Origin of the sequence: Amycolatopsis sp. MJM2582, from assembly GCF_000754115.1 — a bacterium.
GTDB classification, from domain to species: Bacteria; Actinomycetota; Actinomycetes; order Mycobacteriales; family Pseudonocardiaceae; genus Amycolatopsis; species Amycolatopsis japonica.
Genome location: NZ_JPLW01000001.1, coordinates 270067 through 325394, shown reverse-complemented (window position 1 = coordinate 325394; position 55328 = coordinate 270067). Strand labels below are relative to the sequence as shown.

Sequence of the window (55328 nt, the reverse complement as noted above, 5' to 3'; positions counted from 1 at the left end):
CCACGACCGAACTGGTCATGTCCCTGCTCCGCTCGGTGGGGCTCAAGCCATGGGTGCTGCCCTCGGGCACCGGCGTGGTCTGCGACATCGGCAGCGGCGACCGCTGCGTCGCGCTGCGCGCCGACATGGACGCCCTGCCGCTGACCGAGGCCACGGGGCTCCCGTACGCCTCCAAGACCGACGGCGCCGCGCATATGTGCGGGCACGACGCGCACACGGCGATCCTCCTGGGCGCCGCCCGGGCGCTGGCGGGCGCGCCGGAGCTGCCGGGCCGCGTACGGCTGATCTTCCAGCCCGCCGAGGAGGTCATGCCCGGCGGCGCGCTGGACATGATCGCGGCGGGTGCGATGGAAGGCGTCGAGCGGATCTACGGGCTGCACTGCGACCCGCGGCTCGAGGTCGGCAAGGTCGGGCTGCGCGTCGGCGCGCTGACCTCGGCCGCCGACCTCATCGAGCTGCGGCTCACGTCGCCGGGCGGGCACACCTCGCGGCCGCATCTGACCGCGGACCTGGTGCACGCGCTCGGCACCGTGATCACGTCGCTGCCCGCGGTCCTTTCGCGGCGGGTCGACCCGCGATCCGGGACCGTGCTGGTCTGGGGCGCGGTGCACGCGGGACAGGCCGCGAACGCCGTCCCGCAGGACGGGGTGCTGCGCGGCACGCTGCGCACGGCGGACCACGAGGTCTGGACGATGCTGGAGCCGCTCGTCGCGGCTTCGGTGGAGTCGCTGCTGGCGCCGACCGGGGTCGGGTTCTCCCTCGACTACCGCCGCGGCGTGCCGCCGGTCGTCTCCGATCCGGAGTCGCACGCGCTGATGCGGGCCGGCGTCGAGGCCGCCCTCGGCGAGACCGCCGTGGCCGGGACCGAGCAGTCGTCCGGTGGTGAGGACTTCGGGTGGTACCTGGAGCACGTCCAGGGCGCCTTCGCTCGCCTCGGCGTGTGGTCCGGTGAAGGCCCGATGGCCGACATCCACCGCCCGACCTTCACCCTCGACGAGCGTTCGCTCCTGTGCGGAGTCCGCACGCTGGTCCACACCGCCCTGGCCGCCCTGGCCTGAGTTCCGCCCCCAATCACGCGAGTTACGTCTTCAATCACGCGAGTTCCGCCCCTGTGCACGGATGTTCGCCCTAACGGGTCCGGACATCCGCGCACAGGGTTATCCACAGCCTGGGCGAGTTATCCACAGTCCGGGAAATCGGGGTTCCCAAGGCCGATCCGATCTTCGATTCTCGAAGACGTGATCAACTGGGGAGGACGTCATGGGGTGGTCTCGCGTGGTGAGGCCGACAGGATCTTGGGGCGGAGAGCCGTCCTCGAAGGCTTGGCGCGCGGTGCGCTGGCGCAGCCGTGGCGAGGCGTCGTCGTCCACGCCGCCGATCTGCTCAAACTGCCGACGCTGGCGCAGGCGGCACTGCTCGCGATCGGACCGCCCGCCGTCCTGTCCGACGTCACTTCTCTTGCCCTGCATGGGATTTCGGCTGCGGAAGGCACCACGGTCCACCTGACCGTCCCGTACTCGAGACGGGTCGGGTCGAGGCCCGGGCTCGTCGTGCACAGGGCGGAATTTCACCCGTCCGATATCGTCGAACTGGACGAACTTCCCCTGTTCTCGTTGGATCGCGCGCTGGCCGATCATCTCTGCGACGGCGACGAGCGAACAGCGTTCGCCGCACTCGAAGAGGCCATGCACAACCTCGCGCCGGACCATCGGGCAGTCCTCCACACCAACGTCCGGGATCGCCTTCTCGACCGTCGCGACCGGCGAGGTATCCACAGGGCACAGATGCTGCTCGCGCTCGCGACGGGCGAGGCCGAATCGCCGTCGGAGAGCATCCTGCGCTTGATCGTCGTGGAGGCCGGGCTGCCGGTGCCGGTGGCCCAGTACGAGATCGACACCATCGACGGGCGGAAGCTGTACGTCCTCGACCTCGCTTGGCCTGAGCTGCGTATCGCCCTGGAGTACGACGGCTACGCCGCTCACGAGGGCAGGCAGGACTACGACGCGGAGCGGGACGCCCGGATGGCGGCACGCGGGTGGATCACGGTTCGTGCGACGGCGGCCGACCTGCGGGATCCGCGACGGTTACTGGCGGAGTTGCGGGGCGCGTTCGAGCGTCGTACGGCGCGACTCGCGTGATTGAGGCCGTGATTCGCGTGATCGAGGGCGGAACTCGCGTGATTGGGGGCGGAACTCGCGGGTCAGCCGGAGATGCCTTGGCAGGGGCGGGTGCGGAGGGCGTCGACGTAGTCGGCGGGGGCGCCGGCGGCCTCGGCCGCGTCGGCCAGTACGCCGAGGTAGCGCGCGGACGGGAGGCCGCCCTCGTAGGCGTCCAGGACGTACAGCCACGCCAGCACGGAACCGTCCATGGTTTGCACGCGGAGGCGGATCTTGGAGTGGATGCCCAGCTCGCCGCCTTCCCAGCGGTCGAGATTGGGCTCGTCCAGCGAGGTGACGTCGTACAACACCACGAAGACCCGGGAGCCCGGGTCTTCGACGATGGTCGCCAGCGCGCCTTCCCAGCCGAGGTCCTCGCCGCCGAAGGTCAGCCTCCAGCCTTCCAGCCAGCCGGTGCCGGCCATGGGCGAGTGCGGAGCGCGCTCCAGCATCTGGGCGGGCTCCATATTGGATCCATACGCGGCATACAACGGCACGGCGACAGCCTAGCGACCTACCGCTCACCCGGCTGGACGCACATGCCGTGTCCGGCCACTCAATCCGCCCAACGGTCGCCCGCGTACGGTAAACGCAGTCACAGACACCGCTGCGAGGAGGAGACCAGTGACCAAGATCGTGATCATGGGCGGAGGCCCCGCCGGTTACGAAGCGGCACTGGTCGCGGCACAGCACGGAGCCGACGTCACCATCGTCGAACGGGACGGTCTCGGCGGCGCGTGCGTGCTCTACGACTGCGTCCCGTCGAAGACGTTCATCGCCTCCTCCGGCGCGCTCGCGAACATGCACGACCTCCGTGAGCTCGGCATCAACACCGACATGGCCGACACCAGCGTCGACCTGCCGACCGTCCACGGCCGCGTGAAGGGCCTCGCGCTCGCGCAGTCCGCCGACATCCGCGCCCGCGTCCAGCGCGAGGGCGTCCGCGTCGTCATCGGCCAGGCCCGGTTCGACGACGAAGAGGCCGGGCTCGCCACGCACAAGGTCGCCGTCACCGCCCCCGACGGTTCGACCGAGGTGCTCGACGCCGACGTCGTCCTCATCTCGACCGGCGCCACGCCGCGGGTGCTGCCCGGCGCCGTGCCGGACGGCGAGCGCATCCTCGACTGGCGTCAGCTCTACGACCTGCGCGAACTGCCCGAGCACCTGGCCGTCATCGGTTCGGGTGTCACCGGCGCCGAGTTCGCCTCGGCCTACACCGAGATGGGCGTCAAGGTCACCGTCGTCTCCAGCCGCGACCGCGTGCTCCCGCACGAGGACGCCGACGCCGCCGCCGTGCTCGAAGAGGTCTTCTCCCAGCGCGGCACCACGGTCGTCAAGCAGGCCCGCGCCGACAAGGTCGAGCGCACCGAGAAGGGCGTCGAGATCCACCTCTCCGACGGCCGCGTGATCGAGGCCAGCCACGCGCTGATGACCGTCGGTTCGGTGCCCAACACCACCGACATCGGCCTGGAGAAGGTCGGCATCGAGCCCGGCCCCGGCGGCTTCATCGGCGTCGACCGCGTTTCCCGTACCAGCGCGCCCGGTATCTACGCGGCAGGCGACTGCACCGGGGTGCTCATGCTCGCCTCCGTGGCCAGCATGCAGGGCCGCATCGCGATGTGGCACGCGCTCGGTGAGGGTGTCGCGCCGATCAAGCTCAAGACCGTCGCCGCCAACGTGTTCACCCACCCCGAGATCGCGACCGTCGGCATCAGCCAGCAGGCGATCGACTCGGGCGAGGTGCCCGCCCGCACCATCATGCTCCCGCTCGCGACGAACGCCCGCGCGAAGATGGAAGGCCTGCGACGCGGTTTCGTGAAGCTGTTCTGCCGCCCCGCCACCGGCGTGGTCGTCGGTGGGGTGGTCGTGGCGCCGACGGCGAGCGAACTCATCCTTCCCATCGCGCTCGCCGTCCAGAACCAGCTCACAGTGGAACACCTGGCACTGACATTTTCGGTGTACCCGTCGCTGTCGGGGTCGATCACCGAGGCGGGCCGCCAGCTCATGCGGCACGACGACTTGGACTGATCTTCGCCGCCGAGCAACCTTCGCGGTGGTGCCCGCGTCTAGCGCGTGTCGGTGTTTCGTTGACAGCTAGGGGTTTTTCGTGATTCGCAGGGTGCTCGCCGGAGTGGTGGCGATCGGTGCGGCGGTGCTGGCTGGGCCGGCGACCGGTTTCGCTCAGCAACCCCAGCCGGATCCCGGTGTCACCGTGCAGCTCAACGACGACACGGCCTACGAACTCGGGCTCGTCAACAAGTACGTGCACGGCGACGCCAACGTGGCGCTGGCGCAATGCCCCGGCGGAGACGGCATGAAGGCACCGACGTCGACGACGTTCTCTTCGCCGGTGCTGACCATCGGGAAATACGACTACGGCCCGCTCATCGGGGTTCCGGCGAATGTCAGCGCCGACGTCGAACTCAAGGCCGGTACGGCTCCCGGCAGCTACCCGCTGACCGTCAACTGCAACGGAAAGTCTTATACGGCAACGTTTTCCGTGCCGCCCCGGCAGGTGAGCGCGGTACCTGCGGGCGCCGCCCACGCGGGCGACGGCAGCCTGGCCTCCTGACTTCCGTCCTCTCGCACCGACGGTCGCGATCATTTCGTGACCCTGGCGGGCAACCGCCGGGCCGCCTGTGGCGTTTGCCAGTCGTGGGGTGAACGACGAGCCGGTCCCGGTCTGGGGGCCGGGACCGGCTCGTCGCGGCCCGGGAGGTGGACATGAAAGCGAACTGGGTGCGGGGGCGACGGGCGCCGCTGGTGCTCGCGGCCGTCCTGTTGGCCGTCTTGGCGACGCTGGCGATCGTCCTGTCCGGTCCGGGGGAGACCGGCCAGGCCGCGCCTCCGGCGAGCACGGAGCGGACAGAGGTGCCGGTGGCACCGGGCAGCGAGCCGGAGGCCGAACCGGTCGGCGGGATGCCGAAGGCCGATCCGGTGTCGATCGACGTGCCGAAGATCGAGGCGAAGTCCAGCCTGATCCCGCTCGGGCTCAACGCGGACAACACCATCGAGGTACCGCCGGTGACCCGGCCGTTGCAGGCGGGCTGGTACGTGAACGGTCCGACCCCGGGGGAGGTCGGGCCGTCGGTGATCCTCGGGCACGTGGACGGCAACAAGCAGAAGGGCATCTTCTTCCGGCTGAAGGAACTGGCGCCCGGCGACAAGGTCTCGGTCGCCCGCAAGGACGGCACGACGGCCGAGTTCGCGGTCACGAAGGTCGAGCGGGTGGCGAAGGACAAGTTCCCGACCGACGCCGTCTACGGCGACACCGCCGAACCGGAACTGCGGCTCATCACCTGCGGCGGGGTCTTCGACAAGGCGTCGCGCAACTATCTCGACAACATCATCGTTTTCGCCCGGTTGATCGCGAGGTGAGTTCCATGATCAGGTCCGCCCTGGTGCTGGCGTGCGGGGTCGCGCTGGTCGTCCCGGCCGTCGCGTACGCGCAGGACGCCCCGTCCACGAGCCCGAAGGCGGATCCGTACCCGTTCCTCGGTCTCTCGCCCCGGCAGTCGGTGGCGGGGGAGGAGATCCTGGTGTCGGTCGGCTGTCCGGTCGGCGAACTGGGCGAGGTGAAGTCGAAGGTGTTCGACCGCATCGGTGCATTCACGGTGACCAACGAGGTTCCGGTGATCCAGGGCGCCGTCGCGCATATCGACGCCGAGGCGCGGCCTGCCTTCTACACGGTCACGGCGATCTGCAAGACCACGAAGATCACGGCGAACCTCGAAATCGTGCCGGACAAAACGCCGACGTCGTCTAGTAAACCGCCTGCGCCGAAGCCGACAGTTTTGCCGAAGCCTTCTTCGCCGGGAAAACCGGCTTCGGGCCGTCAGGTTTCGAAAATTCCGGTGGGCGCGCCGCAGACCGGGGCAACCGATTCCCTTTCCCGATGGTGTTCTCAGTGCGAGGGCTCGCATTGAGGGAGAAAAGATCATGGGAATGAAGGGAATCGTCGCGGGCGCCGGTTTGCTCGCGATGACGGCGGGAGTGTTCCTCGCTCCGCAGGCGTCGGCCACCGCGCCACCGCCGAAGTTGTCGGTCAGTCCGGCGAAGGTCGCGCCGGGGCAGGCGTTGGACTTCAGCGCCAGTTGCCATGGCACGCCCACCGCCGTGACGTCGCCGGGCCTGACCGGTCCGGTCACGCTCTCGGCCCAGGCCGGCGCGGCGTACACCGGGAACGGGAAGGCCGCGGGGAGGACCGGCAAGTTCAAGGCGAGTTTCCGGTGCGACGGCGGGCCGAACCTGCCCGCCGCCAGCGGGACGGCGACAGTCGAGTTCGAGATCGTCTGCCCGCCGCCGACGACCACGCCCACCGAACCGCCGTCGAGCAGCAAGCCGCCGTCCAGCAGTCAGCCGCCGTCCAGCAGTGAACCGCCGTCGAGCAGCAGCGCGCCGTCGTCGAGTTCGGCGCGGGTCGTCCCGGCCGCGTTGACGAAGCCGTGCGGTACACCGGGCAAGACGCCGCAGGTGAAGGTCAAGCCCGCCGGTGCTCCGCAAACCGGCGGCGGCATTTAGTCCTCTGAATGCGCCAAGCGCGTGAAGGCCTCCTTGAGGGACGCAGGGTCCCTCAAGGAGGCCTTCACGGACAACCGCAGGTCAGTCTTCGTCGACCCAGTCGAAGGTCTTCGTGACCGCCTTCTTCCAGTTCCGGTACTCCGACTCGCGGCGGGTCTCGTCCATCGACGGGTCCCACTGCTTGTCCTGCGCCCAGTTGTTGCGGATGTCGTCCTCGCTCTTCCAGAAGCCCACCGCGAGACCGGCCGCGTAGGCCGCGCCGAGCGCGGTGGTCTCGTTGACCACCGGCCGGATCACCGGCACGCCGAGGATGTCGGCCTGGAACTGCATGAGCAGCTCGTTGACGACCATGCCGCCGTCGACCTTCAGCGACTTCAGCGGGACACCGGAGTCGGCGTTCATCGCGTCGATCACCTCGCGCGACTGGAACGCCGTCGCCTCCAGGACCGCCCGCGCGATGTGTCCCTTGTTGACGAACCGGGTGAGGCCGACGATCGCGCCGCGGGCGTCGGAGCGCCAGTACGGCGCGAAGAGACCCGAGAACGCCGGCACGAAGTACGCGCCACCGTTGTCCTCGACGGTCCGGGCGTGCTGCTCGACCTCGGCCGCGGAGCCGATCAGGCCGAGGTTGTCCCGCAGCCACTGCACGAGCGAACCGGTGACCGCGATCGAACCTTCGAGCGCGTACACCGTGTCGTTCGAACCGATCTTGTAGCAGACCGTGGTGAGCAGCCCGTTGTCCGACATGACCTTCTCGGTGCCGGTGTTGAGCAGCATGAAGTTGCCGGTGCCGTAGGTGTTCTTGGCTTCGCCCGGCGACAGGCACGCCTGCCCGAAGGTCGCCGCCTGCTGGTCGCCCAGGATGCCCGAGATCGGGACCCCGGCCAGCGCGCCCTTCTCCCGGACCTTGCCGTAGGTCTCCGACGACGACCGGATCTCCGGGAGCATCGACAGCGGGATCGTCATCTCCTCGGCGATCTCCGCGTCCCAGGCCAGCGTGTCGAGGTCCATCAGCATGGTCCGCGACGCGTTGGTCGGGTCGGTGACGTGCACGCCGCCGTCGACCCCGCCGGTCATGTTCCACAGCACCCAGGTGTCCATGTTGCCGAAGATCAGGTCACCGGCTTCGGCCTTCGCGCGGGCGCCGTCAACGTTGTCGAGGATCCACTTGATCTTCGGTCCGGAGAAGTAGGTCGCCAGCGGCAGGCCCACCTTCGCGCGGTAGCGCTCCTGCCCGCCGCCGAGCGCGCCCAGGTCGGCGACGATCTTGTCGGTGCGGGTGTCCTGCCACACGATCGCGTTGTACACCGGCTTGCCGGTGGTGCGGTCCCAGACCAGCGTGGTCTCGCGCTGGTTGGTGATGCCGACCGCGACGATGTCGCTCGCGACCAGGTCACCCTTGGCCAGCGCGCCCGCGGCGACGGCCCGCGTGTTCTCCCAGATCTCTTCGGCGTTGTGCTCGACCCAGCCCGCCTTCGGGAAGATCTGCTCGTGTTCCCGCTGGTCGACGGCGACCACCCGGCCGGAGTGGTCGAAGATCATGCAGCGGGTCGACGTGGTGCCCTGGTCGATCGCGGCTACGTACGAAGTCATCGAAAACTCCAGTCTCAGGTGAGGTTGTGGACGGCGAGGAAGAGCAGGGCGGCCAGGGCACCGCCGACCAGCGGGCCGGCGACCGGGACCCAGGAGTAGCCCCAGTTCGGGTTGGCCTTGTTCTTGATGGGCAGCAGGAACGCGTACGCGATGCGGGGGCCGAGGTCTCGGGCCGGGTTGATGGCGTAACCGGTCGGGCCGCCGAGGGACTGGCCGATGACCAGCACGACGAACGCTACACCCGCGTAGCCGAGCGCGGAGTTGCCGAAGTTCGGCGTGCCGCCCTCACCCGTGGCGTTGGCGTAGACCGGGCTGAGCAGGATCCACGCGACCAGCACGAAGGTGCCGATGATCTCGGTGACGAGGTTCCACGCCTTGTTCGGGATCTGCGGCGCGGTCGAGAAGATGCCGAGCGTCTCGTCGCGCTGCGGGTGGTCGTCGAACTGCAGCTTGTAGGCGGCCCAGCAGAGCACGGCGCCGAGGATCGCGCCGACCATCTGCCCGGCGAAGTAGATCGGGACGTCCGCCCACTTCGTCTTGTCCGCGATGGCGAGGCCCAGCGTGACGGCGGGGTTCAGATGCGCGCCGCTCGGCGCGGCGATGCTCGCGCCGGCGAAGACCGCGAACGCCCACCCGAGGGTGATCATCACGACGCCACCGTTGTGGCCGTTGTTCTTCCGCAACACGTGGTTGGCGACCACGCCGTTACCCAACAGGATCAGGACCGCCGTTCCCAGCAGTTCCCAGACGAATATGGCTCCTGCACTCACCGCTTGACCTCCACTTTGGACATTCCGCGCAGGGTCGAACACGGTGTGCTACGGCGCCCTTGCCGACCCACGTCCGTGGCACGTTACCGTCGCGTATTTGTTCCTTCCAGGCGTCGCGGGAACCAATCCTTCCAAGATCGACGAGGGTTACGCCACACGTGTCACCCGCATAACGGACCGGTCGCGGCCGATCGTGCGATGCTGGAGTCACAGCGGCACCAAGGAGGAATGTCACGTGGCAAGCTCTCAGCGCGAAGCCGAAAACAGCCCCGCCAGGCTGGGACCGCTCAAGCGGGAAGAGTCTTGGCAGCGGCTGGGTGAGGACAAATTCGACCTCGTCGTCATCGGCGGCGGAGTGGTCGGGGCGGGCACGGCGCTCGACGCCGCGACACGCGGCCTGCGGGTCGCCCTCGTCGAAGCGCGCGACCTCGCCTCGGGAACGTCGAGCCGGTCCAGCAAGCTCTTCCACGGCGGGCTCCGTTACCTCGAACAGCTGGAATTCGGGCTGGTGCGGGAAGCTCTGCGGGAACGCGAGCTGATGCTGACGACGATCGCCCCGCATCTGGTGAAGCCGGTCAGCTTCCTGTACCCGCTGACCCATCGGATCTGGGAGCGTCCGTACACCGCGGCCGGCCTGCTGATGTACGACACGATGGGCGGCGCGCGGTCGGTCCCCGGCCAGAAACACCTGAGCCGCGCGGGCGCGCTGCGGATGGTCCCGGCGCTGAAGCGGTCCGCGTTGATCGGCGGGATCCGTTACTACGACGCGCAATCCGACGACGCGCGGCATACGATGACCGTCGCCCGCACCGCCGCGCATTACGGCGCCGTCGTGCGCACTTCCACCCAGGTGGTCGGTTTCCTCCGCGAGGCGGACCGTATTTCCGGTGTCCGCGTGCGCGACGTCGAGGACGGTCGCGAGACCGAGATCCACGCCTCCGCGGTGGTCAACTGCACCGGCGTGTGGACCGACGAACTGCAGCGTCTTTCCGGTGGCCGCGGCCGGTTCCGCGTGCGGGCGAGCAAGGGCGTGCACATCGTCGTCCCGCGCGACCGGATCGTCTCGGAATCGGGCATGATCCTGCGCACCGAGAAGTCCGTGCTGTTCGTCATCCCGTGGCGCAACCACTGGATCGTCGGGACCACCGACACCGACTGGAACCTCGATCTCGCGCATCCCGCCGCGACCAAACACGACATCGACTACCTCCTCGAACACGTCAACACCGTGCTCGCGACGCCGCTCACGCACGACGACATCGAAGGCGTCTACGCCGGTCTCCGGCCTTTGCTCGCCGGGGAAAGCGAAGAGACGTCAAAGCTTTCGCGAGAGCACGCGGTCGCGCGTGTCGCACCGGGACTGGTCGCGATCGCGGGCGGCAAGTACACGACCTACCGGGTGATGGCGGCCGACGCCGTCGACGCCGCGGCCGTCGACCTGCCGGGCAGGCCGCAGTCGTCCATCACGGACAAGGTGCCGCTGCTCGGCGCCGACGGCTACCACGCGCTGGTGAACCAGGCCGATCATCTGGCCAGTGAGCACGGGCTGCACCCGTACCGCGTGCGGCATCTGCTCGACCGGTACGGCTCGATGGTGCACGAGGTCCTCGCGCTCGGCGAAGGACGGCCGGAACTGCTGAAGCCGCTGGAGCACGCTCCGGACTACCTCGGCGTCGAGGTCGTCTACGCGGCCAGCCACGAGGGCGCGCTGCACCTGGAAGACGTGCTCGCGCGGCGGACGCGGATCTCGATCGAGTACGCGCACCGCGGCGTGGACTGCGCGGCGCAGGTCGCCACGCTGGTGGGCGAGGTGCTCGGCTGGTCGAAGGACGAGGAGAAGCGCGAAGTCGAGGTGTACAAGGCACGGGTCGACGCGGAACGGGAGTCCCAGTCGCAGCCGAGCGACGAGGCCGCCGACGCGTTGCGCTCCGCCGCGCCGGAAGCACGCTCGGGGATCATCGAGCCGGTGAGTTGATCGACGGTGCCGCGTGGTGTGCCACGCGCGCAGGGATCGTTGCCTGATCCGGTGAATCTGGCATAGCGTCGGCCTTCCCGAGACGGAAGGCGGCCTTGTGGTGTTTCTCGACGCGTCGACGTGGACGGACCGGATCTTCGCCGGCGGTGCCTGGGTGCCCGGATCCGGTGGCGTCCGTGACGTCACGGAGCCCGCGACCGGAGCGGTGCTGGGAAGCGTCGGGATCGCCTCGGCCGAAGACGCCGCGAAAGCGGCGGAGACGGCGGCCGAGGCGCAGCGGGCTTGGGCGGCGACACCGCACGTCCAGCGGGCCGCGATCCTGCGCAAGGCGGCCACGCTGTGGTCGGAGTACGCCGACGAGATCCGCTGGTGGAACGTCCGCGAGGTCGGCGCGGTGCCGGGAGTCGCGGGCTTTTCGCTGCACGTCGCGGAGCAGGAGTGCTACGAGGCGGCGGCCCTGCCCGGCCGCCCGTACGGCGAACTCCTGCCGAGCGAGGAGCCGCGCCTTTCGATGGCGCGCCGTGTCCCGGCCGGTGTGGTCACCGTGATCTCGCCGTTCAACATGCCGATCATCCTCGGCATCCGCTCGGTCGCCCCGGCGCTCGCGCTGGGGAACGCGGTCATCCTGAAGCCGGATCCGCGCACCGCCGTCACCGGCGGCGTCGTCCTCGCGCGGATCTTCGAGGAGGCGGGGCTGCCGCCGGGTGTGCTGCAGATGCTGCCGGGCGGCGCGGACGTCGGCGAGACACTGGTGACGCATCCGGCGGTCCGGGTCATCTCGTTCACCGGGTCGACCGGCGCCGGGCGCAAGGTCGGCGAACTCGCCGGAAAGCATTTGAAGCGGGCGCATCTGGAGCTGGGCGGGAACTCCGCGCTCATCGTGCTCGACGACGCGGACGTCGACGAGGCCGCCGGGGTCGCCGCGTTCGGCTCGTTCTTCCACCAGGGCCAGATCTGCATGACCACCGGCCGGCACCTCGTGCACGAGCGGCTCTACGACGACTTCGTCGAGCGGCTGGCGGCGAAGGCGGCCGCGTTGCGGGTGGGCGACCCGGCGCGGGACGAGGTCGCGCTCGGGCCGATCATCGACGCCGGACAGCGGGACAAGATCCACGAGCTGGTGACGGCCAGCGTGGCGGCGGGTGCGCGGGTCGCCGCCGGCGCCGAGTACGACCGGCTGTTCTACTCCGCGACTGTGCTCGCCGACGTGCCGCCGACGGCGCCCGCGGTCGCCCAGGAGATCTTCGGCCCGGTCGCGCCGGTCGTGCGGTTCTCCGACGCGGAGGAGGCGATCCGCCTCGCGACTGCGAGCGAGTACGGGCTCTCGCTGGGGATCGTCACGCGCGATGTCCTCAAAGGACTGGAGCTCGCGGATCGCGTCCCGACCGGGATCGTGCACATCAACGACCAGACCGTCAGCGATGAGGCGAACAGCCCCTTCGGTGGCGTCGCCGCTTCGGGCACCGGAAGCCGCTTCGGCGGCGCGGCGGCGAACATCGAGGCGTTCACCGAGACCCGCTGGGTCACCGTCCGGAACCCGCCGCCGACCTACCCCTTCTGACCGCCCGCATTTCGTCCTCTGGATGCGGTAGTTGGTGTCGCGTACTACCGCATTCAGAGGACGAAATGCGTAAGGGGGTCAGGCGGTGCGGCGCCAGCGGATGAGGCGTTCCCCGGTCGGGGCCGGATCGAGTTCGGGCCCGACCAGGGTGAACCCGCATTTACGGGCGACCGAGGCGGACACCTCGTTCGTCTCCTCGTAGCGGTAGCTGACCTCGCGCAGGCCGAGCCCGCCGAAACCGAAGCGCAGGGCCGCGTTGAGCGCGGTGCTCGCGACCCCCTTGCCCCGCGACGCCGCGCGCACCCAGACCGACGCTTCGGCGTACCCGGCGTCGAGATCGAGATCCCGCAGGCCGACCTCGCCCAGCAGATCCCCGGTCGTCGGCTCGGCCACCGCCCAGGAACAGCGCTCGTCACCCGCCCACTGGGCGGCGCGCAGCGCGACGTACTCGGTCGCCTCGTCCAGGTCCCGCAAACGGTAGTTGAGGACGTACTTGCGGTGCGTCGGGTCCGCGAAGGCCGCGACCAGCGCCGGACGGTCGTCGAGGGCCTTGTCCGCCCGCAGCTGCCGCAGGTAGTACTCGCCCGCGTTGATCTCCACCGGTTCCACCCTTCGAGGGTAACCGGCGCTTCAGCGGCGGCGGCTCATGATCAGCGCGACCGCCAGCGGCAGCAGGAAGACCAGGAACGTCCCGCGCGTGAAGAAGAACAACGCGATCGCGACGGCGGCGGCGATCGGCACGGCACTGGCCGTCAGCCATTTCGACGGCTGGATCTCGTTCTTCTCGGCCGCCTGCGCGACGCCGGGCATCGGCGGCAGGGGGAGCAGCGCGCTGGGCCGGGGCGAAGGCAGGTCCGTGAACAGCGGTTCCAGTTCGCTCGCCATCCTCGCGGCGCTGACCTTCGCCGACCGCGAACCGAACTCGTCGAGGTCGAGTCTGCCGGTGCGGACATGCTCTTCCAGCGCCTCGAGCGCGTCTTGGCGTTCGGCGTCGCTCAGCCGCATGTCCGGTCTCTCGGCACCCACGTCCCGAGTCTACGGGCGGATCAGCCGTCGAGTTCCCGCCGACGCTGCTTCCCGAGCTTCTTGTGCGAGTTCTCCCAGCCCTTGCCCCAGATGCCCTCGCCGACGGCGCTGATCCCGATCGGGACGAGGATGAACCACCAGGTGATGCCGGTGGTGATGATCAGCGCGATGGTGGCGATGAACAGGATCGGCAGGAGCGCGCCCATGACGCGTTGCGTCGGGGAGATGCCCGCCCACGGCGACGCCGGTTTCTCCGGTTCGCCGACGGCCGCCTTCGGAGCGTCGTAGCGGGGGTGCGGCTCGGGCAGGTCGAGGAAGATCTCGGCCAGCTCGCCGCGGGTTTTGGCGGCGGTGATCCGGGCGGACCGGTCACCGAATTCGTCGATGTCGATCCTGCCCACGGTCATATGCTCGCCGAGCGCGGTCAGCGCGGACTCGCGATCCTGATCACTGATCCGCAGCCGCGGAGACGGAACCTCGCTCACCCTTTCGAGAATAGGCCGGGCGAGGTCCCGTCAACCACGACATTCGTCAGTCTTTGAGTTCGAACAGCTGGGTGCCCTGCGTCACCGCGGCGCCGACCTCGACCGAGAGCCCGGTGACAGTGCCCGCTTTGTGCGCGGTGACCGGGTTCTCCATCTTCATCGCTTCGAGCACGACGACCAGCTCGCCCGCCTCGACGCGCTGGCCCTCTTCGACGGCGACCTTGACGATGGTGCCCTGCATCGGCGCGGTGACCGCGTCCCCGCTCACCGCGGCCTTGGTACCGCCCGCGCGCTTGCGCGGCTTGGCCTTCACGGCCGTCCCACCACCGCCGGCATCGAGCGAGAAACCACCGGGGAGCGACACTTCGAGCCGTCGGCCGCCGACCTCGACGACGACGTTCTGCCGGGGCTGCTCTTCCTCGGCCTCGACGGTTTCCGGCGCCACGAACGGCTCGATGGTGTTCTCGAACTCGGTCTCGATCCAGCGGGTGTGGACGCTGAAACCGTTCTCGTCGCCGATGAAGGCCGGGTCGTTCACGATCACGCGGTGGAACGGCAGGACCGTCGCCATCCCGTCGGCGACCATCTCGGCCAGCGCGCGGCGGCTGCGCTCGAGCGCGTTCTGCCGGTCCGAGCCGGTGACGATCAGCTTCGCGAGCATCGAGTCGAACTGGCCGCCGATGACGCTGCCGGACTCGACGCCCGAGTCGACGCGGACGCCGGGGCCGCTCGGCGCGACGAACTTCGTCACGGTGCCGGGCGCGGGAAGGAAGCCGCGGCCGGCGTCCTCGCCGTTGATGCGGAACTCGATCGAATGGCCGCGCGGTTCCGGGTCCTCGGTGATGCGCAGCTTCTCGCCGCGCGCGATGCGGAACATCTCGCGCACGAGGTCGAGGCCCGTGGTCTCCTCGGACACCGGGTGCTCGACCTGCAGTCGCGTGTTGACTTCGAGGAACGAGATCGTGCCGTCGACGGCGACGAGGTACTCGACGGTCCCGGCGCCGTAGTAGCCGGCTTCCTTGCAGATCGCCTTCGCGGATTCGTGGATGCGCTTGCGCTGCTCGTCGGTCAAGTACGGCGCGGGCGCCTCCTCGACGAGCTTCTGGTGGCGGCGCTGCAGCGAGCAGTCGCGGGTGCCGACGACGATGGCGTTGCCGTGCTGGTCGGCGAGGACCTGCGCCTCGACGTGGCGCGGCTTGTCGAGGTAGCGCTCGACGAAGCATTCGCCGCGGCCGAAGGCGGAGATCGCCTCGCGCGTCGCCGATTCGAAGAGTTCGGGGATCTCTTCGCGGGTGCGGGCGACCTTCAGGCCACGGCCGCCACCGCCGAACGCCGCCTTGATCGCCACCGGCAGGCCGTGCTCGTCGGCGAAGGCGATGATCTCGTCGGCGTTCGCGACGGGGTCCTTGGTGCCGGGCACGAGCGGGGCGCCGGCGCGCAGCGCGATGTGGCGCGCGGTGACCTTGTCCCCGAGGTCGCGGATGGCCTGCGGGCTCGGCCCGATCCAGGTCAGCCCGGCGTCGATCACCGCCTGGGCGAAGTCCGCGTTCTCGGAGAGGAACCCGTAGCCGGGGTGGACCGAGTCCGCGCCGGACCGCTTGGCGGCGTCGAGCAGCTTGTCGAAGACGAGGTAGCTCTCGGCCGCGGTGGTGCCGCCGAGCGCGAAGGCCTCGTCCGCGAGGCGCACGTGGGGTGCGTCGCGGTCAGGATCGGCGTAGACGGCGACGCTGGTCAGCCCGGCGTCCTTCGCCGCCCTGATCACCCGTACCGCGATTTCCCCGCGGTTCGCGATCAGGATCTTGGTCACCGGACCACCTGTGCCGGCCTGCTCGGTCACGCCGTACCTCCTGCGTTCGCACGTCGGGCCGCCCCGATGCGGCTCCGCAGCAGTTTACGGAAGTTCCCGCTCTGATTAGTGAGAGCAAGGCCACCCGGTGACACTGTTTATAGCAGCGGCTTACGGTGGCGTAGTTCTTCTAACAGGCCCTACACCAGGGCTTCGCGATGCCGCAGTTCTTCCGGAAGATCGGAATCGAGCACGATCAGGTCGTACGGCTGGGCCTGGTGGACCCGGCCGAGGTGCTCGGATTTCACCAGTGCCCACGGCTGGTGCGGACCGCAGCACTCGACCAGACGCTGCACGGAACTGAAGGCGATCAACGCCATCCGGCCGTCCTTGGTCGCGCGGAGTTCGATTTCCGCGCTGGTGTAGTCCTTCGGCTTTTTCGCCGTCGGAAGGAACAGTGCGGTGGGCAGTCCGGGGTTCGTCACAGGAACAACATAGACGTGCACTCTGCGCTAGATCACTTACGCTCTGGGATATGCGGACACAGGAAGCGCGGGCGCCACTATCCGTGCTGCTCACCGCCCTGCTGGCGGTGGTGGTGACGGCGGGCGTGATCGTCGCCGTGATCCTGCTCCGCCCGGCCGCCCCGACGCCCGACGGCGACCCCGGTGCGCCTCCGGTGTCCGATGGCGCCCCGAGCGCGCCCGGGGTGAACTGCGGCGACTCGGCCTGCCGCGAGATCGGCGCGATGACCGTCGGCGGGCTGCCTGTAGTGCTGCTGGCCGACGGCGCGGGGAAACAGGGTGTGGTCCGGATCGGCGCGGACACCGCGTACCCGCTGATGATCAACGACATGGGGGTCACCCTGAAGGGCGATTCTTTGCGCTGTGTCGACGGGGCGACGCCGGTGTGCCTGGTGCGCGGCGAGACGGGTGCCGGTGCGGCGGGGGAACTATTCGTCGCGCGCGGCGGCATCTGGCGGGACACCGGGAAGCCGTACTTCTCCGACGCCGGGACGGTCGCCCTGAACGACGTGACCGCCGACGGGGTCGCGGACGTCATCGTCGTGCGGCACGAATGCCCCGGCGCGCAGTCCGGCTCGGCGCGGTGCCAGGCGGCGCCGGTGCTCGCGGAGGTCTACGACGTCGCCCGCGGTTCCGTGGGGTGCACGCGGCGGTACACCGCGCCTTCGGAGCTGCGGGGCTGGCCGGATGTCCGGCTGACGAAGGCGGATCTGCGGGCCTGCCCCTGACCGGGAGCAAGGGACCTTTGCTACCACTGGTGGCGGGAGGCGGGGGTGTGTGGAAATAGGGACGTTGAGTGTCCCGATTTCCACACACCCTGTACGCCGCGTAGCGATGCGTACGGACTGTGTGGATTTTGGTGCGTTGGATGACCCGAAATCCACACAGTCGCCACAGCGCGGGGAGCAAGGGACCTTTGCTACCACTTCGGCGGCCGGGTCCCGGCCCAAGTACGTGAAGGCCCCTTTCACTGCGTCTAGCGCAGTGAAAGGGGCCTTCACGTATCGGCAGAAGCGTCACGCACCAGCGGTGGCAGGCTCCTTCTCGGAGGCAGTAGCCGCTTCGCCGCTTTCAGTCGGCGAAGGGTCCGTCGGCGAGTTGAGCACCTCGTCGTCCAGAAGGCCTTCGCCGCGAGCGACGACCACCGGCACGACGATCTGGCCCGCCACGTTGGTCGCGGTCCGCATCATGTCCATGATCGGGTTCACCGAGTAGATCAGCGCGATCCCGAGCGCCACCTGCTGCGCGTCGAGGCCGATGAACGCGGTGGTCAGGGTCAGCGCGGTCAGCCAGCCGGTGGTGCCCGCGGTGGCCAGCGCGCCGAGCACGGCGACCACGACGATCCCGACGTACTGCCAGATGTTCAGCGAGACCCCGGACAGGTTCGCGATGAAGATGGCACCGATCGCGGGGAACACCGCGGCGCAGCCGTCCATCTTCGTCGCGCTGCCCAGCGGAGTCGCGAAGGCGGCGTACGCGGGCTGGACGCCCAGGTTCACGGCGGACTGCCGGGTGAGGGGCAGCGTCGCGGCCGAAGACTGCGAAGCGAACGCGAACTGGATCGCCGTGCCCGCCTTCGAGAAGAACTTCAGCGGGCTGACCTTCGCCACGAACTGCAGCAGGATCGGGTAAACCACCAGCAGCACCACGAGGCAGCCGACGTACACCGCGAGAGTGGTGGTGAACAGCGGCCGGAACAGGGCGTCACCGTAGTTCGCGACCGCGGCGCCGATCAGGCCGACGATGCCGATCGGGGCGAGCCGGACGATCCAGCCGAGGTAGCGCTGGATGATCTCGAAGACGCTGGTCGTGAAGTCGACGAAGGGCTTGGCCTTGTCACCGAGGCTGTAGGCCGCCGCGCCGATCAGCACGGCGAGGAACAGCACCTGCAGCGTCGAGCCTTCGGTGAAGGCGGCGAAGAAGTTCTTCGGCAGGAAGCCTTCGACGAAGGCGCTCCAGGAGCCCCAGTTGTCGACGCTCTTGGTGGCCTTGTCCGCGTTCTTCGCGGTCGCGGCGACGCCTTCGCCGAGGCCGCCGCTGCCCGGGTTGAACAGCTTCGCGACGGCGATGCCGATCAGCGACGCGATGAACGAGGTGATCGCGAACCACAGGACGGTCTTGCCACCCAGTCGCGCGGCCTTCTTGCCGCCGCCGAGGTTGCGCAGGCTGTTGATGCCGACCACGATCGCCGTGAAGACCAGCGGGATCACCGCGATCTGCAGCAGCGTCGTGAAGATCGTGCCGATCTGGTCGAGCAGGTCGGTCAGCCAGCTCGCCTCGGTCGTCCTGGCGAGGACGCCGAGCAGGGCGCCCACGACGAGCGAGCCGAGGACCGCCGCCGCGAAGACCCTTGGCCTTGTGTAGGTCCGAATGAAAGACACGGGGCGACTCCGGTGCGTGAAAGTTTCCTGATTTCCCGAACGTGAAGAACGTTCGGCGAAGCAGGACTCTTCCGGATCACCTGATCGTGTGGGAGTCGTCTCAGGATGCGGGACGGGTCCAGAGATCGATGACACTCACGCCGACCTCCGTCAGCAACCGCCGGGTCAGCGGCAGGCTGATCCCGATGACGCTCGAGAAGTCACCGTCGATTCCCTCGATGAACCAGCCGCCGAGCCCGTCGAGGGTGAAGCCGCCGGCCACCTGAAGAGGCTCTCCGGAAGCGATGTACGCCTCGATCTCTTCTTGCGACGGTGTGCCGAAGCGAACAGTGGTCCCTTCGGTCCCGGAGGCTTCCTTCGTCCTCTCGCCGTTCTCGACGCGGATGATCGCGTGGCCGGTCAGAAGTTCACCGGTTTTGCCCGCCATCGACGCCCAGCGCTCGCGCGCGGCTTCCGGCGTGATCGGTTTCCCGACCATTTCGCCGTTGATCGACAGCATCGAATCGCAGCCCACGATGACCATGTCGGAGTGTCCGTCGAGGGCCTCGAAAACCGCTTCGGCCTTCGCGGCGGCGAGTGCGCGGACCAGCTCTTCGGGGGCCGGATCGGTCAGTGACGCGGCGACCGCGTCCTCGTCGACGCCGGACACGACGACGCTCGGATCGAAGCCGGCGGAACGCAGGACACCGAGGCGGGCGGGGGACTGGGACGCGAGAACGAAACGCACGTGAGGAAGGTACTCGACGACTCGCCGTTGCCTGATTGTGACCTGGAACACCCGACCGTGGAGTTAGTTTGTTGTGGCGCGCAACATATGGATTGTTCGAGCTACGGAGGAACCAATGTCGCCCCGCCTCCGCGTCAGAAGATCTCTTCGCACGACGCAAACCACAGTGCTCGCAGGACTGCTCCTGGCCGGTTCGGCCCTGACGCCGGTGGCGTCCGCCGCCCCTGGGCCGCTCTACAAGAACCCGCACGCTTCGACGTCCGCGCGGGTGAACGACCTGCTCAAGCGGATGAGCCTCGACGACAAGATCGGCCAGATGACCCAGGCCGAACGCGGCGCGGTCACCCCCGACCAGGCCGCCGCGCTCAAACTGGGGTCCTTGCTCTCCGGCGGTGGCTCGGTGCCCGCCAGCAACACGCCGAACGGGTGGGCCGACATGGTCGACTCGTATCAGAAGGCGGCGGTCTCGACGCCGCTCGGCATTCCCACGCTCTACGGCGTCGACGCCGTGCACGGCCACAACAACGTCTACGGCGCCACGATCTTCCCGCACAACATCGGCCTAGGTGCCGCGAACAATCCGCGCCTGGTCGAGAAGATCGGCCGGGCGACGGCGCTGGAAGTCGCCGGAACCGGTCCGCAGTGGGACTTTTCGCCGTGTCTGTGCGTCGCCCGCGACGATCGTTGGGGCCGGACCTACGAATCCTTCGGCGAATCCCCGCGTGACGCCATCGCGAACGCGTCGGCCATCACCGGGCTCCAAGGGCGCAGGCTCGGCGAGAAACCGGGATCCGTGCTGGCGACGGCGAAACACTACGTCGGCGACGGCGGCACGACGAACGGCGTCGATCAGGGCAACACCGAGGTGAGTGAACGCGAACTGCGCCAGATCCATCTGCCGCCGTTCCGCGAGGCTATCGACCGCGGGGTCGGCTCGGTGATGATCTCGTTCTCCAGCTTCCAGGGAGTGCGCATGCACGCCCAGAAGTACCTCATCACCGACGTCCTCAAGAAGGAACTGCGGTTCCGCGGGCTGGTGATCTCGGACTACAACGCGATCAACCAGATCGACGGCAAGGAGGGTTTCACCCCCGAAGAGGTGCGGCTCTCGGTCAACGCGGGCATCGACATGTTCATGGTCCCGTGGGACGCGCCGCAGTTCATCGCCTACCTCAAAGCCGAGGTCGAGGCGGGGCGCGTCTCGCGCGAGCGGATCGACGACGCGAACCGCCGCATCCTGGCGGAGAAGTTCGAACTCGGCCTGTTCGAGCACCCGTACACCGACCGGTCGCTTCAGAAGACGTTCGGCAGCAAGGAACATCGTGAATTGGCCCGGCAGGCCGTCCGCGAATCCCAGGTGCTGCTGAAGAACGACGGTGTGCTGCCGCTGGCGAAGACGAACAACAAGATCTTCGTCGCGGGCAAGAACGCGAACGACATAGGCAACCAGGCGGGCGGCTGGACGCTCACCTGGCAGGGACAGAGCGGCCCGGTGATCCCGGGCACGACCATCCTCGACGGCATCAAGTCGGGGGCGGGGAAGGGAACCACGGTGACCTATGACCGTGCGGGTGACGGAATCGACGGCAGCTACCAGGTCGCCGTCGCCGTGGTGGGCGAAACGCCGTACGCCGAAGGACAGGGAGACCGGCCGGACGGCTTCGGACTCGACGCGGAAGACCTCGCCACCATCGCCAAGCTGAAGAGTTCGGGTGTTCCGGTCGTCGTGGTGACCGTGTCCGGGCGTCCGCTCGACATCGCCGCGCAACTGCCGCGGTTCGACGGGCTGGTCGCGGCCTGGCTCCCGGGCAGTGAAGGCGCCGGCGTCGCCGATGTCCTTTACGGCGACTACAACCCGACCGGGAAGCTGACGTTCAGCTGGCCGGCCAGTGCGGCGCAGGAACCGGTGAACGTCGGTGACGGCAAGAAGGCGCTGTACCCGTACGGCTACGGCCTGCGGTACCGCCGGTAGCTTCCGCCTCCCGCGCGGATGAGAGGAACGGTCCTTTCCTTGCGAAATTTGCAAGGAAAGGACCGTTCATTGCACCGGTGGTGGGCCCACGACCCGCATTCAGAGGACTAAATGCGGGAGGAGGGTCAGGCGGCGCTGGCGGCGGGTTCGCGAGCGGGCGGGTGGGGTGCCCGGGAAGTGCGGCGCATGGTGAGCGCGGCGAGCACGCCCAGCACGAGCACCGCGGCCGGAAGCAGCAGCGTCACCCGCGCCGCGTCGGTGAGTCCATTGTGGACGGCTTCGAGCGCGAGCCGCTGTGCCTGCTCGGCGACCCCGGACGGCAAGCCGGGGAACGCGGCCGCCCCGGAAGAACCGAACTCCCCGGTCGATTCCGCGGCCTTCGCGACGCCTTCCGCGAACGGTGCCCGGTACTGCTCCGGCAACGCGGTCGCGGCCGACGCCGCCTCGTCGGCGATCGACGTGCCGATCCGCGCCTGCAGCAGCACACCGACGGCCGCGCTGCCCAGTACGCCGCCGACCTGCCGGGCCGTGTTGAAGATGCCCGACGCGGTCCCGACGAACCGCGGTTCGACCGAGCTCATCGCCAGATTGCCCATCGGCGGGAAGATGAAGCCGATGCCGACGCCCGCCACCAGCAACGCCGGGGTGAGCGTCCACGCGTTCGCGCCCGCCTCGGCGATCAGGGCCGCCAGTCCCATTCCCGCGGCGAGCGCGGTGAGCCCGACGATCAGCAGGACCTTCCCGTTGACCTTGTCCGAAGCGCGGCCGACGAACGGGCCGATCAGGCCGGCCAGCAACGACATCGGCGCGAACAGCAGGCCGGACATCGTCGGCGACTCGCCCAGCACCGCTTGGATGTAGATCACCAGCGGCAGGAACATGCCGGTCATCGCGAAACCGACGGTGACCGAGGTCAGTGTGCCCGCCGAGAAGTTGCGGTTCGCGAAAACGCCGAGCGGGAGCAGTGGTTCGCGGCGGTTGAACCGTTGCCACGCCACGAAAGCGACCAGCAGGGCGACACCGAAGCCGATGATCTCGAACACGGTGACCGGCCCGAACACGCGTCCCCAGTCGTAGTGCTGTCCATTTTGGACGCCGTAGACGACGCAGAACAGACCGGCGCCGGACAGCAGGATCCCCGGGACGTCGAAGGAATGCGAGTGCTTCGGCTGCCAGTCCGGCACCTTGAGCAGCGCCAGCGCGATCGCGACCACGCCGACGGGCAGGTTGACGAAGAAGATCCATTCCCAGCCGAGGTGGTCGACGAGCACGCCGCCGAGCACCGGCCCGACGATGGCCGCGATCCCGGCGACGCCGCTCCAGAGCCCCATCGCGGGACCGCGCTTCGACGGCGGGAACAGATGGCTGATGAACGCCAGGGTCTGCGGCGTCATCAAAGCGGCGCCGAGGCCTTGCACCGCGCGGGCCGCGATCAGCATCTCGACCGAACCGGACAGACCGCACCACAGTGAGGCCAGGGTGAACACCACGAGCCCGGCCAGGTAGACGCGTTTCGGGCCGAAGCGGTCGCCGAGACGGCTGGCGAACAGCATCGGTACCGCGTAGGTGAGCAGGTAGACGCTGATCACCCAGACGATCGCGTTCAGCCCGGCGCCGAGTTCTCGCAGCATCGCGGGGATCGCGGTCGAGACGATCGTGGTGTCCAGCAGGATCATGAAGAAACCCAGGCACAGCGCGGAAAGCGCGGCCCAGGGGTTAGCTTGTCTTGCGTTCATCGCTGTCGTCCTCGGTGACCAGGTTCAGTTTTGGCGTGCAGTGGCCCTGGAACCGGATGCGGCCGGATTCCAGGTCTTCGACGAGTTTTTGGGTCCACTCGAGCTCGAAGGCCCGCCGCGCGGTGGCGTAGGACCAGTCGAGCCAGTAGATCTCGGGGAGTTTGTGCTCGTTGACCAGGTTTTCGAGCACGACCTGGTCGGAGGCGATGGCGGCCTGCAGCCGCAGCACGCGGTGTTTGAGCTGGGTGAGCGACATTTCCGGGCCGAGCTCGTCGATGACGGCGAGCGCGCTGAGGTACTCGGGGTACTCCTCGGCGGGGGTGGCCAGCATGTCCTGCGCCCGGGCGACGAACTCGTCGCGGCCGGTGTCCGTCATCGCGTACACGGTGCGCTCGGGGCGTTTCCCGTCCCGCTGTGTTTCGACGACCTCGACGAAACCGTTCTGCACCAGGCGATCCACCGTGTGGTAGAGCGAGCCGGCCTTCACCTTGACGCGCGTGTTGACGAAGCGCTCGCGCATCAGCTGCGCCATCTCGTACGGATGCATGGGCCGCTCATGCAGGAGTTCGAGCACCGCCATGGCGAGCGGGGTGAGCTTCGCGGCCATGAATGTCCCCCTTGGAAGATTCCCTGCTGATTATTCCACGTGGAATATATGCCAGGCGGGGCTGAACCTTCAAGGGGGGTGTCAGTGCTTCGGCCGGCCGCTAGTCGAGCGGTCGCGGCCCGATCTCGCGTTCGAGGAAGCGGTGGTACTCGATGGCCGCGATCGAGTTCTCCAGCTGTTCGAACGTCGGCGCGGGGAGCGCGCCGTTGAAGACGATGGTCAGGCTCTTCCGCGGGATGTTGATGACATACGGATCGACGTCGAGTTCTTCGCAGTGCCCGCGCAGGACGGCGGTCCAGTGGTCGAGGTCCTCGTCCTCGCCGAGGTGCTCCCACCGCGCGACGATCCAGTTGCCGTTGATCAGCTGGCCCGCCATCTCCCGCGGATCGTGGACCATGTACGGCTCGGCGACGTCGTTCATCGTCCGAGGTGCTCGAGGAGCGCGGTGAAGGACTCGGCCGGGACCACCAAAATCGGCCGGGTCTCGTCCGGCAGTGCCCACTGTTTGGTGTCCCGGATGCCCACGAGGCCGGGCGCGGTGCCGACCTCGACGCAGGCGTTCTCTTCCCAGTGCGTGTAGGTCGACTTGTGCCAGCCGGTCATGTTTTCGTGCCAGGTGGTCATAGGAGGGCCTTTCCCCAGTGACTGTTTCGGCAAGTAGACGGGTTGCGCGGCAGCAAGGTTGGCGAGATCGGGTGATCTGTGCCGATCGGTCGGTGAGCGGCTCCGCTGATCGCGTTCGGCGCACGGAAAGGGACCTTCACCGACAGCTGCTTTACACACGATGCACTCTCGGAGTGCATAGGGCCAAGGGTCTTAGGTCACCGAAGTGAACCGGCCGCGAGCTGTCGGTAGTCGGCGGCGATCCGCGTCAGATGCCCGCAGGCGATGTCGCCGTAGGTGGCGTAGCGCTCGACCTCGGCGAAGTTCTTTTCGTAGTCGGTGACTTCGCGTTCGTCCGTGACGAGGGCCGTGGCCGTCTGCGTCCCGAGGAGCACCGCGCGCGAGTCGTAGATGTCGAAACCGTGGAGGACGGGGACCGACACCGGGGTGGTCCACGGGATCACGCCGAGCCGTACGCGATCGCGGCGGGAGATCTCGATGAGGTGGCCGAGCTGGGCCAGCATGGTCGCCGCGCCGCCCATGTTCCAGCGCAGGGCGCCTTCGGTGAGCACGAAATGGAACTCACGGTTCGAATCGAGGATCCGCTGACGCTCCAGCCGAGCCTCGACCGTCTGGTCGCGTTCGTCCTCCGGCAGCGCGTCGCCGAAGAGCGCGGTGATGTAGTCGCGGGTCTGAAGCAGGCCGAACACGATGGTCGGCTGGAAACTCCGGATGCGGGCGGACGCCGTCTCGATCTTGCCGATGCGCTGCTGCATCCGCCAGGCACCGCGCTGAAGCACGACTCGGGCGGACGACGCCTCTTCACGGAGGTCCCGGGTGATCGCGACCAGTTCCCGCCGGACCTTCGCGGGCGCGCGATAGACGCGGCACAGCGCGACGACCTGCTCCTCGGTCGGCATGAACGCGCCGGTCTCGACCCGCGACACCTTCGACTGGCTGAGGCCGCCGAGTCTCGCCGCTTCGGTACCGGACAGCCCGGCGGCCTTGCGCAGACGGCGCAACTCGGTGGAGAGGTGGTCCTGGTTCGTCACGCACGGCTTTCTGAGGCGATCGCGGTCGGCAGGACTGCCACGATAGCCCGCCGCGCCCGTCTCAGCGAGGAAGCGCCGAAGCGCGCCAGGCGCCCTCTCCGGGAGCGAGCGGGGCCCGCACGAGCGATGCCTTGTCCGCCCACCACGAATCCCGTTTCGGCGCCGGTTCCGGTGCCCGCGCACCGGCCACCGCCGCGACGACGGCGGTCAGCGCGGCGAGCTCGGCGTCGTCCGGGTTGCCCCGGACGACGCGCAGCAGCGGGGTTTCGGGCGCGGTCACAGCGGGATGTTCCCGTGCTTCTTGGGCGGCAGCGACTCACGCTTGCCCTGGAGCAGCGAGAGCGCCTTCGCGACATGGCCGCGGGTGTGCGCGGGCACGATCACCGAGTCGACGTAACCGCGCTCGGCCGCCGCGTACGGGTTCAGGAGGGTGTCTTCGTACTCCTGGATGAGCTCGGCCCGCAGCGCGTCGACGTCCTTGCCGTCGGCGGCGGCCGCGGCGAGTGTCTTGCGGTGCACGATGTTCGCCGCACCCTGCGCGCCCATGACCGCGACCTGCGCCGTCGGCCAGGCCAGGTTGATGTCCGCGCCGAGGTGCTTCGACCCCATGACGTCGTACGCGCCGCCGTACGCCTTGCGGGTGATGACGGTGACGAGCGGGACGGTCGCTTCGGCGTAGGCGTAGATCAGCTTCGCGCCGCGCCGGATGATGCCGTTCCACTCCTGGTCGGTGCCGGGCAGGAAGCCGGGGACGTCGACGAAGGTCAGCACCGGGATGTTGAACGCGTCGCAGGTGCGCACGAACCGCGCGGCCTTCTCGGAGGCGTCGATGTCGAGGCAGCCGGCGAACTGGGTCGGCTGGTTCGCCACGATGCCGACGCTGCGCCCGTCCACCCGGCCGAAGCCGACCAGGATGTTGGGCGCGAACAGTTCGTGCACCTCGAGGAAGTCACCGTCGTCGACGACGCGGTTGATGACCTCGTGCATGTCGTACGGCTGGTTCGGCGAGTCCGGGATCAGCGTGTCGAGCTCGCGGTCGGTGTCGGTGACGTCGTCGAAGAACCCGCCGGGCGCCGAGTCGGTCTCGAACAGCGGCGCTTCGGACAGGTTGTTCGCTGGGAGGAACGCGAGCAGTTCCTTCACGTACGCGATGGCGTCCTCGTCGTCGGAACCGAGGTAGTGCGCGACACCCGAACGGGTGTTGTGCGTGCGCCCGCCGCCGAGCTCCTCGAAGGAGACCTCTTCGCCGGTCACGGTCTTCACGACGTCGGGGCCGGTGATGAACATGTGCGAGGTCTTGTCGACCATCACCACGAAGTCGGTCAGCGCGGGGGAGTAGACGTGCCCGCCCGCGTTGGCGCCCATGATCAGCGAGATCTGCGGGATGACGCCGGAAGCCTTGACGTTGCGGTTGAAGATCTCGCCGTACAGCCCGAGCGAGACGACGCCTTCCTGGATCCGCGCGCCGCCGCCCTCGTTGATGCCGATGATCGGGCGGCCGGTCTTGATCGCCAGGTCCATCACCTTGACGATCTTCTCGCCGTACACCTCACCGAGTGAACCGCCGAAGACGGTGACGTCCTGGCTGAACACGCACACCGGGCGGCCGTCGACCGTGCCGTAGCCGGTGACGACGCCGTCGCCGTAGGGACGGTTCTTCTCCTGGCCGAAGTTGACCGAGCGGTGTTTCGCCAGCTCGTCGAGCTCGACGAAGGAGCCCTCGTCCAGCAGCAGGTCGATCCGCTCGCGAGCGGTCTTCTTGCCCTTGGCGTGCTGTTTCTCCACCGCTCTCGCGGAACCCGCGTGCACCGCCTCGTCATACCGGCGGTACAGGTCGGCCAGCTTGCCGGCCGTCGTGTGGATGTCCGGTTCGTCCTCGGGCGGCGTCCCGAGCGGCTCCGTCGCACTGCTCATGAAACCGCAGCCTAGCTACTCGACGGTCACTTCGCGTGTGGCGTAGGCAACGTCCCTGACCGGACGCTTGTGGCGCCGCGCAAGTCCGTGAAGGCCTCCTTGAGGGACTCTGGGTCCCTCAAGGAGGCCTTCACGGACCGAACAGGCCGCTAGACCGAGGCCCGCACCAGCCCGGACTCGTAAGCCGCGATCACGAGCTGCGCCCGGTCCCGCGCCGCGAGTTTGTGCAGCAGATGGCCGATATGCGTCTTCACCGTCGCCAGCCCGAGGTGCAGGGTCCCGGCGATCTCGTCGTTCGACAGGCCGCGCGCGATCAGGCTCAGCACCTCGCGTTCCCGCGCGGTGATGTTGTCCAGCGACGCCGCGACGCGCTGGCCGGGTTCGGGCAGCCGGGCGAACTCCGCGATGAGCCTTCGCGTGATCGAAGGGGCGAGAAGTCCTTCGCCCGCCGCGACGACGCGGATCGCGGTCAGCAGCTCGGCGGGCGGGGTGTCCTTCAGCAGGAATCCGCTCGCGCCCGCGCGCAGGGCCGAATAGACGTAGGCGTCGAGGTCGAAAGTGGTCAGCATCAGCACGTGGACGCCTTCGGTGGCGGGCGACGCGCAGATCCGCCGGGTCGCTTCGATCCCGTCCAGTTCGGGCATGCGGACGTCCATCAGCACGACGTCGGGGCGCTCCTTCTCGGCGAGTTCGGCGGCTTCCGCGCCGTCGCTCGCCTCCCCGACGACTTCGAGGTCCGGCGCGCTGTCGACGAGCACGCGGAAACTGCCGCGCAGCAACGCCTGGTCGTCGGCGATCAGTACGCGGATCATCGTGTCCCCACTTCCTTGGCGGCGTACGGAAGCCGCGCGAACACCCGGAATCCCCCGGCGGGCAGCGGGCCCGCCTCGAAGTCGCCACCGTAGACGGCGACGCGTTCGCGCATGCCGATCAAACCGTGGCCGCCCACGGCGGGCGGTGAGCCTTCGCCACGCCCGTCGTCGACGATTTCGACGCTGACCTCACCGGGGCCTTCGGTGATCGTGACCCGGCACGCCGAGGGCCCCGCGTGTTTCACGACGTTGGTCACCGCCTCCTGCGTGATGCGGTAGACCGAAAGCGCGACGCCCTCGGGCAGGTCGTCCACCGCCTCGCCGGTCAGCTCAACCCGCACCCCGGCCTGTCCGGCGCGTTCGGCCAGGGCCCGCAGGTCGGCGAGTTTCGGCGCGGGTCCGAGCGCGGCCTCGGGCGTGCCGTCACCGGAACGGAGGACGCCGAGCATCCGCCGGAGTTCGACGAGGGTCTCGCGGCTGGTGAGTTCGATGACCCGCAACGCCTCACGTGCTTCTTCGGGCTGTTGCTCCGCGACGTGGTTGCCGACGGCCGCCTTGACCGCGATGAGGCTCATGCTGTGCGCGACGACGTCGTGCATCTCGCGCGCGATACGCAGCCGTTCGTCGGAAACCGCCTGATCGGCCTGGGTTTCGGCGAGCTGGGCCAGGTTCGCGCGTCGTTGCCGCGTCATCCAGCCCAGCGCCCATGAGCCCGCGACGCCGCCGCCCGCGAAGGCCGTCGAAGCGATCGTGTTCGGCCCGAGCCGCAGCACTTCGAAGATCATGACGACGACGAGCCCGAGCCCCATCGCGATCAGCGAGCGGGTCCGCGGGTGTTCCAGCGCCACGGTGTACAGGGCGCATCCGGTGGCCAGGAGCGCGGCCGGGGCCAGCCCGTTGCCCGCGATCAGCGCCGGGACGAGGCTGCCCAGGCCGAGGCCGTAGGCGAGCAGTGGGCGGTGCCGCCGTAGCGCGATCGCGATCCCGCTGGCGGCGACGGTCGCCCAGGCGAGCCACATCGGGATGACGACGAGGAACGTCCAGGTCTGTGCCGCGAGGTTCCCGCCGACGGCCACGACGAGCACCAGCGCGAGGAGCGCGTCGATCGTGTACGCCACCCGCTGGGAGAGCGCCGACGGCTGTTTCATACGGCGAACTCAACCAGACGGGCGGCGTCTCCGCGTCCATCCGGTGGAGGTCATCCCCAGGGTGGAGATCAGCTCCCGTGAGCCGCCGCGAAGAACTCCTTCAGCTTCTCTCGCCAGCTTCGCAGCGCTTCGGGTACGACGTCGTCCTGTCCGGCGGGGACGGTCTGGGTCAGCTCGACCATGGTGCCGTCGAGTTCGGAGTGGCTGAACTCCCAGCGGACGACGCCGCCTCGCGGCAGGCCGATCTCCAGCACCCGCGGAGGCTCTTCGCGAATGACCGTCCCCGCGGCCTTTTCGGCGGCGAGAAGGGCCCAGACCTCGTCGAGCGGTTTCCAGATCAGATCGCGGCGGAAGCGGATCACCTTGCCATCGCCGGTTTCCAGGACCTCGCCCTCGGCGAGCCCGAACTCCTCGATGTAGGCCTCGATCGGGGCGACCCAGTCCCGCGGGGGCTCGTGATCCTCGCCGTCGAGCAGGGCGGTGAGCGCGACGAGGCAGCTGTCCCAGCCGGCGGCCGTGCGGCCCGCGGCGATCCTGGCGATGGCGGGTTCGCCTCGGCCGAACGTATGCGTGAACAGCAGACGGCTGCCTTCGCCCTCCGGGACGATCTCCCAGCGCAGCACGTCGTCGTTCCAGCTGAACGCGAAGACGCGGGGCTCGTCCGCTTCGAGTACTTCGCCCACTGTCGGCGCCTCTTCGCCTTCGAAGGTGAACTCGATGGTCCCGCCCGGTCGCAGGTCGACGGTGACCGCGGCGGGGAACCAGTTCGCCAGCTCCGAAGGTTCGGTGATCGCCCGCCAGACGCGTTCCGGCCGATGCGCGAGACGGCGTTCGATCCGCAGCGCGGGACGGTCTCCGACGGTTTTCAACCGGGCGCGAGCGTTCACGGTTACCTCCTAATGTGCCGTGAGGGAAATATAACCGCGACGTAATATTAGGTCAACCGGCGAGGTGGACGCCGATCCCGCTCCGCCCCGGCGCCAGTTCCTCGCGCAGGACCAGGGCGTCGTCGTAGTCGCCGCCGTTCTGGCTGCGGAACGGGATCGGGTCCTGAGTGGACAGTGTCCGCAGCCGCGCGCGGAGTGCCTCCGCGGCGGCCTCGTACTGCTCGGGCGAAACGCGGTCGGCGCCGCAGATCGTCAACGGGGGCAGCACGGACATGCCCGCGTACCACAGCGTTCCGTGCTGCAACGGGAACAACAGATCGCCGATCTCGCCATTCACGCCGCGCGGTCCGATGGTGGCCTCCGGCGCGCCCGCGGTCAGCACGACCAGGGCGCGTTTCCCGGCCAACGCTCCTTCGCCGTAGCGTGCCGTCCGGCCGTCGGGACGTTGGACGCCGTAGGCGAAACCCTTGACGAAGACGCGGTCGAACCAGCCCTTGAGGATCGCGGGCATTCCGTACCACCACAACGGGAACTGGAAGATCACGGTGTCCGCCCACGCCAGCTTTTCGTGCTCGGCGCGGATGTCCTCGCCGAGCTCGCCCGTCCGGAAGGCGTCCTTCGACGTCGAGCCGACGATGAGCCGCTCCGTGGAGGCGGCCCGGCCGAAGTCGTCGGCGTCGACGACGGCCTTCCACTTCATCGCGTACAGATCGGATTCCCGGACGTCGGCGCCCTGCGCGCGGAGGGTGCGCAAGCCCTCGTCGCGCAGTGAGCCGCCGAGGGAACGGGGTTCGGGGTGGGCGAAGATCCACAGCACGTTCATGGTTCCACCGTCGCCCGGTCCCGGCGCCGAAACGAGTGGCCCGATGGACAACATGTGCAAGAATCGAGCCATGGGCTTTTTCGCGCATCCCGGCCGCCACCGGGTCGCCGTGCTGGTCCGGCACGGAATGCTGGTGATGGAGCTGGGCATCGTCACGCGGCTGTTCGGCACGGCCAAATCGGCCGACGGCGAGCCGCTCTACGAAGTCGTCACCTGCACGCCGGAGCCGGGGCAGATCCGCACCGACGCCGACGTCACCATCTCGGTCGCGCACGGGCCGGAAGTGCTGGCCGAGGCCGACACCGTCGTCATCCCGGCGTCCTCCACCGAATACGAACCCTCGGGGCACGACCTCACCGAACCGCTCGCCCGGGCGCTGGAACTGATCCGGCCGGAGGCCAGGATCGCGTCGATCTGCACGGGTGCCTTCGTGCTCGCCGCCGCCGGCCTGCTCGACGGCCGGAAGGCGACCACGCATTGGCGTTCGGCGCTGGACTTCCAGGCGAAGTTCCCGAAGGTCGCCCTCGACCCGAACGTGCTCTACACCGACGACGGGAACGTCCTCACCGCGGCGGGCGTCGCGTCCGGGATCGACCTCTGCCTGCACATGATCCGCTGTGATCACGGTGCCGCGGTCGCGAACGAGGTCGCGCGCGGAACGGTCGTCTCGCCGCATCGCGAGGGCGGGCAGGCGCAGTTCATCCGGCGGCCGGTGCCGGAGCCGCAGTCCTCGTCGACGGCGGCGGCCCGGGCTTGGGCGCTGGAGAACCTCGACAGGCCGCTGACGCTGCGCGAGCTGGCGGCGAAAGAGGCGATGAGCACGAGGACGTTCACGCGACGGTTCCGCGACGAGGTCGGGATCTCGGCGTTGCAGTGGCTGACCCAGCAGCGGATCGAACGGGCACGCCAGCTGCTCGAAGAGACCGATCTGCCGGTGGACAAGGTCGCCGCCGAGGCGGGTTTCGGCACCGCCGCGTCGCTGCGTCAGCATCTCCAGGCTTCGCTGGGGGTCTCGCCGAGCGCGTACCGGAACACCTTCCGCGAAGCCGTCTGAATCAGACTGACCTCCTGGTAACTTACCCAGAAATAAGTTCCGGAGGTGGTTGGTGAAAGCCCTCAAGATCGCCGAACGCGTGTTGTTCGCCGGTGCCGCGATCGGCACGGTGTACTCCGCCAGAACGGGTAATCGGAAGCTGCAACTCGCGACCAAACCTGCCGCGGTTCCGGTACTCGCCGCCCGGGTCGCGCGTTCGCGGGGGCTCGCGCCGGGGGAGAAGGGGTTGCTCGTCGCCGCGTTGATCGCGGCCGGCGCGGGCGACCATTTCATGGGCCGGTCCGATGAAGACGGCGAGCTGATCAAGGGCGCGACGTCGTTCGGCTTGATGCAGGTGCTGTACTCCGCGCTGCTGTGGCGCAGGGGTGCTCGTCCGCGCGCGGCGACCGCGCCGCCGCGGCTGGCGGCCTGGGCGGCGGCCGCGGTCGCGATGGCGTTGCCGAAGCCGTCTCCGGTCTCTTCGGTGCTTTCGGCCTACGGAGGCCTGTTGAGCACGACGTCGACCCTCGCGGCGGACCCGGTGCTGGCGCCGAAGGCCAAGGTCGCGGGCGGGATGGTGATCCCGTCGGGTGACCGCCGGACCTGGATCGCCGCCGGCGCGCTGCTGTTCTCCGCGTCGGATCTGGCGATCCTGATCCGACGCAACTTCGTCACCAGCGAACGCGTGCGAGCCAACCTCGAAACCTTCGTGCTGACCTCGTACCTGGCGTCGCAGTGGCTGCTCGTCGAGGGGATGACCGCGGAAAGTTAAGCACCTACTTGACTATTTCTGGCCGTGGGCGGATGGTTAAGCATGTGCCTAACCAACGGATGGATCAGGTGTTCAAGGCGCTGTCCGACGGGACGCGCCGCGAAATGATCGAGCGCCTCACCCGGGGACCCGCCTCGGTGGGGGAGCTCGCGCAGCCGCTGTCGATGTCGCTGCCCGCCGTGATGCAGCACCTCCAGGTGCTGGAGGCGAGCGGGCTCGTCCGGTCGGAGAAGGCGGGGCGGGTCCGCACCTGCCACCTCGAACCGGACGGCCTGCGGCTGGCCGAGGACTGGCTCGGCGGACAGCGCACCGGCTGGGAACACCGGCTCGATCGTCTTGGTGGCTTTCTGGATTCCGACGAAGGGAACAGGTCATGACCGTCAAACACGCCACGTTCACCCTCGAACGCGTCTACCCCGTGTCGCCGGAACGCGTTTTCGCGGCCTGGGCCGATCCCGACGCGAAAGCCGGCTGGTTCACCGTGCCGGGCGGCGAGCATTCCCTGGACTTCCGCGTCGGTGGCCGCGAGATCACCACAGGTCCCCATGACGACGGCCGGAAGCTGATCGCCGACTCGCGCTACGAGGACATCGTCGACAACGAGCGGATCGTCTACGCCACGTCCTTGTCCACCGACGACGTCCTCGCGACCGTCTCGCTCACGACGGTGCTGCTCGAACCCGAGGCGGACGGCACCCGCCTGACGCTGATCGAGCAGGGCACCTTCCTCGACGGGCAAGAAGAACCGGCCTGGCGCGAGCAGGGAACCGGATGCTGGCTCGACGCGCTGGGGAAGGCTTTGTCGGCAGTATGAACACATGCTGACCGCTGAGCTGATCGCCGACAGCCGAGTCCCCTCGAATCCCGCGCTTTCCGCCGACGGGCGGTGGGTCGCCTACCAGGTCGGCACCATCGCGGACCCCGTCCCCGAGATCTGGTTCGCGTCCGTCGACGGTCGCGAGGAACCCCGGAGGCTGGCCGAGGGCTCCATGCCCAGATGGTCGTCGAACTCCCTCTACTTCCTCCGGGACGGCCTGATCCACACGGTGGACGGGCCGCTGTTCGCCTGGCGGAGCGAGATCACCGCGTTCCTCCCGATGCGGGAGCGGATCGTGTTCATCGCCGAGGACGAGACACCGGCCGCGGAAATCTGGGTGTGGAGTGAGAGCTTCCGTCCGGCACGGCTCCGAAGCTTCGATCGGCGGACCGGGGAGATCACGACATTGGTCGACGAGCACGTCGTCGATGTCGCCCGCCGTCAGGACGACGGGGCGCTCGCGGTGCTGGCCTGGCCCACCCCGGAGCTTGATCCCGGCGGGCTCGAACCCCGGCTTTCCGTGCTGGACCTGGAAACCGGGGAGCGGCGCGACCTCGGGAGGACCGCGGTCGAAGCCACGAACCCGGTCTGGTGGCGGGACGGCGAAGAATGGCACGTCGCCTATCTCGCGACACCGGAGATGGTCGGTGGCTGGGCGGTCTTCGACGTGCCCGTGGACACCGCCGAACATCGGAACCTGACCCCGGAATCGGCCTGCCCGATCAGGCTCGCGCAGGTCGATTCCGGTGCTCCGCTGACGATCGTCGCTGACGGGCTCGACACGGCCCTCCACCGGCTCGGATCAGGTGAAGTCGCCTTCTGGCGCGGGCAAGCGGACGCCATCGCGTCGAACGGCGAGGTCGTGGCCATCGTGCTGAGCACCGCTCACCAGCCGAAGGATGTCCACTGTGGACCGATCGGTGAACCCTTGACGCGGGTGAGCGACACGGCGCCGGAGTTCGCCGAAATCACTTGGGGTGCGCAGGAACGCTTGTCCTACAAGGCTTCCGATGGCCTGGCTCTGGACGGGCTGCTCGTCCTCCCGCCGGGAAAGACCCGGGAAGACGGCCCGTTCTCCCTGATCACCTTGCCGCACGGCGGGCCGTACGACCGGTACGCGGACGGCTTCCGGCTCGGCTGGTTTCCGTCCGCGCAGTGGCTCGCGCTGGCGGGGCACGCGGTCTTCCTGCCGAATGCCCGTGGGGGACAAGGACATGGCCACGAATTCGCCGCCGCCGTCGCGGGACGCGTCGGGCTGGAGGAATGGAGCGACCTCGAAACCGGGATCGATCTGCTCGTCGCCGAAGGGGTGGCCGACCCGGATCGGCTCGGCATCGCGGGCTGGAGTCACGGCGGGTTTGTGTCGGCCTGGGCCGTCGGGCGGACCAGGCGGTTCAAGGCCGCGCTGATGGGCGCCGGAATCTGTGACTGGGGGATGCAAGCCGCGACCGGCGAGCTCGGCCCGCTCGAAGCCGCGCTCGGCGGGAGTACCGGTTGGGAAGGGACCGGCCCGCACCGGCACGATCGGCTCAGCCCGATCTCCTTCGCGTCGGAGATCGAGACCCCCGTGCTGATCGTGCACGGTGCGGACGACACGAACGTCCCGTTGTCCCAGGCGGAATTCTTCCACCGCGCGCTACGCCACTTCGGCGTCGAACACGACTTCGTGGTCTATCCCGGCGAAGGACATTCGATTCGCGGGCGGACGCATCAGCTGGATCTGCTGCGCCGAACCCGCGAATGGTTCGCGCGGCTGCTCTAACCCTGCGGCTCGCCGGGGACGTACGTGCCGAAAGTCCATTCGTACCCTTCGAGATCGTCGACACGGCAACGATAGTTGCCCCATTCGGTGTTCTCCGGCTTCCAGACCGGCGTCGCGCCGGCGTCGACGGCGGAAGCGAAGACGGCGTCCACGGCCTCTTGCGTCGGAAGGCTGACGTAGAGGCCGTGGCCGACGGTTTCGCCCTTGCGGGCCGGGCGGTCGTAGTCCTCTTCCGCGCTGAACACGATGATCCGGACTTCGCCGCGCCGCAGTTCCGAATGCAGGATCAACCCCTTGTCGTCGGGGTACTCCGTGGTGGTCTCGAAGCCGAAGGCGCGTTCAAGCCAGCGAAGCGCCTTCGGGGCATCGCTGTACGCGAGGTAGGAGTGGAGGGAAGCCGGACGTTGCTGGGTTTCGGTCATGAGGGCAGCCTCGCAAGCGATCAGGACAACTACGGCCCTCGATTCGTCACCAAACGAGGCGAACACCGAGCGCGGCGATGAGCGCGCTGGAAGCCAGTGCGGTCACCAGCCGTCCACGACGTCCGGTCAGCGCCTTGCCGAGCACGGCGCCGCCGCCCGCGAGGAACAATTGCCAGCTGGCCGAGGCCGCGAACGCCGCGAGCACGAAGACGACGTGTTCCGCTCCGCTCGCCGCGGCCATGTCCTCGCTGCCCAGCACGAGCGCCGCGAAGTAGACCACTGTCATCGGGTTCAGCAGAGTGATTCCGAGAAGGCTCACGTAGGCCTTCACCGGCCCGATCGCGACCGGTTCGGTCAGCTCCGCCTTCGCGGAGTCGCGGTAGTTCCGGATTCCGGTGAATCCTATGTGGACGGCCAGCCCGAGCAGTACCACCACCGAAATCCAGCGCAGTGGCACGGCTATCGGCTCGATGACCGGAATCAGCGTGCCCCCGCCGAGGACCGCCACCAGGGCGTAAAGCCCGTCCGCGGTGGCGACCCCGAGCGCGGCGTACGCGCCGATCCTGAGCCCCGCCCTGACGGTCAGCACCACCAGATACGTCCCGACCGCGCCCACCGGGATGGCGATGCCATACCCGGCGAGCAGGCCCGCGACGAACGCGGCGCTCACGGTCGGACTGGTGTCGGCCTCCACCCGGACCCGGCCTGCTGCTGCTTCCGCACCCGTCGGACGACGGTGGACGGCGGCAGGAAGGCGGGGGTCGATGTCATGGGAGAAGGATGCGAGCGGGGTGTCGCTCGCGCAACACAATTATCTCGCGGTCCGCGAAGGTGCTGGAGGTGTACAGAGTGGGTTGCGCGTGGACGAAGCTCGGCGACCGCCCGACCATAGGTGTACACGACTTGGACGGTTCTCTTGAGGGATAGGTCAAAGGTGGTGTGATGGAGTCGGCGGTGCGAGCGGGCTCGCCACCGAGACCGGCACCGTACCCCTCATACTGTCCAAAAAGGACACTCTTCGAGATCAAGGTATCGGATTCGGGCACTTTGAGCGGTGTTGCCTGGGGGTCGTGAGTGGCGATGGTCGTTCTAACCCTCCTAATCACTCACGACCCTCCATGGAACCGGACTTACGGATACAAAGCAGGCGCATGCCGTCCGTTAGAACCGTCCTTGCCACTCACGAGAGGGACGGCTGCAGAACGGCGTCCAGGTCGGCCAGCAGCCGCGCCTTGGGCCGGGCGCCGACGGTCGTCCACACGGGACTCCCGGCACGGAAGAGGATCAGCGTCGGCAGCGACATGACCTGATAATTCCTGGCCGTGAGCGGGTTTTCGTCGGAGTTGAGCTTGCGGATGAGCAGCGATCCGGCACGCTCTTCGGCGATCTGCTCCAGCACCGGCGTGATCATGTGGCAAGGCGGGCACCATTGCGCCCAGAAGTCCACCAGGACGGGCTTGTCCTGGTCCAGGACGAGGGCTTGGAAGGTTTCGTCGGTGACGACGGAAAGGGACACTCAGGCCTCCTCGGTTCGCGGCACGACGACGCACGGTCCCGGCGGCGTTTTCAGCGCGCCGGCGAGTTTGGTCAGCAGACTGTCCCGCACGTCGTTGAGCCTGGCCAGACAGGCGTCCACCTCGGCGAGTTTGCGTTGGTAGACCTCGATCGAATCGGCGCACGAATCGCCGGTCTCGTGCCCGGCGCGCAGGCACTCGACGAACGGCCTGGTGTCCTCCAGACTGAGCCCCACCGCTTGCAGGGTCAGGATCTCGTTCACCAGACGGAAGTCGTCCTCGTCGTACTCCCGGTACCCGTTCGACGCGCGCCGTGCGTCGAGAAGCCCTTGTGACTCATAGAAACGCAGCGCGCGGGTGGTGGTTCCGGTACGCGCGGCGAGTTCGCCGATCCGCATGGTCCCGAGCGTAAACCTTGCCCTTGGCGTCAAGGCAAACGTTCATTCGTCGAGATCGACCCGGATGGTGAGGAGGTTCGTGCCGATCGCGCGTACGGCGGCGCTGTTGAGCCTGGGGAGGGCCTTGAGACGCGCGCGGGGGTCGTCGCCGGGGAGCAGGTGCGCCGTGCCCGTGTGCCAGCGGCCCCGGAGCCGGACGCGGACCCGCGGATCGGCCTGGATGTTGCGGACGTACTGCGATTTCTCGCCGAATTCCGAGACGATCCAGAACTCACGGCCCACCCGGCGGCCACCGATCGGCGTCCGCCGGGCCTCGCCGGATTTGCGGCCGGTGGTCTCCAGGATCGGCTGGTTCGGCAGCCGGACGAGGATCGGGTTGCCGACGTGGCGCTGGAAGGTCGTGGCCACCCGGTGCTTGATCTCGTGATAGCGGGACATGGCTCCAGGGTGCCCTACGCTCGGGCCATGGTGAACGAGTCGGACGTGGACCTGGGGGACGGGGCCACACTGCACACGTACGACACGGGCGGGGCCGGGCCGGTGGTCTTCTGGCATCACGGGACCCCGAACATCGGCGCCCCGCCCGCCCCGCTGTTCCCGGCCGCCGAGCGGCTCGGACTGAGATGGGTCTCCTACGACCGGCCCGGCTACGGCGGTTCGTCGCCGCGGCCCGGCCGGAATGTCGCGTCGGCGGCGTCGGACGTCGAGAAGATCGCCGACGCCCTGGGAATCGAGCGGTTCGCGGTCTTCGGGCATTCCGGCGGCGGCCCGCACGCGCTGGCCTGCGCGGCGCTGCTGCCGGACCGGGTGTCGGCGACGGTCTGCGTCGCGGGCATGGCTCCGTACGGTGCCGCCGGGCTGGACTGGTTCGCGGGGATGGGCGCGGCGGGCGTCGAATCCCTGACGGCCGCCGTGGCGGGGAGGGCCGAAAAAGAGCGGTACGAGGCGACGGCCGAATACGACGCGGAGATGTTCACGCCGGCGGACCACGCCGCCTTGTCGGGTGACTGGAAGTGGTTCCTCGACGTCGTCGGCCCCGCGGTCGAGGGCGGACCCGGCGCGCTGATCGACGACGATCTCGCGTACGTCGCGTCATGGGGTTTCCAGCCGTCCGACCTCCGGGCCCCGGCGCTGTTCCTGCACGGCGGCGAGGACCGGGTCGCGCCGCTCGCGCACGGCGAGTGGCTGGCGCGGCAGTGCGCCACGGCCGAGGCGCGCGTGTTCCCTGAGGACGGACATGTGTCGGTGCTGCGCCACGGGGAGGACGCGCTCGAGTGGCTGGCCGCTCATTCGTGAGCTGCGAGATCGTCCTCGTCCGGCATGCCGTTCATCGGCTGCGTATATCCGGAGGTGCCATATGGCTGGCGTGTCACGGAACCTGAACTACGACATGCCGTGGCCGGTCCCGGCGTTCGTCGGGCTTTCGGTCGCTCAGGCTCTCGCCCTGGCCGCGGAAGCCGAGATCGTGCTGTACGAGGCAGACGCGACGACGCCGTTGACGGGGCGCTCGGAGGGGCGAGTCGTGCGTCAGTCGTCGCCGGGTTCGCGGCGTCATCGGCCTACCCGGGTGACGGTCTGGATCGCGCCGTGAGGCCGTGTCGCGAAAGCCACTTTCGCGACGTCTGATGTCCCTAAAGTGGCTTTCGCGACACCGGCAAACGACACCGACACCGGCTTGAGGTCAGGCCGCGGGCCGTCCCGCACCCGTGTAGTCGTCACCCTTCGAGTGATACGTGTGGATCTGGATCGCCTGGCCCTCGGTGGGCGCGTTGATCATCAGCCCGTTCCCGAGGTACAGCCCCACGTGGTGGATCCGCGTCGACGGGTTCCCGTAGAAGACGAGGTCGCCGAGCTTCGGCTCGCCGGGCACCTGCGGCAGCGCGCGGAACTGGCTGTCCGCGGTCCGCGGGAGCGCGACACCGGCTTCGTCGTAGGACGCCTTGGTCAGCCCGGAGCAGTCGAAGCCCGCCGCGCCCGCTTCGGGGCCGTTGCCGCCCCACACGTACGGGAGGCCCAGCTGGCCGAGGGCGAAGCGGGTCGCCTTCACGGCGGGGCTGGCGGAACGCGCCGGGTCGAGGGACAGGGTCGCGTACAGCTGCGCGTTGCCCAGGACGCGCTGGCGGAACAGTTCGGCCTCGTTGCCCTTGCCGCCCTGGTAAGCGGCGATGGCCTTCCACCAGCCGTTGCCGCCGCCGAGGTCGGCCCCGGAAGCGCACAGGGCGCGGCCCGCGGCGACCGAAGCGGAGTCCGGATCGGCGAGCGCGGGTTTCGCGATGCCGGGGATCGACGCGCCGTGCTTCTTCCACTGCTGCGCCGACAGGCCGAGGGGGTTGTCGCCGCCACGTCCGTGGTTCGAGCTGGCCGCGCCGATCCCGGCCAGGGTGACCCAGGACAGGTGACAGTTCGGCTGCTCGCCGCGCAGCGCCAGTTCGCCGTTCGCGTAGCCCATGAGCGATTTCGCCGGGATGTCGAGCGGCCCGGCCAGCTTCCCCGCCCACTCTTCGAGCGGCCGGGCGCCCTTCGGCGTCTCCTGCGCCTTGACTGGCGCGCTGACCTCCAGGACCGACGGGCCCGCGCCGCCGCCGACGGTGGCCGGGTCCTGCTTCGCGGCGGGAACGGGCACGGGCTGACGTCCGTCGACCGGGGCGGGATCGTTCCCGCCCGCGAGCAGCCAGCCCGCCGTCGCGAGTCCCGCGACCAGCGGGAGCGCGACCAGGCCGCGCATCGCCACGCCGTGCGCCCACGACTTCTTCGGGCTGGGTTCGGACGCGCTCGGGGCGGGCTCGGGCTCGGTCACGCCGTCCAGATTATTGGAGACCACCTCTGCGTAACGAGCGAACGCCTTGCACGTTAGGGGGACTCTCATATTCTGGACGAATGAGTGAGACGGGAGCGCTCGACGCCGGGCGTCTGAGTGCCGCGCTGTCCGGCCGGTACGCCGCGATCCAGGTCGTGGCGAGCACCGGGTCCACCAACGCCGACCTGCGGGAAGCCGCCGCGAAGGGGGCTGAAGACCGCACGGTGCTGATCGCCGAGGAGCAGACGGCCGGGGTCGGCCGCCGCGCCCGGCACTGGTCTTCGCCGAAGGGATCGGGCCTCTACGTCAGTGTGCTGCTGCGCCCGGGCGGCGTCCCGTTCGCCAATTTGGGTTCACTTTCCGTGGTCGCGGGCCTCGCGGTCCGGGAGATCGCCGAGGGGCTGGGCGTCGACGCCGTCCTCAAGTGGCCGAACGACGTCCTCGCCGGCCCGGACCGCGCCAAATGCGCGGGCATCCTGGCGGAGGCCGTCGCCGGTGACGACACCACCGTGATCCTCGGCATCGGCGTGAACGTGCTGCCGCTCGGCGAGAGCGTCCCGGCCGGGCCCGGTGGCCTGCCCGCGACCTCGCTGGCCGAGCAGGGGGCGACGGAGACCGACCGCGCTGAGATCGCCGTCCGGCTGCTCACCGCGTTCGACGAGCTCGAACGCCGTTGGCGGCTCGCGGGCGGGTCGCTGGCCGAGGCCGGTCTGCTCGGGGACTACCGGCGGTACTGCGCCACGCTGGGCCAGGACGTCGAGGTCCAGCTGCCCGACGGTTCGGCGCTCACCGGCCGCGCCGCTGACATCGATCCCGCCGGCCAGCTCCAGGTCGACGTTCCCGGTGGTGAGCGGTACACGGTGTTCGCCGGAGACGTCGTCCACGTGCGGCCCGCCGAGGCCTGATCCGTGCGTCTCGATTTCCGGCGTCTCCTCTTCCGCCGGGACCGTTCGCCGGTACGGTGAGCTCACCAGCGCCGAACACACTTTGGGAGCGTCCGTCGTGGCCTATCCGGACGATTTGCTCAGCGAGAACGAGCACGTCGTGGTGCACAGTCACCCGCATTTCAAGATGCTGATCTTCCCGTTCCTCGCGCTGATCGTCACGCTCGGCGTGGGGATTTGGCTGGCCGTCATCGCGAAGGACGCGACGGCCCCGTGGGACCTGATCTCCGAGATCGCGATCGCCGCGGTCGGGCTCGGTCTCGTCGTGTGGCTGTTCCTGGCGCCGTTCGTCCGGTGGCGCACGACGCATTTCATCGTCACCACGGACCGGTTGATCGCCCGCGAAGGCGTGCTCAAGCGGACCGGTATCGACATCCCGCTGTCGCGGATCAACAGCGTCCAGTTCGAGCACGGGCTGCTGGACCGCGTGTTCGGCTGCGGCACGCTGGTGATCGAGTCCGCTTCGGACGAACCGCTGAAGTTCGACGACATCCCCAAGGTCGAGCGCGTGCACACGGTCATCTACCGCGAAGTCAACGACAACCCGTACGACGACTTCGCGCCGGGGCCGCAGCAGACCGAGCCGCTGCCGCCGCAAGGGCACCCGCCGCGCGGAAACCGGCGCCGCTGATGGGCACGCGAGAGCTGGGGCTGCCCGAGAAGGTCCCGTCCGTCTACTCCCTGCCGGAGCGGGTGACGATCTGGGAGGTCGGCCCGCGTGACGGTCTCCAGAACGAGAAGTCGATCGTCCCGGTCGAGGTCAAACTCGAATTCCTGGACAGGCTCGCCGATTCCGGGCTGACCACGCTCGAGGCGACCAGCTTCGTCAGCCCGAAATGGGTGCCGCAGCTGGCCGACGCCGAGCAGCTCCTGGCCGGGCTGGAGAAGCGCGAGGGCGTCCGGTACCCGGTGCTCGTGCCGAACGAGCGCGGGCTGGACAGGGCGCTGGAGGCCGGTGTCTCGCATATCGCGATCTTCGCCAGCGCCACCGAGACCTTCGCCAAGAAGAACCTCAACTCGACGGTCGACGACCAGTTCGCGATGTTCGAGCCGGTCGTCACGAGGGCGCGGGCCGCTGGGCTCGATGTCCGCGGGTACGTGTCGATGTGCTTCGGCGACCCGTGGGAGGGCGCCGTCCCGGCCGCGCAGGTCGCCGGAGTGGGTAAGCGGCTGCTGGACCTGGGCTGTTCGCAGCTCTCGCTCGGTGACACGATCGGCGTCGCCACCGCGGGTCAGGTCGAGACGCTGATCGGGGAGTTCGCCGGCGTCGACGCCCTGGCCGTCCATTTCCACGACACCTACGGCCAGGCGCTCGCGAACACGTTGGCCGCCCTCCGCTGCGGCGTGTCCACTGTGGACTCCTCGGCCGGCGGCCTCGGCGGCTGCCCGTACGCCGAATCGGCCACCGGGAACCTCGCGACCGAGGATCTCGTGTGGATGCTCGACGGTCTCGGCGTCGAAACCGGTGTCGATCTCGACGCGCTGGTGGCGACGAGCAAGTGGATGGCGGGCAAGCTGGGCAGGCCGAGTCCGTCGCGGGTGGTCAACGCGCTCGCCGGATGAGGTTCGCGGAACTCACGGATGAGACCTGGCCGCTTTTCGAGCGGCTGTTCGGGCCGGGAGGGGTGCAGGGCGGCTGCTGGTGCGCCTTCTTCCGGCTGACCGGGCCCGAGTTCAAGCAGGCGGGCAAGGACGGCCGCAAAGCCCATGTCCGCGACGAGGTCGCCGCCGGGAAACCGTTGGGGCTGTTGGCCTTGGCCGACGACGAGCCGGTCGGCTGGGTCGCCGTATCGCCCCGGCTGGACAATCCGAGGCTGACGAGGTCGCCGGTCGCGGCGTCGCCCGGCGACCACACCGGGGTCTGGTCGGTGACGTGCTTCTACATCGGCAGGAAGAGCCGCCGCCAAGGGGTTTCCACCGCCTTGCTGCGGGCCGCGGTCGACTTCGCGGCCGGGCGTGGGGCGCGCGTCGTCGAGGGTTACCCCGTCGAGGTACTGGGCAAGAGACCGGGTGCGGACCTGTACCACGGCACGGTGAGCGTTTTCGCGAAGGCGGGTTTCGAACTCGTCGAACGTCGTCCACCGTCCCGGGCCTTGATGCGCTTTCGGGTATCCGCCGACGAGAACGCCGGTCGGCGCTAAGGTCGTAACGCGTCCTGTCCGCTGCCTCCCCCGTCCACCGGTGGGAACCGATTCCTTGGGGGAGGTGCGGTGACCGATCCGAGCGAGGCCGGGACGGGCCCGATCCGGCTGCCCGTCGAGTACGACGCCCCGACACCACCGCACGGGGCGCGCGCTCCGTACGCGCCTTCGCCGTGGCCGCCTTCGGTGGCGCCCTTGCGGGTGCCTTTCCCGCCGAAGCCCGCCGCCCCACCGCCCATGGGGGCGTTGCGGACGGAACGCGAGAGCGTGATCGCGCTGTTCCTCGTGCACATGTTCCCGATCGGGCATCTCCCGGTCGCGATGGGCAAACCCGCGCGTCAGCTGCCGCTGCCCGACGGCGGTTCCGGTCCGCAGGACCATCCCGAGGCGGACGTGCTCGACGACCTGGACGCGCTGTCCCATGTCAGCAGCGGTTTCCGGCGTTCGCCGACGACTCCGGCCGCCGTTCCGCCGCCGGAGTTGACCAGGGGGCACCATCCGTGGGGCGAAATGTCCGAAGAGGACTGGAAAGAGCGCTTCACGACCGGAACGGGCTATCTGTGGCCCTCCGACAGTGATCCGGCGACGCCGACGATGCTCGAGGCCGGTACTCATGTCGACCGTTTCGGGGATCAGCACGGCCGGGTGTTCGCCGAGGACGCGACCCTGTTCCCCATGCGCTCGCTGCCGCCGGACCAGGCCGGTGCCTACCGGCGTTACCGCGTCGTCCGGCCGCTGCCGGTCTGGCGTTCGGTGACCGCCGGATGGTTCGGGCAGCCGGGCGGCGGAGTGCGCTTTCGCACGGTGCTCGGCGCCGATGAACTCGTCACGCTGGGTTTCCTGGCGGACGTCACGGGGGAGGTTCGGTGAACACGGGGACGATCCTGCGGTGGCTGGCCGCGCTGGGCGTGCCGCCCGAAGTGGTTTCGGTCGGCGCCGAGGTGGACAACGCCTGGTGCCTCATGCGCACCGAGGAAGAGGGGGCCGAGCCCGCCTGGGAGGTCTTCTGGCGGGAGCAGGGCAACCGGTACGACTGGGCGCGGTTCACCAGCGAACAGGTCGCCTGCCACTACCTCTTCGGACGTCTCGCCTGGTCGCAGGTCGCGCGCGGTGCCGTCGGGCTGCTGCCCGGCGCGCAGTGAGCGCGTTCAGCGCTTCAGGATCGCCAAGACCTCGTCGTGGAGCAGCCCGTTCGTCGAAAGCGCCGACCCGTTGTCGTAGCGCGCTTCGCCGTTCAGGTCGCTGAAGCGGCCCCCGGCTTCGGTGACCAGCACCTGGGCCGCGGCGACGTCCCACGGGTTCACGATGCATTCCGCGGTGACGTCGAGCGCGCCCTCGGCGACCAGGCAGTGGTGCCAGAAATCGCCGAAAGCGCGGCTTTCCCAGCACGCGTCGACGAGGTCGAGGTACTTCTCGCGTGAGTGGTACTCCACCCACGAGTTCAGGTCCGTTGTGGACAGATACGCGTCTTCGAGCGACGCGACCTTCGACACCGAGATGCGGCGTTCCCCGGCGGAGTCGCTCATCCAGGCGCCGTCGCCGCTCGCGGCCCACCAGCGGCGGCCGAGCAGCGGCGCGCTGATCATGCCCACCACGGGGTCGCCGTCTTCGACCAGCGCGATCAGCGTCGCCCACACCGGGACGCCGCGCAGGAAGTTCTTGGTCCCGTCGATCGGGTCGAGCACCCAGGCGCGTCCGGTCGCGGCGGTGCCGCCGCGTTCTTCGCCGAGCACCGCGTCGTCCGGCCGGTCCGTGGCGAGGATCGCGCGGATGGCGTCCTCGACGGCGGTGTCCGCGTCGGTGACCGGCGTCCGGTCGGGTTTGCGTTCCACGGCCAGGTCGAGCGCGCGGAACCGGGCGGTGGTGATGGCGTCGGCGGCGTCGGCCAGCCGAGTGGCGAGGTCAAGATCATTCTCGTAGCCGGGCACGGTCACGATGGTTTCACGCCCGGCAGTCGTAGAGTTGGCCAGGTGAGCATGGTGCTACTCGCCGAGGACGACCCGGCCATCGCCGATCCGCTTTCCCGCGCACTCCAGCGGGAGGGGTACGAGGTGCGGGTCGTCGGCGACGGGCCCGCCGCCCTCGACGCGACCGAGAGCGACCGCGTGGACCTCCTGGTGCTCGATCTCGGCCTCCCGGGGATGGACGGGCTCGAGGTGTGCCGCCGCCTGCGCGCCAGCGGCACCGAGGTGCCCGTGCTGATGCTCACCGCGCGCACGGACGAGGTCGACTTCGTGGTCGGGCTCGACGCCGGCGCCGACGACTACGTCGCCAAGCCGTTCCGGCTGGCCGAACTGCTGGCCCGCATCCGGGCGCTGCTCCGCCGCCGGGCGCCCGACGTGCTGGAAGCCGGGGGAGTGCGGATGGACCTCGGTGCCCGGATGGTCACCGTCGACCTGCACGAGGTGCAGCTCGCGAACAAGGAGTTCGAGCTGCTCCGGGTGCTGATGAGCCGCGCCGGGCAGGTGGTCAGCCGCGACGAGATCCTCGCCGAGGTGTGGAACGACCTCGAATCGAAGACCTCGAAGACACTCGACATGCACATGTCGTGGCTCCGGCGGAAGCTCAGCATCGCGGCCGACGAGGCGGCGGGCCGCGCGGGCAAACCCGGCGGGAACGGCGACGGCGAACGGCGGATAGCCACCGTCCGCGGCGTCGGCTTCCGCTTCAACGCGGAATAGCATGCGCCGCCGCATCCTCCTGGCGATCCTGCTCGCCGTCGCGGTCACCGCGGCCGTGCTGGGCATCCCGCTGGGGATCACCGCGTGGCAACTGGTCGAGAACCTCAACCGCGAGAACCTCGCGTCCTCCGCCCGTGGGATAGCGGCGACGCTGGACAGCGAGATCGCCGTCGGCCAGCCGATCAACCTCGACCTGGTCCGGGTCGCCGTGCCGCAGGGCGGTTTGCTGACCGTCCGCGCGCAAGGGCAGATCGAGAAGCGGTACGGCTCCGACCCCGGCTCGGACGTGGTGTCCGAGCGGGCGCCGATCGCGCTGCACGGCGAGGTCGAGCTGTCCGTGCCCGCCGGGCCGATGCGCACCCGCCAGACGCAGGTGACGCTGCTGGTGCTGCTGCTGGTCGTGCTGTCGGTGGGCACCGGCACGGTGGTCGCGACGGTGACCGCGCGAAGGCTCGCGAAACCGCTGAGACACGTCGCGGATCGCGCGGTCAAACTCGGCGGCGGTGATTTCCGGCCGGATCCGAAGCGCTACGGCGTCGGCGAGCTCGACATGGTCGCCGAAGCGCTCGACGCGTCCGGCTCGGCGCTCGCGCAGCTGGTCCAGCGGGAACGCCAGCTCGTCGGCGACGTCTCCCATCAGTTGCGGAGCCGGTTGACCGCGTTGCAGCTGCGCCTCGAACCGCTGACCGTCCACTCCGATCAGGACGTCGTCGACGAGGCGAAGGCCGCGCAGGAACAGGCGGACCGGCTCGCCGAAGCGCTCGACGAACTGCTGGCCGCCGCGCGGGCGGCGCGCGAGGTCGGCGCGGAACCGGTGAATCTGCCGGAAGTGCTCCCCGAGGTTTCCGAAGAGTGGCGGCAGCTGCTTCGCGCCGAGGGCAGGCATCTGCGGATCCGCGTCACCGACGGGCTGCGGGCGAGGGCGACGCCCGGCCGGTTGCGCGAGGTCGTCGGCGTCCTGCTCGACAACGCGCTGCGCCACGGCGCGGGAACGGTCACGCTCGCCGCCCGGCGCGGCGACGCGGACGGCACCGTCGTCATCGAGGTCGCCGACACCGGCTCCGGGGTGCCCGACGAGCTGGCACCGCACATCTTCGAACGCGGATTCTCCGGCGGCGGGTCGACCGGTGTCGGCCTCGCGCTCGCCCGCGCGCTCATCGAGGCCGACGGCGGCAGGCTGGAGCTGTCGAGCAAGCAGCCGGCGGTGTTCAGCCTCTTCCTGAAGGTGCCCCGGCCGGGAGACGTGGCCGAGGTCCGGTGGCCCGCCGAGCGGGTCCCTCGCTAAGAAACGCCCCAAGGACGTCCCGATCGGGCAAGGCCGTGTCAGCACGGCGACTTACCGTCGGGGGGTGCATGCGACGGCGTTCCGGTACCGCCCACCGGTGAGTCCGGTGGCCGCGGCGACCCTGGAGATCGGCAAGGTGGCGGTCACCGTGCGGTTGTCCTTCGACGGCGCGCTGTACGCGTGCCGCCGCCCGCCCGGCGTGGTGGAGCGGATGGAGGCCGAAGCGCTCGACCTGCTCTCCAAAGGCCTGTTCGTCAGCGGGATCGACACGCCGGTCGCGACCGTCACGGGGGCGGCGGGCCATCGGTTCGTCCAGCGGAGCGCCGAGTTCGAGCCGCCGGACGGCAGGCTCTACCGCGGCATGTGCGGGGTCGGCGCCAGCCGGAACGGGCTGACCCTGACCGGCATCCTCGGCTACCGCCTCGAAGTCCGCGCGGAGTGGGCGAGGCGGGCGGGTGACTGCGGCCCGCCGGGGAACGCCGCCGAGTGGTGCGAGCTCTTCGGCGGCGAGCTGGCGTCCATCGGCGGGGTGGTCCTGCGGCGGGCCTCGGTGCTCAGTCTCGGTACTCCGCCGTGACCGTGACGACGAACGCCGCACGGGCGGGCAGGCCGAGGCTGACCCACAACCCGGTCGGATCGGTCTCCTCCAGCGTGATCGGCAACGGCTGCTCGTCGACCACGAGGAACTCCGTCCCGATCAGGACGCCCAGCGAGCGGTCGAGCAGCGTGTGCTCGTCGCGGACCTTGTCCGCCCGCGCGGTGACCAAATAGGACAGACGACACCGCTTCGCCCGCACGGCGCCGGTTCCCGGGCCGGCGCCGTGCAGGGCGAAGAGGAACAGATCGACGCTCGACACCCGCGTCTCGGTCTGCCAGGTGGGTTTCGGCGGATCGAGCCGGACCACCGTCCCCTCCGGCAGATGGGGTGCGATGAGCCGGCACAACGCCTCGTCGACCTGGCTGATCACGGGGTCAGATCAATCCCTCACGCAGCGCGTAAGCCACCGCGTGCGAGCGGTTCCGGAGCTGGAACCGGTTGGTCACGTCGTGCAGGATGCTCTTCACCGTGCGCTGCGAGTAGCAGAGCTGGTCGGCGATCTCCTGCGTCGAGAACCCCGACGCGACCAGCTTGAGCACCTCGGTCTCCCGGTTGCTCATGCCACCGAGGTGCAGGCCGCGCGGCTGCAGCACCTGACGCTGCAGTCGTGAGACCCGGTGCAGCAGCCTGCCGAGCAGGTCGGGCGGCAGCGCGCCCTCCCCGGCCGCGGCCGCCTTGATCAGCCGGACCAGGACGTCGGCGCCCGCGTCGGAGCGGCGGGCGACGGCGCAGACGCCGTGTTCGATGGCGCTGAGGATCTCGTTGTCGTCGACTTCGCCCGCGATGAGCACGATGCGGGTGAAGCCCTGGTGGTGCAAGGCGGACAGCAGTTGCGTCATCGCCTCGTCGAGGCGATCGGTGACCAGGAGGGCCACCATGGTCGGGTCGGCGGTCTCCCCGTCCACCAGCCAGACGTCGTCACGGGAGCGGAGCGTCATGCAGACGCCGTTGTGCAGGATCGGATCGGTCGCGCGGACGACCACCGGTGTCCTGTTCGGTTCGAACATGTGATTCCCATTCCCCTCGAACGGTGCGAGGGCCCCACCCCTCGCACTACTCACCCTGCCGGGTGAGGTGTCCCGAGCGCATGGGACTCCGGTCCCGGAATTGCCCGAAAAGCCGCCCTTATCGGGGTCGCTTTTTCAGCGACCCAGCCCCGCTTCACGGGCGCGCACGATCGCTTCGGCGCGATCCGCGACGTGAAGCTTGCTGAAGACGTTCGAAATATGGTTCCGCACGGTCTTCGGGCTGAGACACAGCGTGCTGGCGATGGCGGTGTTGCTGTGCCCGCCCGCGATGAGCGAGAGGACCTCTCGTTCGCGGACGGTGAGTTCCGGGAACACCGTGTCCGTGGTCGGCTGAGTGTGGTTGAAGAAGCCGAGAACCCGCGTCGCGATGTCGGGCCCGAAGATCGCTTCGCGCCTCGCGACGGCGTGCACGGCACGAATGATTTCGTCGGGTTCCGCGTCTTTCAGCAGATATCCGCGGGCTCCGGCCCGCATCGCGGAGAAAACGGATTCGCTTTCGTCGGCCATCGTCAGCATGAGCACACCGACTCCGGGCCGTTCGGCGACGATGTGCCGGGTCGCCTCGGCACCGCTGATATCGGGTAAATGCAGGTCCATGACCACGACGTCGGGCGCGAGCGCGCTCGCCGCGCTGATCGCGTGCGCGCCGCTCGCGGCCTCGCCGACCACGTCGATCAGCGGTTCGTTGTCGAGCAGTGTGCAGACCCCGAACCGGAACAGCGGATGGTCGTCGACCACGAGCACGCGAAGGCGTTCGTTCATACGGTTCCCCCTGTCTCCCCGACGCGGCACGTTAAGCGAGAGGGCCGGTCACGAACAACGCGAGGTCCGGACAGCGGACCGGCGAGAATTAAACGCCTGATGAGTATCGCGTATCGCGGAGGCCAGCCCAACCCATTAACCCTTTCGGCCCACGTTCGGGTCTCAAGTCCGTGAAGGCCTCCTTCCCTACCCTGAAGGTAGTGAAGGAGGCCTTCACGGATCAGGCGAAGGAAGCGGCGTGCTCGCGAGCCCAGTCCGCGAACGTCAGCGGCGCCCGGCCGAGGAGTTCGCGAACGGTGTCGAACACGATCTCCTCCTTCCCGGCGGACTGCCGCTTGAGCTCGAAGATCCCGTCGACCGCCGAAGCGGGCCAGCCGAACCCGAGCATCCGGGCGCGCGAAGCGGCTTCAGGCTCCTCGACGTAGGTCAACCGCCGCCCGAGCGCGTCGCCCAGGATCTCGACCTGCCGTCGCGTCGTGAGCGCTTCGCCGCCGGTGATCGGGTAGGTCTTGCCCGCGTGCCCGTCACCGGTCAGCACCGTCGCGGCGACCTCGGCGATGTCGCGGACGTGCACCAGCGCGGACGCCGGATCGCCTTCGGGGACGCGGATGACGCCGTCGCCGCGAACGGCGGGCAGCCAGGCGAACCGGTTGTCCATGAACGTGCCGGGGCGCAGGATCGTCCAGTCGGGCCCGGCGTCGCGCACGGCCCGCTCGGCCTCGGCGTGCACGAGGGAGATCGGGTCTGTCTGTCCGAAGTGGACGCCGGTGGTGGAGAGCTTGACGACGTGCGAGACGTCGGCGGCGGCCTTGAGCACGGCTTGTTCCTGGGCGAGCGGGTCCGAGCCGTGGCCGGAGGTCAGGACGAACACGCGCTCGACGCCGTCGAGCAGCGCCGGATCGAAGGCGTCGAGGTCACCGACGGCGACTTCGGCGCGCGGATCGATCCGGGCGCGGGAGGGATCGCGCGTCAGGGCGCGGATTCGAGCGCCCTTGTCCAGCAGCGCGGGAACGAGTTCGCGGCCGATTTTGCCGGTGGAACCGAGAACGAGGATCATCGGAAGACTCCTTAGTGGTTGCGCCGCAAGGAAACGCGCGGCAGGAAGAGGGAAGCGGCGAGGCCGATGGCGAGGGCGGGGACCATCACCCAGAACACGCCGCCGAGCGCGGACGAGTAGCCGGCGGGACTGTCGTCGGTGAAGGCGTTCGTGAACACCGCGCCGAACACGGTCAGCCCGGCAGTGGTGCCGAGGGAGCGAAGGAAGCCGACGGTCGCCGAAACGGCGCCGAGGTCGGTCCTGGCGACGTTCTGCTGTGCCGCCATGGAAAGCACCTGCATGTTGAGTCCGGCGGCCGCGCCGAACACGACGAGATAGGCGACGACGAGCGGCAACGGCGTTGTTTCGTCCATTGTGGACATCGCGAGCGCGGCGGCGAGGCCGAGGGTCATGCTGAGGATCGGCGCCCAGCGGTAAGCGCCGGTCTTGGCGATGACGCGGCCCGCGACCATCGACGACGCGGCGACCGCGAGCGTCATCGGCAGCAGCAGGAGCCCGGCTTCGGACGGCCCGGCGCCACCCGCGGTCTGCAGGAAGAGCGCGAGGTAGTTGACCGAACCGAGGAAGACGAACCCGGCCGCGGCACTGGCCAGCACGCTCAGACTGAACATCCTGGAGCGGAACAGCCGGAGCGGGACGACCGGTTCGGCCGCGCGGCGCTCGATGAGCAGGAAGGCGACGAGCAGCACCGCGCCGATCGACGCCGACAGGGGAGTCGCCAGGGTCAGGCCGACGATGGCGCCGGACAGGACGACGATGCCCGCGAAGTCGAACGGTGCGGTGGTCCGGCGTCGTTCGAGCCGCAGGAACCGTGCGACGACACCGAACGCGATCAGGCCGATCGGCACGTTGAGGCCGAAGATCGATCGCCAGCCCGCGAGGTCGGTCAGGACGCCGCCGACGACCGGGCCCGCCAGCGAGGACCCGGCGAAGCAGATCGAGAACCAGGCGAAGTAGCGAGCGCCTTCGCGACCGGGGAACAGTTCGCCGATGATCGCGGCGACCGCGACGAACAGGCCGCCGGAGCCGATGCCCTGCAGGACACGGGCGGCGATCAACAGCGGCATCGTCGGCGCGAGGGTGCAGGCGAGGGAGCCGAGGACGAACAGCGCGATCGCGACGAGGACGACGCGCTTGCGGCCGAAGAGATCGCCGAGCTTGCCGTAGACGGGCGCGCTGACGCTGCCGGCCAGCAGGTAGGACGTGGTGACCCAGGCGAACGACGTGGCTCCGCCGAGCTCGCCGACCATGCGCGGTAGGGCGGTCGCGACGACCTGGGCGTCGAGCATCGCCAGGAACACGGCGGCGAAGAGCCCGACGAGGGCAAGGGTGTTTCGGGCGCGCGGAGGCGCGCCGAGAGTGGTGCTCAAGAAAGAGATCCGTTCACTGGAAGAAACGAGGGAACGCGAGGGACGCGGAGCAGTGCTCCGGATCCCCGCCAAGACGGGAAAAGGCTCAACCGTCATCCGAACCGGATGCGGTCCTCTTCGCGCTTGGCGATCACCTCGAATTCGTCCCGCTCGACCGTACGAACCCGGCCGGCGTCATCAGTGAAGGAAAGTTGACATGGATGACCCTAGACAATCACATGTCTTTTGACAAGTGTTTCAGTGGAGCGGAACGACGTCGTCGTCCGGTTCGTCGCTGTCCCGGCGGCGTTTGCCCAGCTCATCGGGGAAGACCCACTTCTTGAAACCCCAGAAGCGGAAGAACATCGCCAGCAGCATGCCGATGATCGACCCGCTCGTGAAGTCCGCGAACTCCTGGACGAACCGGGTCACGTGCGGCACTTCGAGATCGAAGATGTAGCGCGACGTGTAGAGCGGGATCAGGTTGACCACCACGGCGATCCCGCTGATCACGAAGAAGAGCGCCGCCTCGTGATGCCGCTCACGGCCGCCGCGGGTGCGGAAGGACCACTCGCGGTTGAGGATGTACGACACGATCGTCGCGACGATGATCGCGATCGCCTTCGCCGTGGTCGGCTTCGACTCCAGCACGCTGAGTTTCAGCAGGTACCAGACGCCGTTGTCGACCAGGAACGTCGTGCCGCCCACGATCGCGAACTTCAACAGCTCACGGTGCTTGATCAGCACGGATCGGAGCGGCTCGGGCGTCCTGGAAAGGACGGATTCGACCACGGTCACCAGATCAGTCTAATTCGCGTGGCCCGCCGAACGGGTCGGCAGGGGATGGACAGCGCGATATATGACGCTTTGGGTGTTTCGGTCCCGTGGGTCGTGACCCTCACGGACTGGGAAACATAGGGCGCGGCGTGATCAGGGACGTAACTCGCGTGATCAGGGACGTGACTCGCGTGATTGGAGGCCGCACGCGGGGTGTTCCGTCGCTGATCACGTGAGTTACGCCTTTGATCACGCGAGTCACGCCTTCAATCACGTGAGTGCGGCCCCCCGTGGGTCGTGAGTGGCGTTTCGGGTTAGAACACGAAACGCCACTCACGACCCACGGGACCGGGGGAGCAAGGGACCTTTGCTACCAAGTGGCGGTCAGGCGGCCGGATCGTCGGGAATGCCGGAAATCTCCCGTCCGCCACCCCGTACCAGCCGCGGCCGCGCGTCGGCCTGCGGGAAGACCCACTTCTTGAACGACCACCACCGGAACGCCGTACCGAGCAGGGTCCCGGCGAGCACCCCGCTGACGAAGTCGGCGACCTCCTGGGTCAGCAGCGAGACATGCGGCTCCTCCAGCTTGAACACGTACCGCGAAATCAGCTGCGGAAGCGCGTTGAGCCCGAGCGCGATCGCGCTGAGCAGGAAGAAGAGCGCCGCTTCGTGCGCGCGCTCGCGGCCGCCACGGGAGCGAAAGGACCATTCGCGGTTCGCGACGTACGAGAAAACGGTCGCCACCAGGACGCCGATGACCAGCGCGGTCACCGGTTTGTCGGTCAGCACGGTGAACTTCAGCCCGTAGGTGATCGTCATCGTGATGACGAAACTCGCGCCCCCGACCAGGACGAACCGCACCAGCTCGCGATGCTTCCCCAGCATGCGGGCGACGCTACTGGAAAATGCGGTCGACCACTCCGTTGGGCTGGGTGGACGGCTTGGACTTTCCAGGCCTCGGCGGCGCGCTCGTGGTCGTGGTCGTCTCCGGCTGGGCAGGCTCTTGCTGCGCGGGCTCCGAAGACGTCACTGCCGGCGAAGGCTTCTTCGTCGGGACAGGCCAGCCAGGGCGCCCAGGCTTCGTCGTGTCCGGAGGGCCCGAAGGCTTCGAAGTGACCGAAGGCAGCGAAGGCACCGTGGTCGGCGGAAGCAGCGAGTTGTCGTCACACATGTGGCGCCAGCAGTCGAAGTAGACCGCGACCGGCTCCGCCTTGGCGGTGCCCAGGGTGGCGTTCACGGCCACCGGCATCCCGTTCGCCGGACGGCCCTTCAGCGTCACCGACAGGTTCGCCCCGCGCCCCGGAGCCAGCGAACCACGTGAAGTGCATGACGCGCCTTCGCCGGTCGGCGTGCATCGGATACCGGAGAAGCTCGACCATTGGAGAATGCGGTGGTCGAGAGTGATCGTCACCGGTTTCGTCGACTCACCGGTGTTCTTGACGTGGATGTTCACCCGCGGATTGCGGAACCAGGGGAACGCGGACATCCAGTCGGCGTCGGCGCTCAGCGTGAGTTTGTCCTTGGGCGCGGGCGGCGCCGGCACCTTGACCTTCACCTCGATCGACACCTTGATCTGCGCCCCCGCCGTCACCGAACCGGTGACCACGCTGCCGTCCTCGGCCGTCCCGTCGGCGCGCAGCCGGAACTTCAGCACCGCCGACTGGCCCGGTTCGAGGCCGGTCCCGGTCCGGCAGGTCACCGTGCCGGTGCCGCCGGGGCAGCTCACCGTGATCGGGCCGGGTGCCTGCTGCCGGAAGCCGGTGGCGCCCATCGCCCCACCGCCGCCGGCGGCGGGAATGGCCCGCACCCCCTTCGGCAGATTCAGCGAGACGGCCACGGGCTCGGACTTCGATCCGCCGTCGTTGCGCACGGTGATCGGCAGGTCGGCCGGTTCGCCCGGCCTCAGCTGGACACCGCCGGGCGGGGTCGACGCCGTCATCACCGGAGGCGCCGGGATCACCGGAGTGGGCGCGGGCGGCTCGGCGGGGGTGGTCGTCGGGTTGGGTGCCGGGGTCTGGGCCGGAGGCGGCTCCTGCTGGGCGGGCGGCACGGGCTGCTGCGCCGGCGGGACGGCGGGCGGAGCCGGGGGAGGCGCGGCGGGCGGGCGCCGGGGGCGCGACGGGGGGGGGGGG

The 55328-nt window shown here is 69.1% G+C and carries 63 protein-coding genes (1 of these 63 running past the window's edge); 27 read left to right on the top strand and 36 right to left on the bottom strand.

From position 1 onward, the window contains the following. Window positions 1–1058, top strand: partial view of an amidohydrolase gene (locus ED92_RS01545; RefSeq protein ID WP_081975674.1) — the 3' portion only. It extends 241 nt beyond the left edge of the window; only the last 1058 of its 1299 coding nucleotides appear in the window; its start codon lies beyond the left edge, outside the window; the stop codon is at window positions 1056–1058. A gap of 237 nt (window positions 1059–1295) precedes the next feature. After that, entirely contained in the window at window positions 1296–2138 is an 843-nt protein-coding gene (locus ED92_RS01540) for a DUF559 domain-containing protein (protein WP_052120349.1), read from the top strand. A 62-nt stretch (window positions 2139–2200) separates the two neighbouring features. On the opposite strand, the gene ED92_RS01535 is transcribed toward ED92_RS01540, so the two are convergent. After that, window positions 2201–2653, bottom strand: coding sequence for a gamma-glutamylcyclotransferase (locus ED92_RS01535; protein ID WP_179948472.1), 453 nt, complete (start codon window positions 2651–2653; stop codon window positions 2201–2203). Between the two features lie 127 nt (window positions 2654–2780). Between ED92_RS01535 and ED92_RS01530 the strand changes: the two genes are divergently transcribed. From ED92_RS01530 to ED92_RS42700, 5 genes are all read left to right on the top strand, one after another. Then, on the top strand, window positions 2781–4184 hold the full coding sequence (locus tag ED92_RS01530) for an NAD(P)H-quinone dehydrogenase (protein ID WP_016331316.1): 1404 nt from the start codon (window positions 2781–2783) through the stop codon (window positions 4182–4184). A gap of 103 nt (window positions 4185–4287) precedes the next feature. Continuing rightward, on the top strand, window positions 4288–4728 hold the full coding sequence (locus ED92_RS01525) for a hypothetical protein (RefSeq protein WP_052120347.1): 441 nt from the start codon (window positions 4288–4290) through the stop codon (window positions 4726–4728). Between the two features lie 152 nt (window positions 4729–4880). Then, complete coding sequence (locus tag ED92_RS01520; protein WP_037332346.1) at window positions 4881–5534, top strand: class F sortase; 654 nt, start codon at window positions 4881–4883, stop codon at window positions 5532–5534. A 5-nt stretch (window positions 5535–5539) separates the two neighbouring features. Then, window positions 5540–6082: a hypothetical protein gene (locus ED92_RS01515; protein ID WP_037332343.1), complete on the top strand. Its 543-nt coding sequence runs from the start codon at window positions 5540–5542 to the stop codon at window positions 6080–6082. 13 nt (window positions 6083–6095) lie between these two features. Continuing rightward, window positions 6096–6677, top strand: coding sequence for a hypothetical protein (locus ED92_RS42700; RefSeq protein WP_161791082.1), 582 nt, complete (start codon window positions 6096–6098; stop codon window positions 6675–6677). Window positions 6678–6758: 81 nt separating this feature from the next. Here ED92_RS42700 and glpK read toward each other — a convergent pair whose 3' ends face one another. Beyond that, window positions 6759–8270: a glycerol kinase GlpK gene (gene glpK, locus ED92_RS01505; protein WP_037332341.1), complete on the bottom strand. Its 1512-nt coding sequence runs from the start codon at window positions 8268–8270 to the stop codon at window positions 6759–6761. A 14-nt stretch (window positions 8271–8284) separates the two neighbouring features. Next, window positions 8285–9040: an MIP/aquaporin family protein gene (locus ED92_RS01500; protein ID WP_174492067.1), complete on the bottom strand. Its 756-nt coding sequence runs from the start codon at window positions 9038–9040 to the stop codon at window positions 8285–8287. Between the two features lie 235 nt (window positions 9041–9275). On the opposite strand from ED92_RS01500, the gene ED92_RS01495 reads away from it, so the two are divergent. Together ED92_RS01495 and ED92_RS01490 are read left to right on the top strand one after the other, a co-directional pair. Continuing rightward, entirely contained in the window at window positions 9276–11015 is a 1740-nt protein-coding gene (locus ED92_RS01495; RefSeq protein WP_052120197.1) for a glycerol-3-phosphate dehydrogenase/oxidase, read from the top strand. 97 nt (window positions 11016–11112) lie between these two features. Continuing rightward, window positions 11113–12576, top strand: a complete 1464-nt coding sequence (locus ED92_RS01490) for an aldehyde dehydrogenase family protein (protein WP_037332339.1) — start codon at window positions 11113–11115, stop codon at window positions 12574–12576. Window positions 12577–12654: 78 nt separating this feature from the next. Here the strand turns inward: ED92_RS01490 and ED92_RS01485 are convergent, their stop codons facing one another. The 5 genes from ED92_RS01485 to ED92_RS01465 form a co-directional block, all read right to left on the bottom strand. Continuing rightward, window positions 12655–13185: a GNAT family N-acetyltransferase gene (locus tag ED92_RS01485; protein WP_125732402.1), complete on the bottom strand. Its 531-nt coding sequence runs from the start codon at window positions 13183–13185 to the stop codon at window positions 12655–12657. A gap of 21 nt (window positions 13186–13206) precedes the next feature. Continuing rightward, the gene (locus ED92_RS01480; RefSeq protein WP_037332336.1) at window positions 13207–13581 is read right to left on the bottom strand and encodes a DUF1707 domain-containing protein; all 375 of its coding nucleotides are present in this window, start codon (window positions 13579–13581) and stop codon (window positions 13207–13209) included. A gap of 41 nt (window positions 13582–13622) precedes the next feature. Continuing rightward, window positions 13623–14087: a DUF1707 domain-containing protein gene (locus ED92_RS01475; RefSeq protein ID WP_037332334.1), complete on the bottom strand. Its 465-nt coding sequence runs from the start codon at window positions 14085–14087 to the stop codon at window positions 13623–13625. A gap of 46 nt (window positions 14088–14133) precedes the next feature. Continuing rightward, on the bottom strand, window positions 14134–15924 hold the full coding sequence (locus ED92_RS01470) for an acetyl/propionyl/methylcrotonyl-CoA carboxylase subunit alpha (protein ID WP_037332333.1): 1791 nt from the start codon (window positions 15922–15924) through the stop codon (window positions 14134–14136). A gap of 149 nt (window positions 15925–16073) precedes the next feature. Then, entirely contained in the window at window positions 16074–16358 is a 285-nt protein-coding gene (locus ED92_RS01465; RefSeq protein ID WP_037332331.1) for an SAV_915 family protein, read from the bottom strand. A gap of 83 nt (window positions 16359–16441) precedes the next feature. Between ED92_RS01465 and ED92_RS01460 the strand changes: the two genes are divergently transcribed. Next, window positions 16442–17125 (top strand): hypothetical protein, encoded by a 684-nt coding sequence (locus tag ED92_RS01460; protein ID WP_081975673.1) that lies wholly within the window; start codon window positions 16442–16444, stop codon window positions 17123–17125. Window positions 17126–17413: 288 nt separating this feature from the next. On the opposite strand, the gene ED92_RS01455 is transcribed toward ED92_RS01460, so the two are convergent. Both ED92_RS01455 and ED92_RS01450 read right to left on the bottom strand, forming a co-directional pair. Then, on the bottom strand, window positions 17414–18778 hold the full coding sequence (locus ED92_RS01455) for a dicarboxylate/amino acid:cation symporter (protein WP_037332327.1): 1365 nt from the start codon (window positions 18776–18778) through the stop codon (window positions 17414–17416). 100 nt (window positions 18779–18878) lie between these two features. Then, a complete protein-coding gene (locus ED92_RS01450) occupies window positions 18879–19505 on the bottom strand; it encodes a nucleoside triphosphate pyrophosphatase (RefSeq protein WP_037332324.1) in 627 nt (208 codons plus the stop codon). A gap of 166 nt (window positions 19506–19671) precedes the next feature. Between ED92_RS01450 and ED92_RS01445 the strand changes: the two genes are divergently transcribed. Then, window positions 19672–21477: a glycoside hydrolase family 3 protein gene (locus ED92_RS01445; RefSeq protein ID WP_037332322.1), complete on the top strand. Its 1806-nt coding sequence runs from the start codon at window positions 19672–19674 to the stop codon at window positions 21475–21477. A gap of 125 nt (window positions 21478–21602) precedes the next feature. On the opposite strand, the gene ED92_RS01440 is transcribed toward ED92_RS01445, so the two are convergent. The 11 genes from ED92_RS01440 to ED92_RS01390 all read right to left on the bottom strand — a co-directional run bounded on the left by ED92_RS01440 (window position 21603) and on the right by ED92_RS01390 (window position 31059). Further along, window positions 21603–23213 (bottom strand): DHA2 family efflux MFS transporter permease subunit, encoded by a 1611-nt coding sequence (locus tag ED92_RS01440; RefSeq protein ID WP_081975672.1) that lies wholly within the window; start codon window positions 23211–23213, stop codon window positions 21603–21605. Next, window positions 23194–23820: a PadR family transcriptional regulator gene (locus tag ED92_RS01435; protein WP_037332318.1), complete on the bottom strand. Its 627-nt coding sequence runs from the start codon at window positions 23818–23820 to the stop codon at window positions 23194–23196. Before ED92_RS01435 ends, ED92_RS01440 begins: the two co-directional genes overlap by 20 nt. A gap of 100 nt (window positions 23821–23920) precedes the next feature. Continuing rightward, the gene (locus tag ED92_RS01430; protein ID WP_016331336.1) at window positions 23921–24241 is read right to left on the bottom strand and encodes a hypothetical protein; all 321 of its coding nucleotides are present in this window, start codon (window positions 24239–24241) and stop codon (window positions 23921–23923) included. Next, window positions 24238–24444 (bottom strand): DUF397 domain-containing protein, encoded by a 207-nt coding sequence (locus ED92_RS01425; RefSeq protein WP_037332315.1) that lies wholly within the window; start codon window positions 24442–24444, stop codon window positions 24238–24240. The genes ED92_RS01430 and ED92_RS01425 overlap by 4 nt, the downstream gene beginning before the upstream one ends. A gap of 197 nt (window positions 24445–24641) precedes the next feature. Then, complete coding sequence (locus ED92_RS01420; protein ID WP_037332314.1) at window positions 24642–25475, bottom strand: helix-turn-helix transcriptional regulator; 834 nt, start codon at window positions 25473–25475, stop codon at window positions 24642–24644. Between the two features lie 61 nt (window positions 25476–25536). Next, window positions 25537–25755, bottom strand: a complete 219-nt coding sequence (locus ED92_RS01415) for an acyl-CoA carboxylase subunit epsilon (RefSeq protein WP_037332313.1) — start codon at window positions 25753–25755, stop codon at window positions 25537–25539. After that, the gene (locus ED92_RS01410; RefSeq protein WP_037332312.1) at window positions 25752–27389 is read right to left on the bottom strand and encodes an acyl-CoA carboxylase subunit beta; all 1638 of its coding nucleotides are present in this window, start codon (window positions 27387–27389) and stop codon (window positions 25752–25754) included. The genes ED92_RS01415 and ED92_RS01410 overlap by 4 nt, the downstream gene beginning before the upstream one ends. Before the next feature lie 149 nt (window positions 27390–27538). Next, complete coding sequence (locus ED92_RS01405) at window positions 27539–28201, bottom strand: response regulator transcription factor (RefSeq protein WP_037332311.1); 663 nt, start codon at window positions 28199–28201, stop codon at window positions 27539–27541. Continuing rightward, on the bottom strand, window positions 28198–29349 hold the full coding sequence (locus ED92_RS01400; protein ID WP_037332310.1) for a sensor histidine kinase: 1152 nt from the start codon (window positions 29347–29349) through the stop codon (window positions 28198–28200). The genes ED92_RS01405 and ED92_RS01400 overlap by 4 nt, the downstream gene beginning before the upstream one ends. Window positions 29350–29417: 68 nt before the next feature. Continuing rightward, on the bottom strand, window positions 29418–30236 hold the full coding sequence (locus ED92_RS01395) for an SRPBCC family protein (protein ID WP_037332308.1): 819 nt from the start codon (window positions 30234–30236) through the stop codon (window positions 29418–29420). A gap of 52 nt (window positions 30237–30288) precedes the next feature. Then, window positions 30289–31059, bottom strand: a complete 771-nt coding sequence (locus tag ED92_RS01390) for an NAD(P)H-dependent oxidoreductase (protein WP_037332307.1) — start codon at window positions 31057–31059, stop codon at window positions 30289–30291. Between the two features lie 43 nt (window positions 31060–31102). Here ED92_RS01390 and ED92_RS01385 point away from each other — a divergent pair, with 43 nt between their 5' ends. Genes ED92_RS01385 through ED92_RS01365 form a run of 5 tightly spaced genes read left to right on the top strand, consistent with a single transcriptional unit; the run spans window position 31103 to window position 35443 of the window. Continuing rightward, window positions 31103–32113 carry a GlxA family transcriptional regulator gene (locus tag ED92_RS01385; protein WP_037332305.1) on the top strand — a complete coding sequence of 337 codons (1011 nt, stop codon included), beginning with the start codon at window positions 31103–31105 and terminating at the stop codon, window positions 32111–32113. Between the two features lie 52 nt (window positions 32114–32165). Continuing rightward, entirely contained in the window at window positions 32166–32864 is a 699-nt protein-coding gene (locus tag ED92_RS01380) for a lysoplasmalogenase family protein (RefSeq protein ID WP_037332304.1), read from the top strand. 59 nt (window positions 32865–32923) lie between these two features. Further along, window positions 32924–33241, top strand: a complete 318-nt coding sequence (locus tag ED92_RS01375; RefSeq protein WP_037332302.1) for a helix-turn-helix transcriptional regulator — start codon at window positions 32924–32926, stop codon at window positions 33239–33241. Next, the gene (locus tag ED92_RS01370; protein ID WP_037332300.1) at window positions 33238–33678 is read left to right on the top strand and encodes an SRPBCC family protein; all 441 of its coding nucleotides are present in this window, start codon (window positions 33238–33240) and stop codon (window positions 33676–33678) included. The genes ED92_RS01375 and ED92_RS01370 overlap by 4 nt, the downstream gene beginning before the upstream one ends. Window positions 33679–33682: 4 nt before the next feature. After that, the gene (locus ED92_RS01365; protein ID WP_037332299.1) at window positions 33683–35443 is read left to right on the top strand and encodes a prolyl oligopeptidase family serine peptidase; all 1761 of its coding nucleotides are present in this window, start codon (window positions 33683–33685) and stop codon (window positions 35441–35443) included. On the opposite strand, the gene ED92_RS01360 is transcribed toward ED92_RS01365, so the two are convergent. The 5 genes from ED92_RS01360 to ED92_RS01340 all read right to left on the bottom strand — a co-directional run bounded on the left by ED92_RS01360 (window position 35440) and on the right by ED92_RS01340 (window position 38215). After that, on the bottom strand, window positions 35440–35865 hold the full coding sequence (locus ED92_RS01360) for a VOC family protein (protein WP_037332298.1): 426 nt from the start codon (window positions 35863–35865) through the stop codon (window positions 35440–35442). The genes ED92_RS01365 and ED92_RS01360 overlap by 4 nt on opposite strands. Window positions 35866–35911: 46 nt before the next feature. Continuing rightward, window positions 35912–36535 carry a LysE/ArgO family amino acid transporter gene (locus tag ED92_RS01355; RefSeq protein WP_037335816.1) on the bottom strand — a complete coding sequence of 208 codons (624 nt, stop codon included), beginning with the start codon at window positions 36533–36535 and terminating at the stop codon, window positions 35912–35914. A 510-nt stretch (window positions 36536–37045) separates the two neighbouring features. Further along, complete coding sequence (gene trxA / locus ED92_RS01350; protein ID WP_037332296.1) at window positions 37046–37381, bottom strand: thioredoxin; 336 nt, start codon at window positions 37379–37381, stop codon at window positions 37046–37048. After that, on the bottom strand, window positions 37382–37777 hold the full coding sequence (locus ED92_RS01345) for a MerR family transcriptional regulator (protein ID WP_016331353.1): 396 nt from the start codon (window positions 37775–37777) through the stop codon (window positions 37382–37384). Between the two features lie 42 nt (window positions 37778–37819). Next, entirely contained in the window at window positions 37820–38215 is a 396-nt protein-coding gene (locus tag ED92_RS01340) for a nitroreductase/quinone reductase family protein (RefSeq protein ID WP_037332293.1), read from the bottom strand. Between the two features lie 27 nt (window positions 38216–38242). Here ED92_RS01340 and ED92_RS01335 point away from each other — a divergent pair, with 27 nt between their 5' ends. Next, complete coding sequence (locus tag ED92_RS01335; RefSeq protein ID WP_037332290.1) at window positions 38243–39073, top strand: alpha/beta fold hydrolase; 831 nt, start codon at window positions 38243–38245, stop codon at window positions 39071–39073. A 70-nt stretch (window positions 39074–39143) separates the two neighbouring features. Then, on the top strand, window positions 39144–39368 hold the full coding sequence (locus ED92_RS01330) for a PASTA domain-containing protein (protein WP_152610812.1): 225 nt from the start codon (window positions 39144–39146) through the stop codon (window positions 39366–39368). Between the two features lie 90 nt (window positions 39369–39458). Here ED92_RS01330 and ED92_RS01325 read toward each other — a convergent pair whose 3' ends face one another. Continuing rightward, window positions 39459–40574: a C40 family peptidase gene (locus tag ED92_RS01325; protein ID WP_200882660.1), complete on the bottom strand. Its 1116-nt coding sequence runs from the start codon at window positions 40572–40574 to the stop codon at window positions 39459–39461. Window positions 40575–40654: 80 nt separating this feature from the next. Here ED92_RS01325 and ED92_RS01320 point away from each other — a divergent pair, with 80 nt between their 5' ends. The 6 genes from ED92_RS01320 to ED92_RS01295 all read left to right on the top strand — a co-directional run bounded on the left by ED92_RS01320 (window position 40655) and on the right by ED92_RS01295 (window position 44801). Next, a complete protein-coding gene (locus ED92_RS01320; RefSeq protein WP_037332286.1) occupies window positions 40655–41479 on the top strand; it encodes a biotin--[acetyl-CoA-carboxylase] ligase in 825 nt (274 codons plus the stop codon). A 97-nt stretch (window positions 41480–41576) separates the two neighbouring features. Continuing rightward, complete coding sequence (locus ED92_RS01315; protein ID WP_037335809.1) at window positions 41577–42149, top strand: PH domain-containing protein; 573 nt, start codon at window positions 41577–41579, stop codon at window positions 42147–42149. Further along, window positions 42149–43081: a hydroxymethylglutaryl-CoA lyase gene (locus tag ED92_RS01310; RefSeq protein ID WP_037332284.1), complete on the top strand. Its 933-nt coding sequence runs from the start codon at window positions 42149–42151 to the stop codon at window positions 43079–43081. Before ED92_RS01315 ends, ED92_RS01310 begins: the two co-directional genes overlap by 1 nt. Beyond that, the gene (locus ED92_RS01305) at window positions 43078–43659 is read left to right on the top strand and encodes a GNAT family N-acetyltransferase (RefSeq protein ID WP_037332282.1); all 582 of its coding nucleotides are present in this window, start codon (window positions 43078–43080) and stop codon (window positions 43657–43659) included. Before ED92_RS01310 ends, ED92_RS01305 begins: the two co-directional genes overlap by 4 nt. Before the next feature lie 69 nt (window positions 43660–43728). Beyond that, the gene (locus ED92_RS01300; protein ID WP_037332281.1) at window positions 43729–44529 is read left to right on the top strand and encodes a TNT domain-containing protein; all 801 of its coding nucleotides are present in this window, start codon (window positions 43729–43731) and stop codon (window positions 44527–44529) included. Further along, entirely contained in the window at window positions 44526–44801 is a 276-nt protein-coding gene (locus ED92_RS01295) for a hypothetical protein (protein ID WP_007031910.1), read from the top strand. The genes ED92_RS01300 and ED92_RS01295 overlap by 4 nt, the downstream gene beginning before the upstream one ends. A 6-nt stretch (window positions 44802–44807) precedes the next feature. Here ED92_RS01295 and hisN read toward each other — a convergent pair whose 3' ends face one another. Further along, window positions 44808–45593, bottom strand: coding sequence for a histidinol-phosphatase (hisN, locus tag ED92_RS01290; protein WP_037332279.1), 786 nt, complete (start codon window positions 45591–45593; stop codon window positions 44808–44810). Window positions 45594–45635: 42 nt separating this feature from the next. Between hisN and ED92_RS01285 the strand changes: the two genes are divergently transcribed. From ED92_RS01285 to ED92_RS01275, 3 genes are all read left to right on the top strand, one after another. After that, window positions 45636–46340: a response regulator transcription factor gene (locus ED92_RS01285; protein ID WP_016331364.1), complete on the top strand. Its 705-nt coding sequence runs from the start codon at window positions 45636–45638 to the stop codon at window positions 46338–46340. Between the two features lies 1 nt (window position 46341). Further along, on the top strand, window positions 46342–47625 hold the full coding sequence (locus ED92_RS01280) for an ATP-binding protein (protein WP_037332277.1): 1284 nt from the start codon (window positions 46342–46344) through the stop codon (window positions 47623–47625). Window positions 47626–47689: 64 nt separating this feature from the next. After that, on the top strand, window positions 47690–48202 hold the full coding sequence (locus ED92_RS01275) for a hypothetical protein (RefSeq protein ID WP_233629573.1): 513 nt from the start codon (window positions 47690–47692) through the stop codon (window positions 48200–48202). Here the strand turns inward: ED92_RS01275 and ED92_RS01270 are convergent. The 8 genes from ED92_RS01270 to ED92_RS01235 all read right to left on the bottom strand — a co-directional run bounded on the left by ED92_RS01270 (window position 48180) and on the right by ED92_RS01235 (window position 55246). Then, window positions 48180–48593 carry a hypothetical protein gene (locus tag ED92_RS01270; RefSeq protein ID WP_037332271.1) on the bottom strand — a complete coding sequence of 138 codons (414 nt, stop codon included), beginning with the start codon at window positions 48591–48593 and terminating at the stop codon, window positions 48180–48182. The two genes, ED92_RS01275 and ED92_RS01270, sit on opposite strands and share 23 nt — an antisense overlap. Before the next feature lie 4 nt (window positions 48594–48597). Continuing rightward, on the bottom strand, window positions 48598–49230 hold the full coding sequence (locus ED92_RS01265; RefSeq protein ID WP_037332269.1) for a response regulator transcription factor: 633 nt from the start codon (window positions 49228–49230) through the stop codon (window positions 48598–48600). A gap of 135 nt (window positions 49231–49365) precedes the next feature. Then, complete coding sequence (locus ED92_RS01260; RefSeq protein WP_037332268.1) at window positions 49366–50013, bottom strand: response regulator transcription factor; 648 nt, start codon at window positions 50011–50013, stop codon at window positions 49366–49368. Window positions 50014–50233: 220 nt separating this feature from the next. Continuing rightward, the gene (locus tag ED92_RS01255; protein ID WP_037332266.1) at window positions 50234–51070 is read right to left on the bottom strand and encodes an NAD(P)H-binding protein; all 837 of its coding nucleotides are present in this window, start codon (window positions 51068–51070) and stop codon (window positions 50234–50236) included. 11 nt (window positions 51071–51081) lie between these two features. Further along, window positions 51082–52440, bottom strand: coding sequence for an MDR family MFS transporter (locus ED92_RS01250; protein ID WP_037332264.1), 1359 nt, complete (start codon window positions 52438–52440; stop codon window positions 51082–51084). Window positions 52441–52677: 237 nt separating this feature from the next. Continuing rightward, window positions 52678–53217 carry a GtrA family protein gene (locus ED92_RS01245; RefSeq protein WP_016331373.1) on the bottom strand — a complete coding sequence of 180 codons (540 nt, stop codon included), beginning with the start codon at window positions 53215–53217 and terminating at the stop codon, window positions 52678–52680. Between the two features lie 363 nt (window positions 53218–53580). Then, window positions 53581–54081, bottom strand: coding sequence for a GtrA family protein (locus tag ED92_RS01240; RefSeq protein ID WP_037332261.1), 501 nt, complete (start codon window positions 54079–54081; stop codon window positions 53581–53583). A gap of 10 nt (window positions 54082–54091) precedes the next feature. Next, window positions 54092–55246 carry a hypothetical protein gene (locus ED92_RS01235; RefSeq protein WP_235213172.1) on the bottom strand — a complete coding sequence of 385 codons (1155 nt, stop codon included), beginning with the start codon at window positions 55244–55246 and terminating at the stop codon, window positions 54092–54094. Window positions 55247–55328: the final 82 nt, after the last annotated feature.

Coding starts and splice junctions, on each gene's coding strand:
- ED92_RS01305 (WP_037332282.1), top strand. CDS start 43,078: ATGAGGTTCGCGGAACTCACGGATGAGACCTGGCCGCTTTTCGAGCGG.
- ED92_RS01365 (WP_037332299.1), top strand. CDS start 33,683: ATGCTGACCGCTGAGCTGATCGCCGACAGCCGAGTCCCCTCGAATCCC.
- ED92_RS01375 (WP_037332302.1), top strand. CDS start 32,924: ATGGATCAGGTGTTCAAGGCGCTGTCCGACGGGACGCGCCGCGAAATG.
- ED92_RS01410 (WP_037332312.1), bottom strand. CDS start 27,389: ATGAGCAGTGCGACGGAGCCGCTCGGGACGCCGCCCGAGGACGAACCG.
- ED92_RS01520 (WP_037332346.1), top strand. CDS start 4,881: ATGAAAGCGAACTGGGTGCGGGGGCGACGGGCGCCGCTGGTGCTCGCG.
- ED92_RS01440 (WP_081975672.1), bottom strand. CDS start 23,213: ATGAACGCAAGACAAGCTAACCCCTGGGCCGCGCTTTCCGCGCTGTGC.
- ED92_RS01345 (WP_016331353.1), bottom strand. CDS start 37,777: ATGCGGATCGGCGAACTCGCCGCGCGTACCGGAACCACCACCCGCGCG.
- ED92_RS01425 (WP_037332315.1), bottom strand. CDS start 24,444: ATGACCACCTGGCACGAAAACATGACCGGCTGGCACAAGTCGACCTAC.
- ED92_RS01335 (WP_037332290.1), top strand. CDS start 38,243: ATGGTGAACGAGTCGGACGTGGACCTGGGGGACGGGGCCACACTGCAC.
- ED92_RS01340 (WP_037332293.1), bottom strand. CDS start 38,215: ATGTCCCGCTATCACGAGATCAAGCACCGGGTGGCCACGACCTTCCAG.
- ED92_RS01405 (WP_037332311.1), bottom strand. CDS start 28,201: ATGATCCGCGTACTGATCGCCGACGACCAGGCGTTGCTGCGCGGCAGT.
- ED92_RS01320 (WP_037332286.1), top strand. CDS start 40,655: ATGAGTGAGACGGGAGCGCTCGACGCCGGGCGTCTGAGTGCCGCGCTG.
- ED92_RS01240 (WP_037332261.1), bottom strand. CDS start 54,081: ATGCTGGGGAAGCATCGCGAGCTGGTGCGGTTCGTCCTGGTCGGGGGC.
- ED92_RS01280 (WP_037332277.1), top strand. CDS start 46,342: ATGCGCCGCCGCATCCTCCTGGCGATCCTGCTCGCCGTCGCGGTCACC.
- ED92_RS01260 (WP_037332268.1), bottom strand. CDS start 50,013: ATGAACGAACGCCTTCGCGTGCTCGTGGTCGACGACCATCCGCTGTTC.
- ED92_RS01370 (WP_037332300.1), top strand. CDS start 33,238: ATGACCGTCAAACACGCCACGTTCACCCTCGAACGCGTCTACCCCGTG.
- glpK (WP_037332341.1), bottom strand. CDS start 8,270: ATGACTTCGTACGTAGCCGCGATCGACCAGGGCACCACGTCGACCCGC.
- ED92_RS01515 (WP_037332343.1), top strand. CDS start 5,540: ATGATCAGGTCCGCCCTGGTGCTGGCGTGCGGGGTCGCGCTGGTCGTC.
- ED92_RS01480 (WP_037332336.1), bottom strand. CDS start 13,581: ATGCGGCTGAGCGACGCCGAACGCCAAGACGCGCTCGAGGCGCTGGAA.
- ED92_RS01400 (WP_037332310.1), bottom strand. CDS start 29,349: ATGAAACAGCCGTCGGCGCTCTCCCAGCGGGTGGCGTACACGATCGAC.
- ED92_RS42700 (WP_161791082.1), top strand. CDS start 6,096: ATGGGAATGAAGGGAATCGTCGCGGGCGCCGGTTTGCTCGCGATGACG.
- ED92_RS01360 (WP_037332298.1), bottom strand. CDS start 35,865: ATGACCGAAACCCAGCAACGTCCGGCTTCCCTCCACTCCTACCTCGCG.
- ED92_RS01255 (WP_037332266.1), bottom strand. CDS start 51,070: ATGATCCTCGTTCTCGGTTCCACCGGCAAAATCGGCCGCGAACTCGTT.
- ED92_RS01265 (WP_037332269.1), bottom strand. CDS start 49,230: ATGTTCGAACCGAACAGGACACCGGTGGTCGTCCGCGCGACCGATCCG.
- ED92_RS01390 (WP_037332307.1), bottom strand. CDS start 31,059: ATGAACGTGCTGTGGATCTTCGCCCACCCCGAACCCCGTTCCCTCGGC.
- ED92_RS01310 (WP_037332284.1), top strand. CDS start 42,149: ATGGGCACGCGAGAGCTGGGGCTGCCCGAGAAGGTCCCGTCCGTCTAC.
- ED92_RS01430 (WP_016331336.1), bottom strand. CDS start 24,241: ATGAACGACGTCGCCGAGCCGTACATGGTCCACGATCCGCGGGAGATG.
- ED92_RS01285 (WP_016331364.1), top strand. CDS start 45,636: ATGGTGCTACTCGCCGAGGACGACCCGGCCATCGCCGATCCGCTTTCC.
- ED92_RS01385 (WP_037332305.1), top strand. CDS start 31,103: ATGGACAACATGTGCAAGAATCGAGCCATGGGCTTTTTCGCGCATCCC.
- ED92_RS01435 (WP_037332318.1), bottom strand. CDS start 23,820: ATGGCCGCGAAGCTCACCCCGCTCGCCATGGCGGTGCTCGAACTCCTG.